The organism is Ruegeria sp. AF5, assembly GCF_056541905.1.
This window is the reverse complement of sequence record NZ_JBQFYZ010000009.1, coordinates 1-57,671: the sequence shown is the minus strand read 5'-3', so window position 1 is coordinate 57,671 and position 57,671 is coordinate 1. Positions and strand designations below refer to the sequence as shown.

Genomic DNA, 57,671 nt, shown 5'->3' with positions numbered 1-57,671 from the left:
ATAGGAAAGTTCTAAATGGTTTGCTCATCAGCTGTTCCGGTTTCTGGCGCTTTGATCTTTAAGGACAAATGACATTTCATCTTTTGTGTGACAACGGTTTTGAATGTTGAGTTTCACTGACAATTCAGAGGTGTCGTTGGATAGTAACAAGTGTAAGCTCTTCTGGCTTATTACGCGCGCCATGTAACGCCTGCTTTCCTTCCCAATCGAAGTCTCGCTAAGGTATGGATCGACCAGCTGTCGGAGACAATAATAAATGATCGAAATCCGCGACCTTCAACTCCTCAGCGCCTTGGCGCGGCATCGGCATTTTGCCAAGGCGGCCGAGGAGTGCGGGATTTCACAGCCCGCGTTTTCGATGCGCATCCGCAATCTTGAGGACCGGTTAGGTGTCTCGATCGTCCGTCGCGCCAACCGCTTTCAAGGGCTGACCGAAGAGGGCGAGATGATCGTCCAGCGGGCGCGGCGTATTCTGGACGACACCAAGGCGCTGGAACAGCAGGTGCTGGCCGCCAAGGGTGAGATTACGGGCACACTGATCCTCGGCGTGATCCCGACCGCAATCGCCTTCACGGGACGGTTGGTCAAAAGGCTGCGTGACGCGCATCCTCGTATCGTCACACGCATTGAAACCATGTCTGCCACCGCAATTCAGCACCGGCTGGACGAAGGCAGCCTTGATGCCGGGGTGACTTATGGTGACAGCATCGGCACGGACTTCCGGCAGGTTCAGCCTCTTTACGAGGAAACCTATGTGTTGTTGGTGCCCACGAATCTGACGGACCAAAGCGGCCCGATTCCGTGGGCGCAGGTCGCAGAATTTCCGCTCAGCCTTTTGGAGCCGCAGATGCAGAACCGGCGTATTCTGGACCGGGTGTTTGCCGAACAGGGGCTGCACCCCGATATCGTTGCCGAAACCAGCGGTTTCACGGCTTCGATGGTCATGGTGCGGGAGGGGCTGGCGGCGACGGTTGTTCCTCGGGTTCTGGTACGTGCGCTGGGCGATTTGAAGGGAACGAAAGTGTTGCCGCTGATCGAACCTGTTGTCAGCAAACCGATTTGTCTGGCGACCCTCAGCCGCGACCCCGAGTTGCCGACGGTCAAGGCTTTGCGGGATGTGGTGACCTCTTTGCGGTGATAAGGTGTCGTTATCGTGCGATTGCCAAAAGCGATTTGACGATATGTTTGCCTGATGAGAGACGGAACCTCAATCGGAGGGCATCATGGCACCATTAGATACCAAGCCATCAGGCACACCCAAGGGCGTCTGGAAGTCAGGTAAAGGCAAGGGGCGGCACACACCCAAGGGCCGTCAGTTCACGGATGAGGCGCAGGCTGAAATCACACGCCTGCTGGGCGATCGCCCGCGCCGCCGTGATCTGTTGATCGAATTCCTGCATTTGATTCAGGACGAACACGGCCATATCAGCGCCGACCATATCGCGGCATTGGCCGTCGAGATGCGGATCGGTCAGGCCGAGATCTACGAGACCGCGACTTTCTATGCCCATTTCGATGTGGTGAAAGAAGGCGAGACGCCTCCTCCCGCTTTGACCATACGGGTTTGTGATTCCCTCTCTTGCGAAATGGCTGGTGCCCAGCAGTTACAGAAGGCGTTGGAAGACGGTTTGGACCCTGCCGAAGTTCGCGTCGTTCGCGCGCCCTGCATGGGGCGTTGCGATACCGCTCCGGTATTGGAGATTGGCCACAATCACATTGATCATGCGACCCCCGAAAAGGTGCAGTCGGCGATTGCAGCAGGGGACACCCATGCGCATCTGCCCGACTATGAGACCTTCACGGCCTATGAGGCCGAAGGCGGTTACGCCAAGCTTATAGAGCTGCGCGACGGCGGTGATTGGGAACAGGTGCAAGAAGACGTCCTGTCCTCGGGCCTGCGTGGTCTGGGCGGCGCTGGCTTCCCGTCGGGCAAGAAATGGGGCTTTGTTCGCATGAACGAAGGCCCGCGCTATTTGGCTGTCAACGGCGACGAGGGTGAACCCGGCACGTTCAAAGACCGCTATTACCTGGAGCGCACACCGCATGTCTTCCTTGAAGGAATGCTGATCGCTGCATGGGCGGTCGAGGCCGAGACCTGTTTCATTTACATGCGCGACGAATACCCGGCAGTGCTGGGTATTCTGCGTCGTGAGATTGCGGCATTGGAAGATGCCGGTATCGTCGCAAAGGGTTACATCGACCTGCGCCGGGGTGCTGGCGCTTATATCTGCGGTGAAGAATCCGCGATGATCGAATCGATCGAGGGCAAGAAGGGCCTGCCACGCCACCGTCCTCCGTTCGTGGCGCAGGTTGGGGTCTTTAACCGTCCGACCTTGGTGCACAATGTCGAGACGCTGTATTGGGTCTCAAAAATCTGCCGCGAAGGGCCGCAGATTCTGAACTCTGTTGAAAAGAACGGCCGCAAGGGCCTGCGCAGCTATTCGGTCTCGGGGCGTGTGGCGAAGCCAGGCGTTTACCTGCTGCCCGCAGGTTCGACCATTCTTGATGTGATTGATGCCGCCGGCGGCATGGCTGATGGCCATGTGTTCAAGGCGTATCAACCGGGCGGGCCGTCGTCTGGTCTTCTCCCCTCAAGCATTGACGACGTCCCGCTCGACTTCGACACGCTTCAGCCGCTTGGCACCTTCATCGGGTCTGCCGCCGTTGTGGTTCTGTCCGATCAGGACACCGCCCGCGATGCCGCGCTTAACATGCTGCGGTTCTTTGAGGATGAAAGCTGTGGTCAGTGCACACCCTGCCGGGCAGGCTGCGAAAAGGCGGTCAAGCTGATGCAGGCCGACAAGTGGGACACCGATCTGTTGGAGGATCTGTGTCAGGTCATGGGCGATGCCTCGATCTGCGGTCTGGGGCAGGCGGCCCCGAATCCGATCCGCCTGGTCATGAAACATTTCGCTGACGAAATCTGAGGGAGACAGAGCCATGCTTGACGCAAGCCCAACCAAGACCGTCACCTTCAACCTGAACGGCGATGACGTCACTGTGCCCGAGGGCACCACGATCTGGGAAGCAGCCAATGGCCGGGGCCTGGTGATCCCGCACCTGTGCCACAAGCCTGCGCCGGGATACCGCCCCGATGGCAACTGCCGCGCCTGCATGGTCGAGGTGGAGGGCGAGCGCACGCTGGTCGCCTCATGCATCCGCCCGGCGGCTGACGGGATGGTGGTCAAGACCGATACCGACCGCGCCGAGAAATCGCGCGCCATGGTGATGGAATTGCTCGTGGCCGACCAGCCCGAGCAGCCGCATGACGTATCCAGCCATTTCTGGGATATGGCCAAGCTGAACGATGTCAGCGACAGCCGATTTCCTGCGAAAGAGGCCGAGAAAATCCCGCTTCTGGATGACAGCCACGTCGCGATGCGTGTCAATCTGGATGCGTGTATCAACTGCAATCTTTGTGTTCGGGCCTGCCGTGAAGTGCAGGTGAATGACGTGATTGGCATGGCCGGTCGTGGTCATACCGCGCAGGTGGTGTTCGACCAGAATGACCCGATGGGTACCTCCTCCTGTGTTGCTTGCGGTGAATGTGTTCAGGCCTGCCCCACCGGTGCGCTGATGCCTGCCACCGTGCTGGACGATCAGCAGCAGGGGGACAGCAAGGATTACGATAGCGAAACCGAAAGCGTTTGCCCCTTCTGCGGTGTGGGCTGCAAGGTGTCGCTGAAGGTCAAGGACGGCAAGGTGAAGTATGTCGAGGGCATCAACGGCCCCGCAAACGAAGGTCGTTTGTGTGTCAAAGGTCGCTTTGGCTTTGACTACATCCACCACCCGCACCGCCTGACCAAACCTTTGATCCGGCGCGAGGATGCGCCTGCCAAGGGGCTGAACGTTGATCCGGGTAACCTGTCGACCCATTTCCGCGAGGCGACCTGGGAAGAGGCGATGGACTTGGCCGCGACCAAGCTGATGGCCCTGCGTGCCGAAGACCCACGTTCGGTTGCGGGCTTTGGTTCGGCCAAGTGCACCAACGAAGAGGCGTACCTGTTCCAGAAGTTCATCCGTCAGGGCTTCAAGCACAACAACGTCGATCACTGCACGCGTCTGTGCCACGCTTCATCCGTTGCGGCGCTGATCGAGAATGTGGGTTCGGGCGCGGTGACGGCGACCTTTAACGAGATCGAAAACGCCGATGTGGCGATCATCATCGGTTCGAACCCAATCGAGAACCACCCTGTCGCGGCGACCTATTTCAAGCAGTTCGCCAAGCGTGGCGGCAAACTGATCGTTATGGACCCCCGCGGCGTTGGTATGCGCAAGTTCGCGGATGAAATGCTGCAGTTCCGGCCGGGGGCCGATGTCTCGATGCTGAACGCGATCATGAACGTGATCGTCGAGGAAGAGCTGTATGACAGCCAGTACATCCATCGCTGGACCGAGAACTGGGAGGCCGAGAAAGAGCACCTGCGCGCCTTTACGCCCGAAGCGATGGCACCGATCTGTGGTATTGAACCAGATCAGCTGCGCCGGGTCGCCCGCACCTTTGCGCAGGCCAAAGCGGGCCTGATCTTCTGGGGCATGGGCGTCAGCCAGCACATCCACGGCACCGACAACTCGCGCTGCCTGATCTCGCTGGCCCTTATGACCGGCAATGTCGGCAAACCGGGCGCGGGTCTGCACCCGCTGCGGGGGCAAAACAACGTGCAGGGTGCATCAGACGCCGGGCTGATCCCGATGTTCCTGCCAGACTATCAGTCGGTGACAGACGACCGCGTTCGCGCCAGATTCAATGATGTATGGCATTCGGATGACTTCTCGAACGAGAAAGGTCTGACCGTTACTGAGATCATCGATCAGGCATATGCGGGCAACATCAAGGGCATGTATATTCAGGGTGAAAACCCTGCCATGTCCGACCCGGATGTGAACCACGCCCGCGCGGCGCTGGCCAAACTGGATCTGATGATCGTACAGGACATCTTTCTGACCGAGACGGCGAACTACGCTGACATCATCCTGCCTGCCTCGGCGCTCTATGAAAAGAACGGCACTGTGTCGAACACCAACCGCCAGGTACAGCGTGTACGGCCTGCCGTTACCCCCCCGGGTGAAGCGCGCGAAGATTGGAAGATCACAGTCGAGCTGGCACAGCGCATCGGGTTGAACTGGGACTACACCGATGTGTCGCAGGTCTTTGCCGAGATGAAACTGACCATGGCGTCGCTTGACAACATCACGTGGGAGCGTCTGGAGAACGAGACGATTACCTACCCGTCGCTCAGCGAAACCGACCCGGGTCAGGCCATCGTGTTCGGGGATGGTTTCCCCCGCTCGGGCGGTAAGGCGAAGTTCACCCCCGCCAGCGTCATTCCGCCGGATGAGGCCCCGGACGAGGAATACCCGATGATCGCCACCACTGGCCGTCAGCTGGAACATTGGCACACTGGCTCAATGACCCGCCGGTCCAACGTTCTTGACGCGGTGGAGCCCGAGGCAAACTGTTCGATGAATCCACGTACGCTCAAGCTGATGGGCATCGAGCCGGGCGACATGATCCGCCTGACCACACGCCGTGGTTCGATTGAGATCATGGTCCGCGCGGACCGGGCGATTGCCGAGGATATGGTGTTCATCCCGTTTGCCTATGTTGAGGCGGCGGCGAACATCCTGACAAACTCAGCCATCGACCCTTATGGCAAAATCCCCGAGTTCAAATTCTCGGCCATTCGCGTCGAGAAGATCGAAGGCGCAGTTGCGGCTGAGTAAACCCAATACATATCAAGCAAAGAAGGCGGCCAGACGGGTCGCCTTTTTCTTTTCTTGACAGGCGCTTGCGCTCAACCAACCCTGTCCGGGAATATGGTGGAGGAGTTGCTAATGGCCCGTCGTTTCGTCGATCTGTCCGTTCCGTTGGAAACCGGGATCGTGTCTGACCCGCCAATCATGTTGCCGCAAATCGAATATCTGACCCATGATCAGACGGCAGAACAGGTCATATCTTTCTTTCCGGGTCTGGAACGGCAAGACCTGCCGAACGGTGAAGGGTGGGCCATCGAACGGTTGCAGATCGCGACCCACAACGGCACGCATCTGGATGCGCCGTATCACCATCATTCCACGATGAACAAAGGTGAACGGGCGATAACCATCGACGAAGTGCCGTTGGAATGGTGCATGAACCCTGGCGTCAAGCTGGACTTTCGACACTTCGAGGACGGGTATGTCGTTACCGCGGCAGATGTCGAAGCCGAATTGAAGCGCATCGGCCACGAACTCTGCCCGCTGGATATCGTCGTGGTCAACACTGCTGCAGGGACACGTTATGGCGCGCCGGATTATCTGGCCAAAGGATGTGGAATGGGGCGCGAGGCGACGCTTTTTCTGACTGAACGTGGCGTGCGTGTCACCGGCACCGACGCCTGGAGCTGGGATGCCCCGTTTCCGCTCACCGCTCAGGAATACGCTGAGACCCGAGATCCATCTATTATCTGGGAAGGACACCGCGCGTCGATGGATATCGGGTATTGCCACTTGGAAAAGCTGACCAATCTGGAAAATTTGCCGCCCACCGGGTTCGAGATTTCCTGTTTCCCCTTCAAGATAAAAGGGGCCTCTGCGGGATTTGTCCGGGCCGTGGCAATACTTGACGATGAAGACGCACAGTAAAGGGGGCCAAATGCAGCCGACTTCGACACCTCCTGGCGGGCATGATGGCCCGTATGCCGCGCCTGTGGAAATTCGCGGCTTTGAAGTACGGCCCGAATGGATCGACTATAACGGCCATATGAATGTCGGGTTTTACGGTGTCGCCTTTGACATGGCGTTGGAAAAGCTGATGGTTGACCATCTCGGGTTGGGCGAGGTGCAGGTCAAGGCGTTGGGGCAGGGGCCTTACATCCTGCAGTCTCATCTGCATTTCGTGCAGGAGGTCAAAGACAGTTCATCGTTTTATTTCAGGTTCCGTATGCTGGATGCTGACAGCAAGAGAGGACATTATTTCGCCGAGATGCTTTTGGCAGAAACTGACGAGATTTGTGCGACGCAAGAGGCGCTTTTTATGAATGTCAGCCACAGCACCGGGCGATCCACACCCTACCCGGATTGGGCAGCGGCGCGTCTTGCGCAAATGGTGGAGGATCACAAGTCTCTGGAACCGGCTTCGCAGATCGGCCAACCGATAGGAATTCGCCGGAAATAGTTTGCTGGGGTCGGACGCGATCCTAATAGTCCTTTGAAAAGAACACTCCGATGCCCGTTTCGCCACGACCGTCAACCGTGCCCTTGACCGAGAAATTGTCGGTTACATCAAGGTTCAGGTTCACCTCGGTATTGCCTTCGGTATTGACAGTGAAGTCGGTGTAGAGGTTTTCACCCAAATAGGCCCCGGCACCCAGTCGGCCCGCGCCACCCTCTGACGCACCAACATCAATCGTATCAACACCGGTAGAGTCGCGTAATCCCTTGGTCGCGTCCCCGCCAGCACCGCTGAGTTGCGCCAGCGATGCGGCCATCTGCGCAATCAGGAACGGTGAGATTTCCGAGAACCTGTTCCCAAAGAGCAGCATCGCCAGCGCCTCTTCAGCCGGACGCTCGGGATCGGAAAACACGTTAACCTCGGGTGAATCCAGTGGCCCTGCGATTTCGATGGTCGCGGTGCCGTCCGAGGTGCTGGCAGAGGATTCAAACTCGATATAAGGCGTCAAGTCACCTTGTAGGGTCACGATGCCTTTGGTCAGGGCCAGCCTGCGGCCCAGAATATCGAAATTACCGCGGATCAATTCAACCTGACCTGATGGGACCACCGAGGTCGTGGTGCCACCAATGGAAATCCGGCCACCCAATTCGGCATTTACACCGCGCCCCCGTACGAACACGGCTTTGGGCGCCAGCAAGTTGATGTCTAGCGCTATTCTGGATGTGCGTTGGCCCTTGTCTTCGGTAGCCACCAGACCTGCGCGCTCGCGCGTGATGAAACTGGCACCGCTTTCGTTGACATGCTGTATCTCGGGGATTGGTGCGGCACCTACAGCCCCCGAAGCCGCAGCGAGGTTGATATTGGTCTCACCAAAGGTGATCTGCCCGGCCAGCGAACTGTTCCCGGCTAAGGCGCCGGTCATGGCAATCTGGCCATTCAAAGTCGTCTCATACAAAAGCCGATCGGTCAGGACGAGGTTGTCGATTGTTGTCGTGATCTGCGCGTTGAACGGGGGTGTTAGATCGACAGGTCCATTGACGGTAAAGCCACCACCAGCCCGCACACCGCCGTTCAGTTTGATGGTTGCACGGCTTTGCGCCAGATCCACCTGTCCGTTGATCCCGGTGATGGTCTGACCCGCGCCGGGAAGTGCTAGGGATGTTCCCGAGGTGGTAATCGATCCGCTTAGGGACGCCAGATCAGCCGGGCCTTTGAGGGCCAGATCAAAACGCGCGGATCCTTCAATTTTTCTGGGTGTAATAAAGGCATTCGCAATCCCCAGGTTTACGCCACCCTGCGCAGAAATATCAGCATTGCTGCTGGTTTCATCAAATGTTCCTGCAACCGTGCTGACGATGTCCGCGGGACCTTGTGCCTTGGCGTCGATGGTCCAAACGCCACTGTCCCGCTTTGCATTGCCCGCAGCGGTAAGGGTGCCGGGAAACTCTGGCACAAACCTTTCGATGCGGTTGAACTTGGCATCAAAGTCCAGATCGGCGGATCCATTTGTGTCCACCGTACCGGCCACTTTGGCATAAGAACTCTCTGGCCCAAGCAAGTGAGCGGTTCCTTCGAGCCCGGACTGTGTCGGAGCGACGTTGCCGTCCAGTTTCAGAGGCCCAGAGAGTGATTTTGACAGCCGCCCCAGATCATCCAGTGCTGCGGAAAAGGTCACTCCGCCCGCATCGCGATCCAGTTTGCCGGATGCATCCGCAGAAAGGGCGGTGCCGATCAGTTGGAATGTGCGAATGTTCAGACCGGCCTCGTCATTCACCGCATCCACGGTCAGGTTCGTTCGCCCCGGGATCAGGGTGTCAACCGCGTTGATGCCGGACTTGATGTCATCGGCAGCCAAGTTGCCTTTGACGTCAAATACCCTGCTGCCAACCGTACCTTTGCCAGCGACGTCCGCTATGACCGAGCCTGCAATATCTCGCCCGGCAAGGCCTGAAAAAGGTGACAGGTCCGGGATGTTCAGACTAACCTTTCCGTCCACGGCCAGTGCATCCGTCGGATCGTCAATTGTTGCAGTGGCGCTTGCCACAAGGGCTGAGCCTTTGATCACCGCGTCGCGGATTTCAATCTGCTTCTGGCTCAGCGCGCCATCGAATGTGATCTCGGTCCGACCGACCAGCAGCGGGTCAATCTCGGGCAGGCCCGTTTTGATATCCCGGCTCATCACGCTGGCGGTGCCATCAAATTCGAGCGTCTGAACAGTGCCTTTGCCGTCCAGTTTCGCCTGTACCGCACCGCCAAGCTCACGTTTGGCGAGGCCCGAGAACACGGAAAGATCACGCGCGTTGACTGTTGCTTGCCCGTCAATCGTCACGTTGCCATCAGGGGTGGTAACCCTGCCGTCAGCCTGCGCGCGCAGAGTGTCGCCGATCAGCGTAAAATCACGGATTGTTACGCCATCCGCTCCGCGTTTGGCGTCCAGCGCGATTGTTGTGTTGCCCCTTATCACCGGGTCAATGTCGTCGCGCCCTGTGGAAAGATCGCGCCCTTCGACCTCAAGCTTGCCATCGAAACTGCCTTCAAGCGGCGAACCCTGGCCGGTGAGCCGGGCAGAGGCCTGACCGCCCAGTTCCAGCTGCGCCAGGCCCGAAAACCGCGACAGATCGGTCGCCTGCAACGTCGCAGCACCATTGACGGCCAAACCACTGGACAAGCCGCTGATCTCGGCGTCAACGCCCAGTTCGTAGTCCGAGCCGACCATCTCGACCCCGGACAGGTTCAGGGTCTGATCCCTGCCATACTGGAACGTACCGTCCAGCGTAATGCGGTCGCCAACGGCGGTGTTCAGGGCATCGTCAGCCAGGTCGATACCATCCAAAGCTGCCTGCAAATCACCGTCGATCCGCAAAACGTCACCCTGTTCCAAGGTCCCTTGCGCCGTAATCTGCGCGCGTTGCAGGTTCAGGGTGTCGGATTTTATGGCGTTTGCGGTCAGGCTCAGATCCCAGAGATTGCCGTTTTTCTCATCAAACAACGCAGAGACCTGAGCAGCCTCTATCGATGTGTCGCCACCTGATAACGGAAGGACGACGCTTTGCCCCTCTGGCGGCGTAATGCGCCCTTGCAGGGCCGCCAGTTGCAGCCGACCGCCCGGCGCCAGTTGCAGCGCCCCTTTCAGGTTCAGTGCCTGAGAACTGAGTTCCAGATCACTGATATCCAATGCTCCTTCAGGCAGGGTACGCCCATCCACGATCAACTGCGTTTTGGGGCCGAAAAACGTATCCATATTCTCGGCGACAAAGGGCGTCAGGTCACCGCCCAGATCTGCGGTAAAGGCGATGCCCTCCTCCGCGCTAGCCGCGGCTGTTGGGGCAGAACGCAAACGAACCTGCCCGGTCACTCGTGGCTGCCCATCACTGCTCAGGCCGATATCGGCCGTAAAATCCGTCACCGGCCCGGACCCTTTCGCGGACAATCCGATCGGAGGGCTGTCCGGCATTTTTAGCGCGGTCGAGATCAGACCCCCCGCAGCTTCGGTGACCTGAAGGTCAAGATCGATCTGGCTGTCAGTGTTCCTAAAACCCGCAGCCAAAGAGATTTCATCACCGGCCCGATCCAGTCGGGTGATGTCCAGTTTGGTGTCCAGCGTGCCGTCGGCCAGCGACAGGTTGCCATTGACGGCCAGTTCCGCCGCAACGCCGATCAAAGGTTTGCCCAATGCCAGCTCGCCAAAACGGATTTCGCCGATTTCGATGGCCACAGGCAGTTCAGGCAGTTGAAAAGCCTGGGTCTCGGCAGAAGGGGACGGCGTGTCCTTGGTCGTGGTGCCCGGCGCACGGGCCACGTCGATTTCCTGTGCGGTCAGCGCGTTGACCGAAAACCGCCCGCGGATCAGCGCCAACCGGTTCCAATCCAGTTCCGCTCCCCGAATGGTCAGCCAGACCCCTTCATCATCGGCCACCGTGATCTCGGCAATGGTGGCGCGTGAACTCAGCGCGCCTTGCAGGCCTTTGACGGTGACATTCTGATCGTCGCCCGACAGCGTGTCCTGTAGGAACCGCTCGATCATGCTGCCGCCTTCGTCCTCCTGCGCGGGGCCGGCCACTGGCACAAGCATCAGCGTGCCAATCAGCAGAGGGTATGAAAGGTGCCGTCTCAAAACGCTTGCCCGATCCCGATATAGAATTGCAAACCGTCTCCGGTGGGGCCGCTTACCGGGAAGGCCAGGTCAAACCGCAGGGGTCCGAAGCCGCCCAAATCATATCTTACGCCGATACCGGCACCTGCATGATCTTCCGCGCCACTTCCAATAAAGGAAGAGGTATCGACGACACCGTAGTCGTAAAACCCAACCAGCGACAGAGAATCTGTCACCTTGCCCCGGATCTCGCCGGAAAGTCCAAGAAAGGACTTGCCGCCTGCGACACCGGTCCCGACAGGGATGCCAAGGCTTTCATAGGGTTGCCCGCGCACGGTTCCCGCACCACCGGAAAAAAACAGAAAGTCGGGTGTGACACCATCTGCTGGTGGACCAATGATTGATCCAATTTGCGCCCGCCCCGCCAGCACTATCCTTCCACCCGTGCCAAGGCTGGTATAGGCCCGACCGTCGAAGAACATGCGAATGCCAGTGTCTGTGCCAGAAAAACCGACAAACGGCATTATCTGAGAATCCAGATAGAAACCGCGTGTGGCACTAACTTTGCTGTCTCGCTCATCCCATTCCGAGCGGAAGGGCAGGATAAAGTATCTGAACTTGCGGCCACTTCCATAGGCGTCGTCAGCATCTGACCACTGTAACCCAGCCGAGGCTTCGGCATAGAGCGTGTCCGAGAATGTGCGGCGCGCACCATATGCCACAGACGCAACCGAGACATTGTAGTTTTCGGTGTTGCGGCGCTCCAGCAACGCGTTCCAGAAAGTATTGTCGTCCGGACCCAGACGATCGGGCTGATCCAGGCGCAATCCGATCCGTCCATCAAGATCTTCGGAACCACCGATATTTCGTATCGCGGCCTCGAACCGCAGGCGTTCCGCGCGTTTGAACATGTTTCGATGTGTCCAGGTCGCGGTCACGTCGAGGCCGTCGCGCGAGGCCAGCTCGAGCCCAAAGGTCAGCTGACGCTTTGGCAAGTCTTCGAATGTGGCGTCGAAATCCAGTGTGCCGTCGGGGTTTGCTGTCTCATGTTCCTGCAATGACACGACGTTGAACGTGCCGGTGCGGCGTAAACGTGTTCCAACCTTCTGGATTTTTTCTGGTGAGTAAACTTCTCCGCTTGGGAAACCGGCGATTTTTTCGATGGACCGGTGGCGCACATCCGTGTCGCCCTTGATGAACATTCTGCCAAACGTCAACCTGCGCCCCGGGTCCAGATCAATCTGCGCATCCAGACGGGCCTGCGCGTGGCGGGCGATGATGGTCTGATCCTCAATTTTCGCTTTCGCATGGCCCGCATTCCGCCACCCCTGCACACCGTCCGAGCCTGCTTTTTGAATGGCTCCGGTCGTTGCCAACTTGCCGGGGGCGAAACCTTCGGGCAGAACGGTGCCAGACGCCAGGGGCTGAACAATGGCCGTGCCGAATTTGAAGCTTGGTCCGGTTTCAACGGTAATTGCGGCCCTGTTGATCTGTGTTGGCACAGTCAAAGAGCTCAACTCAGCGGCTTCCTGCCCGTCAAGCTTGATGCTGACAACCGGGCTGAAATACCCTTCATCATACAAGATCTGTACAAGCGTGCGGTAATCCGACAAGGCGGCAGACAGGATCTCAAGTGGCGTATCCAAGCCCCGCTCTTTCGCTGTTGTAACCGATGATGTCTTTTTCAGGCGTTCAACCAGTTCCTTCGAAGCGCCCGGCGCCGTCAGAGAGGTTTCCAGCGCCATCAGAGCAGTCGGGGTCAGTGAAATGACAATGGCACTCAGCCAGAACTTCAAACGGCCTTGCGGCGTGCGCCCTTGCATGAATTGCCCCAATTGTCCCAGTTCCAAATCTCAGCTACCGTGTCACGGACGGTCTTATAGTGTCAGGTTAGAACATCTGAATGCTATTGGGAAAAGGGATAAACGCGGGATCGGGTAATTTTGGTCAAATTGTCCCGGTTTGTGCCGACACATCGTATTGCGCATCTAGATTGGCAGACTGGAATTGCCGCGTTGCAGGCGATAGTCAACCGTATGCAACAAATGTCCGGGCTGGCCTTTGGTCTTGGCCAGTGCAATTCACTAGGCAAACGGGCGGTTCTTCGGTATTCCCAGTATATTGCCAACGGGTATCAAAAAAAACCGAAAAAATGTCCTATCTCGACAACATCCGAACCTTTGTCAGGGTTTACGATCTGGGCAGCATGTCTGCGGCCGGGCGGGATCTTAGGATTTCGCCAGCGGTGACATCGGCGCGAATATCGCAGCTTGAGGACCATCTGGGTGTACGTCTGTTCCAGCGCACCACACGCAACCTGTCCCCGACAGAGCAGGGAAAGGCATTCTATCCCGGTGCGGTGGCGGTTCTGGATGCGGTGGACGAGGCCGAGGCTCAGGTCACACATCTGACCGAGGCACCGCGCGGGTCGTTGTTCGTGGCGTCTCCACTGGGGGTGGGGAGGCGATTGCTGGCTCCACATGTGCCCGAGTTTCTTGCGGAATACCCCGAGATTGATGTCCGGTTGCGCCTGACGGATCGCTCGGTTGATCTGACGACGGAAGGTCTGGATCTGGCGTTTTTCATTGGCCAGCCCGAGGACAGCACGTTGCGTATTCGCAAGATTGCCGACTGCCAGCGTGTACTGTGCACTGCGCCAGACTATGTGGCGCGGCGCGGTATGCCTAAGACCGGGGCTGACCTGATTGCCGACAAGCATGAATGCCTGAATCTGCGCTTTCCGGGTGCGACCGAGTTTCAGTGGATGCTGGTCACACCCGATGGCCCGAAACGATTTGCCGTGTCCGGGCGGTTCGAATGTGATGATGGGGATGTTCTGACGGATTGGGCGTTGTCCGGTCAAGGCATTGCAATGAAGCCGGTTTTCGAGGTGGCCGAGCATCTGAAATCCGGCCGCCTCGTGCCGGTTGCAACGGAAACTCCGCCTGTTTCAGTTCAGATGGCCTGCCTATACACGCATCGGCGCCATCAGGATCCAAAGGCACGCCTGTTCATGGATTTCATGATTGAACGGATCAGTAAGGTGGTTCGCGTTACAGAATACCCTGTCGCGGGGCCTAAACCATAGTTGCCGACCCGACGCTGTGTACGAAGGTTAGTCCGGTCACGACGCGGCCATCAGACGGGCCACGTCCAGCATGCGAGCCGAAAAGCCCCATTCATTGTCGTACCAGCCGAAAACGCGCACCTGATTTTCTCCGACCATGCGGGTTTCCGGCCCGGCAATGACCAGCGAATCCGGGCGCGCCCGCAAATCGGAAGAGACCAGCGGCATATCCGTCCAACCCAAAACCGGTGACGCGACAACAGCCTGACGCAAAGCACGATCGAAATCCTCGGCCCGCATACCGCGTTCCAGCGTGACCACGAGGTCGACCGCCGAAACGCTGGCTGTCGGGACGCGAACTGCGGCACCCGAGATGCGCCCGGCCAGATGTGGAAGGACCACGTCGATCAGGTGTGTGGCGCTGGACGTTGTCGGAACCATGGACAGCGCACCGGCCCGCGACCGGGCAAGGTCGCCGCGCGGGGCGTCAACCATGGGTTGGCTGTTGGTATAGCAATGGATGGTTGTCATATGGCCCGACAAAATACCGCCAATGTGGTCCAGCACTTTGACCAGCGGTGCCAGCCCATTCGTTGTGCAGGAGGCGTTCGATACGATCCGGGCGCTGCCCAACTGATCCTCGTTCGCCCCCAGAACGACGGTTAAGTCGGCCGCAGGCGAAGGACCCGAGATCAGGACCTTGCTGGCGCCCGCAGACAATCCGCGACGCGCCACGTCGGATGCGCGCGCGACCCCGGTACAATCCAGCATCACGTCTACGCCGGATAAATCAACGCGTGTCAGATCGGCACTGTGCGTCATAGGAACAGAGCGTCCGTCTACGATCAGCGCGGCATCGCCCTGTGACACATCGCCGGGATAGGGGCCGAAGGTGCTGTCGTATTTGAACAGGTAAGCACAGGTCTCCAGCGGCGCGATGTCATTGATCAGCACCAGCTCGATATCCGACCCTTCGGGCAGGGCCAGAACCTGCCGCAGGATCGTGCGGCCAATGCGGCCGAATCCGTTTATCGCGAGTTTCATGCGCAAGCTATGGCAGGGCGTCGGGTCGATCTCAATGCCTGATCAGCAACAGCTTACTTGCACCTGACCTGAGAAAAGAACTGACCCGATATATTCTGGTACATGCTGTTGAAGATCACCTTGCAGCCCGTCGCTTGTTGAATGGCAGTAATAGCTTGCGTCGTGCGAAGGCGTGGGGGCGGGCCGAACGGGTTCAGGTTGTTGTTGTCGCGTGTGGCGCGATAAATGACCGGTTCGTCTGCGACCTGTGTCACAGCCCAGTTGCGGCTCATGACGAAGACGGATTTGGTCTCTTCCCCCGCAATGGCGGGTGCGGTGTGCAGGATTGCAGAGGTAGAGAGTGTGGCAACGGCTATCAGGGCAAGGCGCAGTTTCATGGACAAATCTCCAATGCTCAAAACAAGAAGTTACCTGGATTTCAGCAAATTCCGACCCTTGTGTGAAGCCCCGGGGCAAAAGATCACTGCGATTCCCAGCCAGCCCAGCGTTTAGCGGCGCGACAGGGACAGGGGCATATGCCGGTTGACGTCCTTGTAAAGCAGATACCTGAACCGGCCCGGCCCCCCTGCGTAACAGGCTTGCGGGCAAAAGGCGCGCAGCCACATGTAATCTCCGGCCTCAACTTCGACCCAGTCCTGATTGAGGCGATAAACCGCTTTCCCTTCCAGAACATAAAGCCCGTGTTCCATCACATGGGTTTCGGCGAAGGGAATGACCCCGCCTGGTTCGAAATTGACGATGTTCACATGCATGTCATGGCGCAGGTCCTGCGGGTCTGCGAACCGCGTGGTGGACCATCGGCCTTCGGTGCCCGGCATTTCGACAGGCGTCACATCGCGTTCGTTGGTGATGATCGGGTCTGGCGCGGACAACCCGGGAACGGACTCATAGGCTTTGCGGACCCAGTGGAACCGGGCTGCCGTCTGGCCAGTGTTCCGCAATGTCCAGTCGCTGCCGGCGGGGATATAGGCGTATCCGCCTGTCTCCAACACATGGTTTTCCGAGTTCAGCGTCAAAGTGACTGTTCCTTCGACGACAAAAAGCACTGCCTGTGCTTGCGCGTCTGTCTCTGGCTGATCGCTGCCGCCGCCGGGCTGCACTTCCATGATGTATTGCGAGAACGTTTCGGCAAATCCGCTGAGCGGGCGTGAAAGAACCCACAGGCGTGTTCCTTCCCAGAACGGCAGATAGCTGGTGACGATGTCGCGCATCGTACCTTTGGGAATGACCGCATACGCGTCTGTGAACATGGCGCGGTCGGTCAGCAACTGGTTCTGGCCGGGGTGGCCGCCGGTCGGGGCGAAGTAGGTCGGATGGGTCATTTGTGTGCCTCGGGATCGTTTGAATGGCACTATGGGGACAAAGGCGCGGCGCTATTAGGTCCTGACACGCGATAGGTTTGTTCGGGATATTTTGAAGGTCGGCACCCCGGGGCTTGGCCCTGCTGAAACAGAGGTATATCCTTGGTCGTAAATGATTTCAGTTCTGTGAGGCCACAATGAAAGCCCAGTTTTTACCCGTCATTGCCGCGTGTGGCGCCCTATTGATGACCGGTTCCGCCGGCGCCAAGTCACTCTCCCGAATCATAGCTGAGATGGGGCTGTCCCCGGCAGACTTTGAAGTGGTCAGTGAAACCTCGAATGCCCTTTTGAACAATGGCACGCCCTCCGTAGGGCAGGAACGGTCCTGGCAAAACGACGAGACCGGCTCAAAAGGAACGATCCGGGTGCAAAACGTTCAGGGCAACTGCGTCGGCCTTCAGCATGTCATCCAGCCGGAAGGCAGCGATCAAAGCCGCGAGATCAGAACCCGCCGGTGCAATGACGGTAACGGAAACTGGATCCTGACGCCCTGATCTCTGACTTGGTTATCAGTACCCCAGATCGCGACTGACTTCGTGCAACAGGGGATCGCCGGACCTGAGCCTATGGTAGTTCTCAGCCACATCCGACAGTGCGTCCCCCAGATACCAGCCCGAGACATGCGGTGTGATCGTCACAGAAGGGTGCCGCCACAAGGGACTGTCTTTTGGCAGCGGTTCCTGTGACGTGACGTCCAACACGGCATGGCCCGGTGAGCCGTTATCCAGCGCCGCGATCAGCGCCGCCTCGTCAATCAGGTTTCCGCGTCCGGCGTTCAGCAACTGACTGCCCGGCTTCATCGCGGCCAGCGTCTGTGCGTCAAACAAACCCGCGGTTTGCGGCGTCGAAGGAAGGATGGCACAGACGTGATCACATTGCCCCAATAGCCGAGGCAGCGCGTCTTGCCCATGCAGGCAGGTGACACCATCGATGGACTTTGGTGAGCGGCTCCAGCCCATGACCTGAAACCCGACGGCATGTAACATGCGGGCAGTGCGGGCACCTATATGGCCCAGACCCAGAACGCCCACAACCGTATCAGGTGTGAAGATAGGTGCGCGCGGCAACCATTCGGCGCGGCTCTGGGATGCCTCGTGAAAAACCATATGGCGCTGAGCGCGCAGAATATAGGCCAGAAACCATTCGGCAATGCCCTGCGCAGGCGCGTCTGGCTTCAATCGCGCTACACGGATATGCGGAGGCAGGTCCGGATGGCCAACTATGGTCTCAACCCCGGCCCCCAGCTTCTGAACCAGTTTCAGGTTGGGCAACTTCGCCGGGTGATTGCTTTGCATGCTGACCACTGCAAGCATCGTAATGTCGTTGGGGTCGCCCAGCGTTCCGGGTGTGCGGATGTCTGCACCGGGCGCTAAGGCTTGTAGTGAGGTGGCGATTTCCTCATCCCCAATCCAGTCCGACAACCCGGTTTCAATCAACAACGCCATATGCGACCCCACTTGGATGTGATGTGGTGACGTCCCGTCACAGCGGTGGACAGGATCAGGTCTGTTAAGCCATCCTCGTGCCTAAAAGTACAGCCCGGTTTCAAAACCCGAAAAAAACAGTTTCGTGAAGATACCACTCACCTCGCGCAAGGGAAACCACGTTACTTCGCAACCGGTTACCGGTATGAGTGAGCCGAGGCACACAACGCAGCGAATGACCAGAGGGGACTGATGGCAGGGCTCGACTTCACGGATCAGACCTATTTTCATCAGCGCGAGGATGGGGCGTTTGTCGGACATGATCCTGCACGCGGTCCGTGGTCTGCCGATCATTGCCACGCAGGGCCGGTAAGCGGGTTGATAGTGCGGGCGGCGGAAACCGAGGTTGGCCCTGAAAAGATGCTGACCCGCCTGACAGTTGACTTGTTGCGCCCTCTGCCCTTGGCCGGGTTGCGGGTTGCCGCAGAAACCACGCGCCATACCAAGACGCTGGCGACCACACGGGTCACGGTGCACGACCTGGATGACACACTCTGCGCCACGGCCACCACCATGCATCTGGCGCGACGCGATCTGGGCGCGGTGGCAAACGTCGAAACCAGTGCGCCACAGTTGGAAGACGCAGTAGAAGGTCCTTTTCCAATCGGCGAGATTCGTCACGATTTGAAGGGGTTTGCCCACTACAGTGACATCCTTTATCCCAAAGACGGCAAACAGGGGGCCGGACCCAAAACGGTCTGGATGCGCACCCCAAAGCTGTTGAGCGGCGAAGATCAGTCGCCCATTCAGGCACTGTGCCCGTTGGCGGATTGCGGCAATGGTATCTCGTGGAATGCTCCGACGTCGGAGATGGGGTTCATGAACACCGATCTGACCGTGAATATCCACCGCGAACCGGTTTCAGATTGGCTGGCGTCCAGTTCGGTTTCACATTGGCAACCTACGGGCATCGGCATGTCTCAGTCGGTGCTTTTTGATACGCAGGGTCCTGTAGGGACCGCCCTGCAAACACTGGTGCTGTTCCCGCCAGTCTGAAGGTCGGCCAGTTTCCGCATGCGTGTGTAAAGGCCGTTGTCACCGTGTCCCGTCAGACCTATCTTGCGCATATGCGCTGGCTCTTCACCTTCATGACCTGTTGCCTGCCGATCCCGGCACTATCCCACCCGCATGTCTTTATCGACACCGGGCTGGAATTCATCGTGGATGAGGCCGGTCACCTGACCCATATCCGGGTGACGTGGGCATATGACGAATTCTACTCTCTGCTTGTTCTGGAAGACATGAATCTGGATCAGGATGCTGACGGCATTCTGACGGAAAACGAAGAAAAACGTCTGAGCGGGTTCGATATGCAATGGGTCGAGGGGTACAACGGCGACCTCGTGCTCACCAAAGACGGCGCACTGGTGGCTCTGTCCGGTCCAATGGAGCCCAGTGCGACAACGGAAGACGGGCGGATTGTAACCACCCATTTGCGGGTGGTCGAAGGCGACGCAATACTTGCCACAGGGCTTTCCGCCAAGGCATTTGATGAGTCCTTCTATACGGCCTATGAGATAACGCGCCCTGTAACTGTGACAGGCCCAGCTTTATGCCAGATGGATCGTAACGAACCCGACATAGATGGGCAGCTTGCACAGATGCAGGCGTTTCTGTTGACACTGGACGCGGATTACGACCTTGAGGAAAACGATATTCCCTTGGTTGGTGAGAGCTTTGCGACTGAGATCCTTGTTTCATGTCCCGTTTCCTGATTGTTCCGGTCGCTCTGGCCTTTGGTTTGCTGCTTTGGTTCTGGGGCAGCGGTGGGTTTGACAGTCTGGCAGGTTGGGCTGCCGGAGAGCAGCGGGACTTTCAGAACCAGATCGCACGGTCCCTGCGTGCCGCGCGCGCGGAACAGCCTCAGGCGGTGGCCACGCTTCTGACCGTCTGTTTCGCCTACGGGTTCTTTCATGCTGTGGGTCCGGGCCACGGGAAGGTTTTGATAGGGGGCTACGGTTTGGGTCGGCGTGTCGCCTTCTGGCGGTTGTCGGCGATCAGTGTATTGTCCAGCCTTGGTCAGGCGGTGACGGCGGTTGTGCTGGTCTACGCGGGGGTGCTGGTCTTTCAGATGTCCCGCGAGAGCCTTGTTGGGACGACCGAACAGGTGATGGCTCCGATCAGCTACGGGGCCATTGCGTTGATTGGGCTTTGGCTGGTTGTACGGGCTGTGCGCAATTTCGCACGACAGCAAAAAAAGCATGTCTCTAACGATCACACCCATCAGCACCATCATGATGAGGGAGCCTGTGCGGAGTGCGGTCATCGTCATGGTCCAACCGCGGACGAGGTCGCAAATGTGGGCACGTTGCGCGAAGCCCTGATCCTGATCGCAGGCATAGCAGCGCGGCCTTGTACCGGTGCCTTGTTTGTACTGATCCTGACGTGGCAAATGGGCATCGCCATGGTGGGGATCGCGGGTGCTTTCGCCATGGCGCTTGGCACGGCGACTGTGACTACGCTGGTCGGGTGGACGTCTTTTGGTCTGCGCGGCGGGCTACTAGCTTCGGCGTCGGCCACGCGCTTTGCGTCGGTTCTGGCACCCTCCATCGAACTGGTGGCGGGACTTGTCATTGCGGTGATTGCAGGCGGGTTGCTTCTGCGCGCGGTTTAGATCAGTCGAACACCGGGTCCGGATATCCGACCCGCGCCAGATACAGCCCGTGCGGCGGACATACCGGCCCGCAGGCAGCGCGGTCGGCGGCTTCCAAAGCCTCACGCACGTCTTCCGGGGTCCATGCTCCGGCCCCGACGCGTTCCAGAGTGCCAACGAAACTACGCACCTGATTGTGCAGGAACGACCGGGCGCGCACGTGGAAATGAACCTCGGGGCCGGAAAAGCCTGCGACCCGTTCAACACGCAGTTCATCAAGGGTTTTGACCGGGCTGGCCGCCTGACAGATCGACGACCTGAACGTGGTGAAATCATGCCGGCCCAGCAGCATGTTTGCCCCTTCCTGCATGGCGTCGGCATCCAGCTGGTGGCTAATCTGCCAGACCTGTCCCCGGTCGTGGGTTGCGGGTGCCCGGCGCATCAGGATGCGGAACAGATAGTGCCGTTCAACCGCTGAAAACCGCGCGTGCCAATCCTCGGCCACTGGGGCGGCCTTAACGATAGCCACTGGGTGAGGCTTGAGGTGATAGTTCAGCGCCTCAGACAGGCGGAACGGGTCCCATTCCTTTGCCATGTCGCAGTGGGCAACCTGCCCCAGGGCGTGAACACCGGCGTCCGTGCGCCCCGCTGCGGCAATTGTGTGGTCGCCCGGCTGAATACGGGACAGGGCCTGTTCGATGGCGCCTTGTACAGATGGTTGATCCTTTTGCCGCTGCCATCCGGCAAACGGTTCCCCCTGGTATTCAACTTTCAACGCATATCTGGGCATGTGCCGCTGGTACAGCGCAGCGCAGGATCGGGCAAGGGGGCGAAAGCGCTGGTATGTGCCGCGACCGCTACCTATCTTGGGTAAAAGGAAAATTGCGGGGCGGCGGATTGGTCATCTCTTCACTGGCAGACAGTCTTGCGCGTGGCGTCGAAAGTATCGGCGACAGCGTGTCCGAGACATTTTTCGAGCCGGTCATCCGTTTGGGTGTCACCGGGCTGGCGCGATCCGGTAAAACAGTATTCATCACTTCGTTGGTTGCCAATCTGCTGGATCGGGGCCGTATGACCGGGCTGGTTGCACAGCAGGAGGGGCGAATCAATGCCGCCTTTCTGCAACCCCAACCGGATGACACTGTGCCCCGGTTCGATTATGAATCGCACCTGTCCGCCCTGACGGGACAGACACCGCATTGGCCAGACAGCACGCGTGCGGTGTCAGAATTGCGCTTGTCCTTCAAAGCCCGTCCTGCCGGGCTGCTTGCCGGGTTGCAGGGGCCGCGCACGGTCCATCTGGATATTGTCGACTACCCCGGTGAATGGCTGCTGGACCTGGCCTTGCTGGATAAGTCTTACGCAGACTGGTCTCAGGAAACACTGGCACGGATTAAGACCCGCGCCGAGGCTGCCGCGTATCTGGCGCTGGTCCAAGATACAGACCCGTCGGCAGGGCACGATGAACCTGCCGCACAAGCTTTGGCCGCGTCGTTCACCGCCTACCTCAACGCAGCGCGCGATGCCGGGTTTTACGACTGTACCCCCGGACGTTTCCTGTTGCCGGGTGATCTGGCGGGATCTCCGGTTCTGACCTTTGCACCGTTGGCAATCACTGGCCCGTCGCGGCGCAGGACCCTTCAGCGCGAGATGGAACGGCGGTTCGAAGCTTATAAATCTCAGGTCGTCAAACCATTCTTTCGGGATCACTTCTCGCGGATTGACCGGCAGGTGGTTCTGGTTGACGCGCTGGGCGCAATTCACAAGGGTCCTCAGGCCGTTGAAGATACGCGCCGCGCGATGGCGGATATCCTGTCGGCTTTTCGTCCGGGCCGGAACGCATGGCTGAGCCAGCTTTTGCTGGGTAAAAAGGTCGAACGCATCCTGTTTGCTGCGACAAAAGCGGACCACCTGCACCACACGCAGCATCCCCGCCTGACCGCAATTATCGAGGCTTTGACGCGCGAGGCACGCGATCGTGCGAATTTCGCTGGGGCCCGGACTGCGGCCCTGTCTCTGGCCTCGTTACGTGCAACGACCGAAGAGATACGCAGCCATGACGGAATCGACCTGCCATGCGTGCGTGGTACTTTGTTAGGCAGCGGTAAACAGGCCGCTTTTTATCCCGGAGAATTGCCCGAGGATCCGGCGCATCTGTTGGGTCCGGCGCGAAAAGGGGCGGAGAGTTGGTTGAACGAAGACTATGGGTTCATGGCCTTTGCCCCGGCAAAACTAACCTTGAAACCTGGTGACGGCCCCCCGCATATTCGACTGGATCGTGCGGCGCAGTTCCTGATCGGAGACAGATTGTGATCGCGACACTGCGCCCCGCACGCACCACGGATGCCGGTACAATCGGTATGATCTTGCACGGCTTCGCTTTGGAAAACGACTGGATGCCCAAATTGCACAGCTATGCTGAAACCATCGCCTTTTGCGGCCGGATGATTGATCAGGACTGGGTCACTGTGGCCGAGGCCGAGACAGGCGTGGTCGGGTTTCTGGCGCTGAATGGGGGTGAAATCCATTCACTTTATCTGGATGCGCAAGCTCGGGGGCAGGGGATCGGTCAGCAATTGCTGGATCACGCGAAATCATGCCAGCGGCGGCTGGGCTTGTACGCGTTTCAGAATAATTCCCGTGCCTGTCGGTTCTATGAGCGAAACGGCTTTGCCGAAGTGGCACGCAGCGATGGGGCGGAGAACGACGAAAAGCTACCGGACATTAGGTTTGTCTGGCACAGAAAGGATGCGACAAATGGCTAAAGGTCCGGTTCTGATCGATCTTGACGATGATGAACCCGCTGCTGATGTCGCGCAGGCTGTACCGGTGCCGGATATTGTGCCGCCTCAGGGACAGGCGATGCAAAGCGCGGCCCGGCTGGCGGCCCGCAAACCTTCGGCCCTTGCGCGCTGGTTCTGGGGGCTTGCGCTTTCGGTGGTCGGGGCCGCCATATCGGTGGCCGCCTGGGATTTTGCAACCTCTCTGGTGGCGCGGACGCCTGTATTGGGTTGGATCGTTGCCGGACTGTTGGCTGCATTGGTTCTGGTGGTTGTGATCATCGCGCTGCGCGAACTCGCGGCTTTGGGGCGGTTGTCCCGTGTTGATGGGATGCGCCGTGCAGCGGATATTGCATTGGCTGATGAAGACCTGGCTCAGGCGCGTGCTGTCACACATCGCATCATTGCATTCTACAAAGGGCGCGAGGATACCCGCTGGGGTCGCGAGCGGTTGTCCGAGCGTATGGGGGAACAGTTCGATGCCGAGGCGCTGTTAAACCTTGCCGAGGATGAATTGTTGGCCCCGCTCGACGCCGCTGCCAGCCGTGAGGTTGAGGCCGCAGCACGGCAGGTTGCCACCGTGACCGCTCTGGTCCCGCTGGCACTGGCGGATGTTGTAACGGCACTAGCCGCGTCCCTGCGGATGATCCGCCGCGTCGCGGAAATCTACGGGGGGCGGGCTGGCACACTGGGAAGCTGGCGTCTGACCCGTGCCGTCTTTGTGCATCTGGTCGCAACTGGGGCGGTGGCCGTTGGTGACGATCTGCTGGAACCTGTTCTGGGCGGATCCGTTCTCAGCAAATTGTCCCGACGGTTCGGAGAAGGTCTGGTCAACGGTGCGCTCAGCGCCCGAGTGGGCGTGGCCGCGATGGAGGTCTGCCGCCCCTTACCATTCTCAAAACGCCACAAACCTTCCACGCGAGGCATCATTAAACGCGCCTTGCAGGGTCTGTTCTCCAAGGGTTGATCCAGAGCAAAGCGTCAGACCACACCCTTCTGCACTCTGCCAGTGAACAATAGGAGCAAACCATGACGGATCACGGTCACAGTCCGCAGGAAATTGCCGACCGGATCAACGCTCCGCCCGGGCGCGGTGTGTTACGCGACGTTGTGTATGGCGGCATTGATGGTTCCGTCACCACATTTGCCATTGTCGCCGGTGTCGCGGGGGCGGGCCTTTCCCCGTTTGTTATCGTGGCACTTGGTTTGGCAAACGTTCTGGCGGACGGGTTTTCAATGGCTGCCGGGAATTACTCGGGCACCAAGGCCGAACTGGACAACATACGGCGCATTCGGGCGATCGAGGAACGCCACATCGCACTCTACCCCGACGGCGAGCGCGAGGAGGTCCGTGAAATTCTGTCGCAAAAAGGGTTGTCAGGGGAAATTCTGAACGAAGCCACCGCCGCGATCACGTCGAGCCACGAACATTGGGTCAACCTGATGATCGAGGGTGAATATGGGCTGGGCAGTGTCGACCCACATCCGATGAAAGCCGCGTTGGCAACGTTCTTCGCGTTCCTTGTGGCCGGGATGATCCCGCTGTTGCCGTTTTTGGCGTCGGTGGAGAATGCTTTCGAGATGTCGGTCTGGATGACGATGGGGGTCTTCTTTGCGATTGGTGCGTTCAAAAGCCGGTGGTCGTTGGCGCCCTGGTGGCGGTCAGGTATCGAAACGCTGTTGATCGGTGGTCTGGCGGCACTGATCGCGTATCTCGTCGGGTCTCTGTTCCATCCATAAATGTCGCAGCACGGTAGTCGCGACTGGTCAAAACTTCCCGGATAGGTAGAGTGGCGCAAAACAGGTGCAAAGGACGATGGCAGATCACGAGCTTTCTGGAAAGAACGTATTGGTTCTGGGTGCTTATGGGTTCATCGGCACCGCCGTCACGCGGGCATTGTCGGCCGCAGGTGCCACGGTTCAGGGCATGGGGCGCAATCTTGCTCAAGGGGCAAAGGTCCTGCCGGGGGTTTTGCTGAAACAGGGCGATATGCGCGATCTGTTGCACAAGGACGATTGGCAGGACCTGCTGGCCGACGTCGATGTCGTGGTGAATTGCGCAGGGGCTTTGCAGGATAACGCGCAGGACAACCTTGAAGCGGTGCACCATATGGCGGTCGCAGCCCTTGCAGGGGCCTGCGCGGAAGGTGGCATAAGCATTGTTCAGATTTCGGCCATCGGAGCAGAGCCGGACGCCAGCACGCATTTCCTGTGCAGCAAGGCACGCGGAGATGCCGCTTTGCGCGCATCGGGCGTAACACTTTGGATTCTAAAGCCAGGGCTTGTTATCGGGCAAACGGATTATGGGGGAACGGCGTTGCTTCGAATGCTGGCGTCTGTTCCTTTTATTCAACCGCTGGCTTACCCCGATACACCCGTTCAATGCATCGGGATGCCCGATCTGTGTGACGTCGTGATTGCTGCCGTTGCCGGTCGTCTGCCGCAGGGTAATTACGATCTGGTCGAGGATACCCCGCATAGTTTGTCGGACGTGGTGCGCTGCACGCGGCAGTGGCTGGGGTTTCCCGCTGCGCGCTTCCATCTGGTCCTGCCGCCTGTCCTGACAAAAGCCGTTGCGGCCATGGCGGATTGTCTGGCCCTGTTGGGTTGGCGGTCTCCGCTGCGCAGCACGGCGATGACGGTCATGGCGGATGGCGTGATCGGCGACCCTGGCCCCTATCGTGCAGCGGCCGGGCGCGGAAATGCCGCCTTGCCTGAGGTTTATGCCATGCTGCCTTGCGCGCGCGAGCATCGGTTGACCGCGCGGATGACGCTGTTGATGCCGCTGATCGTTGCAACACTCAGCCTGTTCTGGTTGCTGTCGGGCCTGTTTGGGCTGGCGGGTTTGTCTACGGCTTCTGGTATGCTGGTCGAAGCGGGGTGGTCATCCGCCTTGGCGGTGACCAGCGTTGTGTTCTGGTCCCTGATCGACATAGCACTTGGTCTGGCCATCCTGTGGCGCCGATGGGCGGCGCGGGCATGTATGGCGCAGTTGACTGTGGCCATATTCTACCTGATTGCCGCTTCGGTCACGATGCCGGACTTGTGGTTGGACCCGCTGGGGCCGCTGGTGAAAATCCTGCCCGCGATGATCCTGTCGCTTGTGGCGTTGCCCTTGTTTGAGAGCCGATGATGGACCCTGAACTGATCTTGCGATGGCTGCATGTCATCGGTGCATGTGTGCTGCTGGGAACAGGGGCAGGGATCGCCTTTTTCATGCTGATGGCGCACCGGACAAACGACCCGCGCGTCATCGCCCATACGGCGGGTATCGTGGTGCTTGCCGACCTTCTGTTCACCACGACTGCTGTCATCCTGCAACCAGTGACCGGAGCGCTGCTTGCCTGGCAGATCGGGTGGCATTTGGGCGAAGGATGGATTGTGTTGTCTCTGGTGCTTTATGTTTTGACGGGCCTGTTCTGGTTGCCGGTGGTTTGGGTCCAAATCCGGTTGCGGGACCACGCGCGAACGGCGGCAGAGCAGGGAACGCAACTGCCACCGGAGTATTACCGCTTGTTTCGGTTCTGGTTCGCCTGCGGGGTTCCGGCGTTTCTGGCGGTTTTGACCATCCTTTGGCTGATGATCGCTCGCCCGGCGATTTCTGTGCTTTAGACTTTCTCACGGCTTTCCTGACTGTTGCTGACCGACAGCACAAGATAGCTTGGCCGAAATTACGGATCGGAGAGACTCGGTTGGAAACGCTGCTTGTTCTTATTGGCCTGGTTGTTCTGGCCATCCCGGTGACATTGATTGCACTTCTGGTCGGACATTCCCGATTGCGTCGCCGGGTCGAACAACTGGAAGCGCAGATCAATGCGTTGGTGTCGGGCGATGTACCGGCATCGCTTCAACCGGAACAGGAGGCACCTTCACCGCAACCTGTGGCAGAGGAACAGGTTCACAGCCCGGGGCCGTGGGCCGCGCCAAAGCGACAGGAAGACGAAAGCGCCGAAGATGTAGACACCGACGCCGCTACTCCTGCAATTGTATTTCGCCATGACAGGTTTGCTGCGCTGGGCGCGTGGCTGCGTGAGAACTGGTTTTATGCGGTCTCGGCCCTGTCGCTGGCATTGGCCGGAATTTTCCTCGTGCAATATGGCGTTGAGAACGGATTGTTACCTCCGACGGTCCGCGTTTTCGCCGCGCTTGGTTTCGGCTCGGCTTTGATTGTCGGGGGCGAGGTTCTGCGCCGCAGGTTCGGGGATGACGAAGCGGTGGCCACTGCCTATTTGCCATCGGTCTTTTCCGGGGCCGGCCTTGTCACCTTGTTTGGGGCAATCCTGTCTGCGCGGCAGCTCTATGGCTTGATCGGGGCCGAGACGGCATTGGCAGGGATGGTCGTTGTCGCGCTTGTTGGGCTTGTTCTGGGGTGGTTCCACGGCCCGCTGTTGGCTGCGGTTGGACTGATCGGAGCTTTTGCTGCACCCTTTCTGGTTGGAGGCGCATCTGACGATCCCTCGTGGCTCTATGCCTATTTTCTTTTGGTTGCTGTTTTGGGGCTGGGTATCGACACGGTGCGGCGTTGGGCGTGGATTTCGGTTCTGACGTTGGTCGGGGCTTATGCGGCAAACCTGCTTTTGATAAGTGGCGCTCCGAATACGGAACCGGGATATCTGGTCGCGACAACAGTGCTGGCACTGCTGGCGACGGCCATTCCGGTGCGGCGCGTTTGGCCCGATCATGCAGGGTGCATGATGTCTCAGGTGATCCGAACCCCCGGAACCCGCCCATGGCCCGAGTTTCCAACTCGGCTCGCCGCCGGAGCGATTGCGGCCAGCACAGCAATCCTGTCCTGGCATTGGGCAGACTCAGCGGCTGAATTCTGGTTGGGTGTCTGCCTGCTGTCCGCCCTGCTTCTGGCGCTGCTATTGTGGGCCAAGGATGCGCCTGCGTTACAGGATCTGACCGTGCTACCTGCGGCGGGCCTTGTGTTTTTTGTTGCCTCTCACGGTCTGGAATACGGCGCAGTTCTGCGCAGCTTCGCTGACACTTATGCCGAGACGCCCGAGGCCGACTTTCCGATGGCAGCCACCGCGCTGGTTGCTTTGGGCGCGTTTATGTCAATTTTGATGGCATGGCGGTCATTCAGGGCAAACCAGTATCGTGCAATCTGGGCCGGGGGCGCTGTAGTTCTTGCACCCGCGCTGGCTATCGCTTTGGAAATGGGCTGGCATCCTGCCACGGTTATCGGTGCGCACGCCTGGGCCCTGCACGCAATTGTCCTGGCAGTTCTTATGGTGGTTCTGGCCGGGCGTTTTGGTCGCGCCGATGGCGATGACCGGATGCGGGCCGCTCTGGCCACGTTGTCGGCGTTGTCTTGTCTGGTCTTTGCTTGCGTCATCGTGCTCAGCTCGGCCGCGCTGACGATTGCGCTGGTGGCCAGTGTCGTCGCAGCAGCAGCCTTGGATCGCAGGTTCACCTTGCCGCAGATGAGTTGGTTTATCTGGGCCGGTGTCTTTACCGTCACCGTGCGCTTGGTACTTGATCCGGGTCTGGACTGGGCTAACGTGGCCCCGCTTCCCGAAATGGCGATGGTCTATGGCGCGGCCACGTTGGGTTTCGTGGCTGGCTGGTGGCTGTTGCGTCCCTTGCAGCGGCCGGTTGCAGCACTGTTGCTGGAAAGCGCGGCATGGGCGACGGGCGGCATTCTGCTGTCCCTGTTGCTACTGCGGTGGCTTGAAGGTTTCGGTGAAGGCGGGGCCGACAACAGCCATTGGGGTCTGGGCCTGCTGGCGGTCATCTGGCTGCTGCTGGCCTTCGCTCAGGTTCAGAGGTTTGGGCTGGGTGGCAAGCTGAATTATGCACGGTACGTGTTGGCGGCGTTCTTTGCCGGTCATGGCGTGTTCCGGCTGACCCTGGCTTTGACCGACCAAAACCCGCTTCTGAACCCCAACGCCGACCCGGTGCTTGGCCCACCGATTCTGAACACCCTTGTCCTTGCCTATCTGGTGCCCGCACTGACCATTGGATTCTCGGCCTGGCGGATCAAGGACATGCCAAAGCAGATCAGGCTGGCAAGCTACGCCATTGCGGGTGCGTTGATTGCTGTGTGGTTTGGCCTGACTATCCGCCATGTCTGGCAGGGAGCAGCAGGCATGTTTGAAGGTAACGGCGTCACGCAGCCCGAGCTTTATACATATACCCTTGTTCTGCTGCTGGTTGGGGCGGTGCTGTTCTACCAATCTCTGGCACGCGGTTCGGATGTGATGCGCAAGGCGGGGTTGGTGGTGATCGGGCTGGCGGTGGCCAAGGTCTTTCTGATCGATATTGCCGGTCTGGGCGGGCTGATCCGCGTGTTCTCACTGCTGGCGCTGGGGCTTGGGTTGGCCGGTCTGGCATGGTTGAATCGCTGGGCCAAGCTGCGCCATTCGCCGCATGGGCCGGAACCTCTGGACCATTGAAGGCAGGCGTCTTATAAGCGCGGCCATGTATGACCGGACGGCCATCATTATTCGAATTATATCCCCGGCGCTCTGACCCTCTGAGACGCCGGGCAAAGGTGTTTGAGAATTCGCACCGACCGCTTCGATCCTAGTACGACCAGATCATCCAAAGGACGCTCAAAATGTGCGCCGACACGACCCAAACGCCTGACTATAAAGACACGCTGAACCTGCCCAAAACCGATTTTCCCATGCGCGCGGGCCTGCCTGCACGCGAACCCGCATGGCTGGAGCGGTGGGAGACCATCGGTGTCTATGACCGCCTGCGCGAGAAAACGGGGCGCAAACCCTTTACTCTGCACGACGGCCCCCCCTATGCGAACGGCCACCTGCATATCGGCCACGCACTGAACAAGACGATCAAGGACATGATCGTGCGCTCTCATCAGATGATGGGCTTTGACGCGCGTTACGTGCCCGGTTGGGACTGCCACGGCCTGCCGATCGAATGGAAGATCGAAGAACAGTACCGCAAGAAGGGCAAGAACAAGGACGAGGTGAACATCGTCGACTTCCGTCAGGAATGCCGCAAGTTCGCCGAAGGCTGGATCGACATCCAGCGGGAAGAGTTCAAGCGCCTGGGCATCACCGGCAACTGGCCTGATCCCTACATCACCATGGACTTTCATGCCGAGGCCGTGATCGCCGACGAGTTCATGAAATTCTTGATGAACGGCACGCTGTATCAGGGCTCGAAACCCGTGATGTGGTCGCCCATCGAAAAAACCGCGCTGGCCGAGGCCGAGGTCGAGTATCACGACAAGGAAAGCTTTACCATCTGGGTGAAGTTCAAGGTCATGAACGCGGGTGATCTGGATGATGCGTTCGTCGTAATCTGGACCACCACTCCCTGGACCATGCCGTCGAACAAGGCGGTCGTGTATGGCAACGACTTCTCCTACGGCCTGTACGAAGTCACCGGCGCGCCTGAGGAATGCTGGGCTAATGTGGGTGACAGATTCCTGCTGGCTGACAATATGGCCGCAGATGTGTTGGGTCGTGCCCGTCTGAACGACGATCAGTGGACCCGTGTACGCGGTGTCGCCACCGATGAACTTGAAGGTGTTCAACTGACCCACCCGCTGGCCGGTGCCGAAGGTGGCAATGGCGAATGGGACGATATCCGCGACTTCCGCGCGGCTAACTTCGTGACCGATACCGAAGGCACCGGTTTCGTCCACTGTGCACCGTCACATGGTATGGAGGAATTCGAACTCTACCGCGATTTGGGCATGTTGGAGCAGGTCATCACCTATAACGTGATGGATGATGGTTCGTTCCGCACCGATCTGCCGTTCTTTGGTGGCAAATACATCCTGTCCCGCAAGGGTGGTGAGGGTGACGCGAACAAAGCTGTCATCGACAAGTTGGCCGAGGTCGGCGGGCTGCTGGCGCGTGGCAAGATCAAACACAGTTATCCGCATTCGTGGCGCTCCAAGGCTCCGATCATCTACCGCAACACGCCGCAGTGGTTTGCATCCGTTGACCGCAAGCTGGACGACGGCATGGGTGAGATGGGCGACACCATCCGCGAACGTGCGCTGCGCTCGATCGACGAGTTGGTGAAGTGGACGCCGCAGACCGGTCGTAACCGCCTCTATTCGATGATCGAAGCGCGTCCGGACTGGGTTCTCTCGCGCCAGCGTGCCTGGGGCGTGCCGCTTACCTGTTTCACCAAGAAAGGTGCCTTGCCAACCGACGCGGATTACCTGCTGCGCAACGCCGAGCTCAACGCGCGCATCAAGGCGGCGTTTGAGAAAGACGGCGCGGATATCTGGTACACCGACGGGTTCAAAGAGAAAATTCTCGACGGCATCGCCAACCCCGATGACTACGATCAGGTGTTTGACGTGCTGGATGTGTGGTTCGATTCTGGATCCACTCACGCCTTTGTTTTGCGCGACCGCGAAGATGGGACCGAGGACGGTATCGCCGACGTCTACATGGAAGGCACCGACCAGCACCGTGGTTGGTTCCATTCGTCCATGCTGCAGGCTTGCGGCACCAAGGGCCGTGCGCCATATCGGAACGTCGTCACCCACGGCTTCACGCTGGATGCCAAGGGCAACAAGATGTCCAAGTCGCTGGGTAACACCATCGTACCGGAAGAGGTCGTCAAGCAATACGGCGCCGATATCCTGCGTCTGTGGGTGGCACAGACCGACTATACCGCTGATCAGCGGATCGGGCCGGAGATCCTGAAAGGCACCGCCGACAGCTATCGCCGTCTGCGCAACACCATGCGGTTTATGCTGGGCTCGCTGACGGATTTCACCGAGGCCGATCGCGTTGCGCCCGAAGATATGCCGCGCCTGGAACGCTGGGTGCTCAGCCGGCTGGCCGATCTGGATGAGCAGGTTCGCAAGGGCTATGCGTCTTTCGATTTCCAGGGCGTATTCAGCGCGGTCTTCACCTTTGCCACGGTTGACCTGTCGTCCTTCTACTTCGACGTCCGCAAGGATGCTCTTTATTGTGACGGCGACACGCCGCGCCGTCGTGCTGCGCGGACGGTGTTGGATATCCTGTTCCATCGCCTGACCACGTGGCTGGCGCCGGTTCTGGTTTTCACCATGGAAGAGGTCTGGCTGGAGCGCTTTCCGGGCGACGATAGCTCGGTCCACTTGGTCGACTTCCCGGAAACGCCTGCGGATTGGCGTTTCGCCGAACTGGAAGAGGCCGTTGCCAAAGTGCGCCGTGTACGCCGTGCAGTGACAGCTGCGCTTGAGATCCAGCGGCAGGACAAGGTGATCGGCTCCAGCCTCGAGGCGGCACCGATTGTGCATGTTGAGGACAGTGAAACCCTTGATCTGCTGGCGACCTTTGACGTGGACGATCTGTGCATCACGTCAGGCCTGACCGTGACCGGCGACCCGGCCCCGGCCGAAGCATTCCGCGTACCCGAAATCGAAGGCATTGCCGTCGTGTTCGAGAAGGCCGAAGGCGAGAAATGTCAGCGCTGTTGGAAAATCCTTCCTGACGTGGGCCGCCACGCCCATGTCGGAGTTTGCCGACGCTGCGATGAGGCGCTAAGCTGATTGAAACCGCCCTCTCGATCCTTCGAGGGGGCGTTTTTCGTTTCACGTCTGCGCGGATTGCGGTGTCGGATTAAACAGGTCAAAGCCTATGGCTGAGTCCTTCAGGGCCTTCCAAACCTGATAATCCGTGAAATATCCGGTGTGACCACCGGGCTCGACCGGAATGTTGCGGTTTGCGGAAATCAGCCCGCCTTCAATCTCGGTCCCTACAAAGTCATCCTGCCTGAAGATGTTGAACCATGCGGCGTTCAGGTTTTTGGGAACGACTGTGAACATCTCGGGAAAATAGCGCTGATAGATATGGGTCACAGGACAGCCCATTGTAATCAGCGTCAGGGTGCGCCCATTGATAAGCTTTTTCACGCGTGGATCAGCCAGCATTTGCGTGGCAATCACCGTGCCTTGTGAATGTGAGATCACCGTGATGTGGTCCGCGGCAAAGATATCCACCACATAATGCAGCGCACGATAAAATCGTTCATCAATCGCCTTGCGATCCGGATAATTGCGCAGCCTCGTTTTCAGGTCCGCTGTCAATAAACACTTGTCGCGAATGGCATAGGTGACGATGTCCCGTGCCACACCCAGCCCTGCTGCGACGAAATCGGAAAAGCGGTACATCAATGCTGTTGCACCCAAGACGATCAGGCCAATCTCGCCCTGTTTGCTTGCCAGTTTGTTCAGAACCCGGCCAATCAGGTTGCAATTGTCCGTTCCGATCTGACACAGGGGATCGACGTGCTGGCTCAACGCGATTTCTCGGATAGTGACCATCGCCAGTACGATTGCACCGAACAAAAAAACCCATTGTGCAAAACGATTGAGGATGGCGCGGCTGATCAGCCCGTCGCGGACATGCAGGTTTGCCTTCAGCCTTCTGCGACCGGCAAACAGCCCAACACCGACAAACGCAAGCAGGACAATTGCCGCGAAGGCAACACTGAGTGTTTCGATGGAGTCACTGAGGAAATTGTCAAAAAGACCGGTCAGTTTTCCATCCGACAGCCCCGGAACCGTGTCGAGCATTTCCCGCAGCATTAGCCACAACCCGGAAATGAAGAACATCCAGAACACCAACATGCCTGCACAAATGCTGGGGTACAGCCGCCTGTGTTCTTTCAGATTGTCTGCCTGAACCTTTTCATCAAGGCTGGTCGCAGAAAGCACGTACAAAATGATTGTCATGAAGATCAGAGAAGCCCAGAAAAACGCGAGCAGGTAGACCTGAAAAGCTACAAACTGCTCCAGCGCCGAAGGGCAAACCGGGCTGTCCGGCAAGGGTGTGCAGGCTCGGATTTCCAGACCAAGCGGACCAATGATCAGGCAGATCAGCAGCAAAAACCCTATCCCGAAAATGCCGCGCCAGAATACGCGTCTTAGATAAGTCGGGGCTGCAAAGCTGCGCCTTAGTCCGTATGCGGCCCCTCCGGCGTAAAGCGTGAACAAGAGCCAAAACAGCAGGATCGTGCTTTGAAAGAAGATCCCGGGAACGCGATCAACCATAACGGCTATGGCACCGATCAGAAGATAGGCATTCAGGGTCGCAACTGCGCCGAAGAAAACCCAGGTAAAAAGGTGAACCAGCCGCGCGGCCAAAGTGTTCCTGCCGTTGACTTGGTCCGAGGCCACATCCGCGCGGCTATGCGTTTGTTCGGCATTGTCCATGGCCAGATAACCCAGCGCAAGAACAACCCAGATCAGGTCCAATGCTGTCTTAATGGCTCCTTTCGGGGCGGGTGAGCGGTCGGCCCAGAAAACCTCGGCAAACATGGCCTCGTCCTGCGGTGCTGACGGTTTCGTCACCTTGCGCAGGTTGACCGGGAAAAGTTTTGCGCTTCGGGGCGTGCCGTCGAAGGTTGTTTCGGCCAGCTCTATCATCCCACGCTGAACCTCAATCGGGGGTTCGGGATTGCCATCCAGCCAGGTTGTCGCGGCCCCGACGACCTGATCGACGGTCTCACCGGGTATTTGTTCGCCAATTCCGTGAACCGTCAGGATCAAATGGCGACCCATCTCATGCTCCAAATCTCTTTTTGACAATGCGGCTAGGCTAACATGATTGCGGCAATTCGCAAAATCCGCGCGCCTCGCAGCCCCATGGCTTCGCCACTTGAACTTGGAGGATTGATCTGAAACCGTCAGCCCATGGCGATGATTGCAGTTGATACTCAGTTCGGAAAACTTGGGATCGAGGAAACGGATGGTGCCCTCACGCGGCTGGTCTGGGACGGTCAGGACGACGGCGAACCAACAGCTCTGCTGCGCGAGGCGGCGGCGCAGTTGATGGCCTATGACGCTGGACGGCTTGACCGCTTCGATCTGCCCTACCGCATTCATGGATCGCAGTTTCAAAGGCAGGTCTGTGATCTCATGTATGCCATTCCCCTTGGGGAAACGCGCACCTACGGGGATATCGCCAAGGCGTTGGGGCAACCGGCGCAACCGGTCGGTCAGGCCTGCGGGGCAAACCCGATCCCCGTTATTATTCCCTGCCACCGAGTGCTGGCTGCCAATGGGCTGGGCGGGTTTTCCGGGTGCGGCGGGATCGAGACAAAGGTTGCACTGCTACGGCATGAGCGGGCGGCGGGTCTTTTGATCTGAGCCTCGAAATTCGGTTGCAATCCGGTTCTGGGAAGCACAACTTATATCAGTTGCTGAATTTGAAGGATCGCATTGAATGAGCACCGAAAAAGATCGCGCAGCCCAGAAGAAGGCCATTATCGACCGGTTGATGTCGCTTGAGGCAGAGGAGCTTGCAACGGCGCAGGCCCATTACGACGCATTTCTGAAGGATGCCCAACTGGATGACCGGGAAGGCCACGACAAGGATGACATAGCCGCATCGCGCGAAAATGCCGATCTGGCAGCTGCATTTGACGCGCCTGTTCATGCGCATCATGCTAAGATCGATGTGATCGAAAATACCGATTTTGGTCTGACAGATACAGTCAGGCCGGGATCGGTGATCAGGTTCAACAACCGCAGCTTTGTCGTCTGCGTTTCGACGACCCGGTTCGAGGTAGGTGGAGATACATATATGGGGATCTCGACACAAAGCCCGATCTACCTAGCCATGGCGGGCCTGCAAGCAGGCGACGTCTTTACCCATAACGGTACTGAATTTGAGGTTCAGGACGTTCTTTAAATCCGGTCCGGCAGCGCTCGTGTCAGGTACGGCGCTGCGGAACAACCTGTTGTGCGATACCCGCAAATGTCAGGTACAGGCTGGCGATGACCAGACCCCAGTGGGCCCAGCTTTCGGGATGAAAATCGACCCATGCGGCCCAGCCCGCAAAGAACGTCCAGGCAAGGGCGACCGGCAAGGTCAGACTGCGCCAACGCTCGGTGCGCACGGGGTGAACGAATTTCAAAGGTAGAAACATCGCAAGCGACAGCAGCGTGACCAGCAGCAGGATGATCCAGAAATTGGGCTCCAGTGCGAAGATCACGACAACGAACATGTTCCAGCATCCGGGAAAGCCGGAAAAGGAATTGTCCTTTGTTTTCATCCGGGTGTCCGCGAAATACATCGCGCTGGCAAAGGTGATGACGATGATTGCGAACCAGCCGGTCCATCCATCCATCAATCCGGATTTGAACAGCGCAAAGGCTGGGATGAACACATAGGTCAGATAATCGATGATCAGATCCAGCAAGACGCCGTCAAACTCGGGTGCGTTTTTCTTGACGTGATAGTGCCGCGCCAACGGGCCGTCGATGCCATCGACAATGAAGGATACAACCAGCCAAAGGTACATGAGGCTCCATTTCTCTTCCACGGCGGCCAGCATGGCCAGCATTGCGAAGACGGCGCCCGTGGCAGTAAAGAGATGTACGGCAAGAGCTTTGAATCTGAGTGTCATGCTAGGGTCATGACCGATGCACGCCAGAGATGCAAACCAAAAGCCCGAGGTTTCTGTTCAATGTGTCAGTCACGCCTTTGGATGCGCACGGTTGTAGACCTCCATCAGCCGTGCGGTATCCACGGCGGTATAGGTCTGTGTGGTTGACAATGAGGCGTGCCCTAACAGTTCCTGGATGGCCCGCAGATCTCCTCCGGCGGACAGCAGATGGGTGGCAAAGCTGTGTCGCATGGCATGAGGTGTGGCGGTTGAAGGCAGCCCCAGTTGCATTCGCGCCTTGGCCATGACGCCCTGAATCGCGCGCGGGTTCAGCGGACCGCCACGGGCGCCCCGGAACAGGGCGGCGTTCTTCGCTTGCGGGTGGGGGCAAAGTTGCAGATACCGGTCAACCGCGTCTCGGGCAGCTGGAAGAACCGGAACGATCCGTTCCTTGTCGCCCTTCCCGACAATGCGCAACGTCTCGGGCAGGGGCGCGTCTGCACCGGTCAGGGACAATGCCTCGGATATCCGCAGACCACATCCATAAAGCAGCGTGACAACCGCAACATCGCGGGCCGCAACCCAGTCGGACTCAGATTGCAGCTCGACCGTGTCAATCATGGCGCGCGCGGCGTCTTCGGCCAGAGGGCGGGGCAGTTTCTTGGTGAATTTGGGCGCGCGGGTCGACAGAACGGCGGTGGGTTCAAACCCCTCTCGCTCGGCCAGCCAACGATAGAAGCTTTTGACGGCGGACAGTTTGCGCGCAAGGGATCGCGCGCTGATATCCCCGCTGCGCTGATCCGCCATCCAGGCGCGCATGTCCGACACGGTGATCCGTTCCAGCGCCTTCAGCCCCTGCCGTTCCCCGTGATGAAGGGTCATGAAAGACAGAAACTCGGTGACATCGCCGCGATAGGCGGTTTGCGTGTTTTGCGACCGCCCCGCCAGCGCGCCCAGAGTGTCCAGCCAGTGCTGGAGCGCGTCGCGGCAAGCGGGTGAGATAAGGTTCACGACAGCCAGTGGCGCATCGAGCGTTCGAATACGCCGGAAAAGAAGGTGAGAAGATCGGTGCCGAGTTGCGGTGTAAAATGCCGCGGATCACGGGCCCCCATGACGATCATGCCCGGCAGGCGACCCGGACCGAGATCCAGCTTCAGGCAGGCTTCCGAGCGCAACTGATCCGCCAGCGCGCCGAAAACACGTCGGTTCGGCTGATGAGTTTCGCGCAAGGTCACGTCGCGGACAGGGCCGCCGCGACCATTGGTCAGGTATTGATTGATAAAGCCGGGCTCTGCGATCGTCAGAACGCCTCCAAGCCTGTCGACGGCAGGATCGTTCTGAACCACGGTGGTTTCCAGAACCAGCGTGATGTGGTCAACCCGCAGGATATTTGCGACATCGGTTCCAAGGGCGCGCAGGAAATCCTCGAATTCGACCGGTTCCAGCAGGCGCAAAATCGCGCGGTGAACCTGATTGGTGCCTGCAAGGTTTTCATAGGCCGCCGCGATGACCGAGCGGTGGGTATCTTCCAGCCGGTCCAGCCGCGCCTCAAGCCGCTGCATGGCAATGCCGCGCAGATCGATCACATTATCACCCCGGGCGCGTTCGTTCGCGGCCACAAGGGCTTGCATCAGGTCCTTGTCGTCCAGAACGACGTCGGGCTCGGCCAGAATTGCCGCGCGGAGATTATCCTCGAGTTTGGGATTGCTGCTCATGTCCTGTCCGGTCTTTTTTTGTTGGGCGGCTTATAACATGCCGAACCGGATTTGCCTTGGGAAAAATGCACGCAAGAGTGGATTTCCCCGGATGCTGTGGCGGATAGGCTCCCGCCTGCCACGCCTGATCGCAGATCAGGCTTTGGGCTGTTGGGCCGGGCGCGGCGCCGGACGGCGCCGCGCGGTCGCAAACCAGATCAGAGGATTTTCTGACCGGTTTTGGCCCAATCGGCCAGAAAGGTTTCCAGACCTTTGTCGGTCAGCGGGTGATCGGCCAGTTTCTTGATCACGGCTGGCGGCGCGGTGATGACATCGGCACTAATGCGGGCACTTTCGGTGACGTGGTTCACGGTGCGGATCGAAGCGGCCAGAATTTCGGTTTCGAACCCGTAATTGTCATAGACCTGACGGATGTCGGCGATCAGATCCATGCCATCCAGGTTGATATCGTCCAGACGGCCGATGAAGGGCGAAATGAAGGTCGCACCCGCTTTTGCAGCCAGAATCGCCTGATTGGTCGAAAAACACAGGGTGACGTTGACCATCTGTCCTTCGTCGCTGAGCGTCTTGCAGGTTTTCAGACCGGCCCATGTCAGCGGAACCTTCACGGCGATATTCGGGGCAATCTTGGCCAGCTTGCGGCCCTCGGCGATCATGTCGTCAGCTTCGGTGGCGACAACTTCGGCGGAAACGGGACCGTCGACCAGATCGCAGATCTCTTTTGTCACTTCCAGAATGTCGCGGCCCGATTTCAGGATCAGCGAGGGGTTGGTGGTCACGCCGTCCACCATGCCCAGATCGTTCAGTTCAGCAATGGCGTCGATCTCGGCGGTGTCTACGAAGAATTTCATGAGGGCAGTCCTTTGATGGGTTGGCCTTGGTCGCGGATGGCTTTACCTCAAAGAGAGCCATGCTGGAACCCCCTGCAAAGGATATGCTGTGAGCGCTAACGGATTTTTCGACGAGGGAGAGCTGATTGCGGTGCTGACAACGCAGCCGCTGGACCGGACGTTGGATTACAAAGCGCCGGAAGGAGGGTGCTTTCTGGGTGCGTTTGTCGAGGTGCCACTTGGTCCGCGCAAGGTGTTGGGGGTTGTCTGGGGGCCGGGGCAAGGTGGATTCGATCTGAACAAGGCGCGGTCGGTGATCCGTGTGCTTGAAGTTGCGCCCATGCGCGAGGAAATGCGGGCATTCCTCGGCAAGGTTGCCGACTACACTCTGACACCAATGCCCGCGATGTTGCGATTGGCGACCCGCGCGCCGGGGCTGGGTGACCCACCTTCCATGCGCAAGATCTATCGTTTGGGAGCCTCCCTGCCAGACCGGATGACCGACGCCAGAACCCGTGTACTTGATGTGTTGCGCGACTATGGTGGGCTGGCATTTACGTTAAAGGAACTGGCGGAACAGGCCGGGGTAACTTCGTCCGTTGTCAAAGGCTTGGTCAAGCAAGGCGCGGTTCGCGAAGAAGACAGCCCGCGTGACCTGCCGTATCCGCATCTTGATCCCGATTTGCCGGGTAAGGACCTGACCGAAGATCAGGCAAGTGCGGTTGCGCAGCTTCGGGCCGGGCAACGGACGGGGAATTACGGCACAACGCTGCTGAAAGGCGTGACGGGTTCCGGCAAGACCGAAGTCTATCTGGAGGCCGTGGCCGAAGCGCTGCGCATGGGGCGGCAGGCACTTGTCCTTTTGCCGGAAATTGCGCTAACCGCAGAATTCCTGACACGGGTTGAGGCGCGGTTTGGCGCGCGCCCTGCCGAGTGGCATTCGGGCGCGACCATGACTGAACGCAGGCGAGTCTGGCGGATGGTCGGGCAGGGGGAAGCTCAACTGGTTGTTGGCGCGCGGTCAGCCCTGTTTCTGCCATTTCGCGATCTGGGGCTGGTCGTGGTGGATGAGGAACACGACACCTCATACAAACAGGAAGACGGGGTGCATTACAGCGCGCGCGACATGGCGGTCCTGCGGTCTGCCATCTGCGGTGCGCGGGTGATTCTGGCCAGTGCAACCCCGTCGCTGGAAAGCTGGGCGAATGCTGAGGCAGGTAAATATGATCGGGTCGACCTGACTTCGCGTTTCGGCGCGGCGGTGTTGCCCGAGATGAAGCCCATCGACATGCGGGCCGAACAGATGCAGGCCGGAACGTGGATATCTCCGACTTTGCGGCAGGCGGTGCAGCAGCGGATCGAGAAAGGCGAGCAGTCGCTTTTGTTCATAAACCGCCGTGGCTATGCTCCGGTAACCCTGTGCCGCGCCTGCGGGGAACAGATCGCCTGTGATCATTGCGACGCGCGCATGGTGGAACACAGGTTCCTGAAGCGCCTGATGTGCCACCAATGCGGTGAGACCAAGCCGATGCCCGAGGTCTGCCCTTTTTGCGGGGTCGAGGGCAAGCTGGCCCCGGTGGGGCCGGGCATTGAGCGTTTGGCCGAAGAGGCCGAAGCAACCTTCCCCGAGGCCAGGATTGCCATGCTGAGTTCTGATCTGTTCGGCTCAGCCCGGGCACTGAAGGCCAAGATCGAAGAAATTGCGGCAGGGGACGCAGATATCGTCATCGGAACGCAATTGGTGGCCAAGGGGCACAACTTTCCCAAGCTGACATTGGTGGGGGTGATCGACGCGGATCTCAGTCTGCATGGCGCAGACCTGAGGGCCGCTGAACGAACATTTCAGCTGATGCGACAGGTTGCGGGGCGTGCTGGTCGGGCTGAAAAACCGGGGCAGGCGCTGTTACAGACTTTCCAGCCGGAACACCCGGTGATCCGGGCGATTCTGTCGGGTGACGAAGAGGGCTTTTGGAAGGCCGAGGCCGCCGGTCGGCAAGCGGCCGGTGTGCCGCCTTATGGACGTATGGCGGGGATCGTGTTGTCGGGCCCCGAGGTCGGACCGGTCTTTGACATTGGCAACGCCATGGCGCGCAACGACAGCCCATTGCGCCAGATTGGCGCGCAGGTGTTTGGCCCCGCCCCAGCGCCGATTGCCCGTATTCGCGGACGTCACCGTGTCCGCCTGCTGGTCAAGGCACCTAAAGGCGCACCAATCCAGGACGCCATCGCTCGTTGGATCGCCCCGCTGCGCCTGAAAGGCGATATCCGCCTGACCGTCGATATCGATCCACAAAGCTTTTACTGACTATTGCATTAACGCAGGGCCATTGTGCGCCGGTCGCTTCCCCCTCGCCAAAGTCGGGAAATGGGCGTAGAGGATTCTCATGCTGAAACCCATGCCCCTTGCCGAGGCGCAGAGCCTTCCGTTCTGGCGTCGTCCTGTCACGCTTCTGTTCGTGATGGCCTTGACCATGCCCATCGCGTTTAATGCATGGAGCGCGCTGTTGAACAACTTCGTCATTGAGGCAGCGAATTTCGACGGGGCCGATATCGGCCTGCTACACACGGTGCGCGAGATTCCGGGCTTTCTGGCGGTCGGCGTGATTGCCGTCATCATTTTCATTCGCGAGCAGGTGCTGGCCATGATCTCGCTGATGATGCTTGGGGTCGCAACGGCTTTGACGGCCTGGTTCCCAAGCCTTGGCGGATTGTTGTTCGTGACCTTGTTCAGTTCAATCGGGTTTCACTACTATGAGACTGTGAACCAGTCGCTTCAGCTGCAATGGCTTCCCAAGGATCGCGCACCGCAGGTATTGGGGTGGCTGGTCGCTATGGGCTCGGCAGCAACGATGGTGGTGTACGGGCTGATCGTTCTGACCTGGGAGCGGTTCGATCTGTCCTACAACTTTGTCTTCATGGCTGCTGGCGGTGCAACAGCTTTGCTGGCCCTGTTTTGCCTGTTCGCCTTCCCACAATTCGATGCCCCCACGCCGCAAACCAAGAAACTGATCCTGCGCCGTCGATACTGGCTGTATTACGCTCTGCAATTCATGGCGGGTGCGCGGCGACAGATCTTTGTCGTGTTTGCCGGGTTCATGATGGTCGAGAAGTTCGGCTTTGAAGTGCATGAGCTGACCAGCCTGTATCTGATCAACCTGATGATCAACATGATGGTTGCTCCGTTGCTGGGTAAAGCAGTGGCCAGGTTTGGCGAACGGCGCACGTTGATCTTTGAATATACCGGTCTGGCAATCGTGTTCGCAGCCTATGGTGGCATCTACTGGTTTGGCTGGGGCGTGCTGTTGGCGGCGACACTCTATGTCATCGACCATGTGCTGTTCGCGCTGGCGCTTGCACTGAAAACCTATTTTCAGAAAATCGCCGATCCGGCGGATATTGCGCCAACTGCCGCAGTCGCGTTCACGATCAACCATATCGCCGCGGTTTTCTTGCCCGCGTTGCTGGGTTTGCTCTGGGTCGTGTCGCCAGGTGCCGTGTTTGGCCTTGCGGCGGCGATGGCGGTCGTTTCTCTGCTGTTGTCCCTGCTGGTTCCGCGCCACCCGGAACCGGGCAATGAGACCGTCCTGAGCAAATACGCGCCAGCCCCGGCGGAATAGGCCGCAAAGCTTGACGTTGGCGGCGTCCCGTCCTACGCGCAGTGCCAACTGACACAGGAGTTCCGGATGCCCACATTCACTGCGCTGACCACGCTGACAGGTAAGAAAGCCGCCGAAGGTCTGGGCGAAGCGATGGAGCGTCTGGAGCCCGAACCAACCGGCGTCGGTGTGTTCGAGGTCGAAGACGGTTCGGGCCTGTGGGAAGTGGGCGGGTACTTTACCGAAGCCCCTGACGAGACCGCATTGGCCGTTCTGGCAGTTGCTTTTGAAGCCAAACCTTTTGTTGTGTCGGAAGTGCCTGAAACGGATTGGGTGGCCCATGTTCGGCGAGAGCTTGCCCCGGTTGAGGCGGGCCGCTTTTTTGTCTATGGCAGCCACGATGCCGACAAGCTGCCCGACGGTCGCATTCCACTGCTGATCGAGGCGGCAATGGCCTTTGGTACCGGACATCACGGTACCACGCTGGGATGTTTGAAAGCTCTGGACCGGTTGTTGGATGAAGGGTTCAGTGCCTCAAAAGTAGCGGATATCGGTTGCGGCACGGCCGTTCTGGCCATGGCGGCAGCCCGGGTATGGGATGGCGATTTCATTGCCAGCGATATCGACGAGGTGGCCGTTGAAGTGGCCGAAGCCAACCTGAAGGCAAACGGTATGTCCGGCGCGGTTCAGTGTGTTGAAGCCGCAGGTTTCGATCATCCCGACCTCAAGGCGCACGCACCCTACGATCTGATTTTTGCCAATATCCTCAAAGGGCCTTTGGTAGCTTTATCACCCGAAATGGCAGCGAATCTCCGCCCAGGTGGGCACGCGATCCTGTCGGGAATCCTCAACGAACAGGCCGATGACGTGGTTTCCGTTTATTCACAAAACGGGTTCAATCAGACCTGTAGGGCCGAGATTGGTGAGTGGACGACCCTAATTTTAACCAAACAGGGCGTGAATTAGGCCATTTGCAGGAGTTTTATAGGTTTTTGCCACGTTTTTGTCGCAATCTCTTTTTACCGTTTTCTGAATGAAGTCGAGGGGGGCGGTTTTTGGAGGCTGCCATGACGGGTAAACAACTGGAGTTCAATCAGCGCGTAAGTCGCCTGAACAAGAAACACCAAAAGATGAGCCGTGGCTATCGCGCGACGATGCGCAAGGATGGCCTGGTGGTGATGAGGCCGCAGCGGGTGAGCTCGGCGGTGCCAGCAAAGGTGCTGCTGCTTACGCTTGTGGGTTTCTTCGCCTTCAAAGCATTTCTTTTGTCCCACCTTGGCCCGACCGGCTATCAATATCGGATCGACAGCCTGAACGAAGGTACGCCAGTCGAAAAAGCCGGTGCCTGGGTGATGCAAATCGACCCTGTGTCGCAAGCCCTCGCCGCTCAGCTGAACAAAGTTTTCTACTAATCCGCTCCCTCGGATTAAAAAACACCGCGTACCCTTATGGTGCGCGGTGTTTTTGTGTGCCCCTCAAGGGAGGAGGAAGGGGCAAATAAGTATAGTGGCCGGTTCTTAGCGGCGACCTTCGGCGATGGAGTCGATGTCACCACGGCACAGGCCGATATCGTCCAGTTCGCGGTCTGTCAGACCGGTCAGCGCGTTGCGGGTTACGCGGGCGTCATTCCATTCAACTGCGGCGTTAACGGCCGATACGAAAAATGCGCCGATACGGCCAACAAGGCCGAACGAGCCAGTGGTAGCGACGCGGGTTGTGTCCAGTGCAGCCATATCCTGTTTCCTTCTGGTTAGTGTTCACATTGCATTTCTGCGATCTGCGGGGCATCTAGTGCTGTCATTTCGTTCGCACAAGTTCAGTTTTTGCATGTGTCCTATGCGTTTTCTGCAAGGCTTCACGAAGCTGTAATCCCCTTTAACAATTGGTGAAAAAGCCTTTGGGAAAGTGTCGAATTCAGACTTCACGGGGTCGCAAAACGCGCCCGAAGTCGCGCCTGAGACACGCGTGTCGTTTTCAGCCCTGGGGTCAATTCGCTTGGAAAATGTTCACGCTTCGTGCTAGGCGTTGAAAAAAGATCACACAACCCGAGCAGGCCGAGGCAAAATATGCGAATTCTGGGCATCGATCCGGGGCTTAGAACCCTGGGATGGGGCGTCATCGAATCAAATGGCAGCCGCCTGAGCCATGTGGCCAACGGGTTGTGCAAATCGGATGGGGACGATCTGGGCGAGCGGCTGCTGTCGCTGCACAATCAGATTGTCGAAGTGATTGCGGATCACAGACCCGATCAGGCTGCTATCGAACAGACATTCGTGAACAAGGATGGGGCCGGAACCCTCAAATTGGGGCAGGCACGTGGTGTGGCGTTGCTGACGCTGGCACAGGCCGGTCTGCCGGTGGGGGAATATGCCCCCAACCGGGTGAAAAAGACCGTGGTGGGTGTGGGTCATGCCGAGAAAGAGCAGGTTTTGCATATGGTCAAACTGCAATTGCCGGGCTGTTTGCCGAAAGGGGCCGACGCGGCGGATGCACTGGCGATTGCGATCTGCCATGCCTATTACGGGAAAACGCAACAGGCGCGTGTGAAAGAGGTGCGGGCATGATCGGCAAACTGACAGGGCGGCTGGATTACCGCGCGGTGGATCATGTGCTGATCGATGTTCGGGGCGTCGGCTATCTTGTCTATTGTTCCGACCGGACCTTGGCGGCATTGCCGGGGGCGGGTGAGGCGGTCTCGATCTACACTGACATGGTCGTCCGCGAAGACCTTATGCAGCTTTACGGGTTTCTGTCGCTTGTCGAGAAAGAGTGGCATCGCCTGCTGTGCTCGGTTCAGGGGGTCGGCGCGAAGGTGTCGCTGGCGATCCTGAGTGCATTGGGGCCCGACGGTGTCAGCCGCGCAATTGCCCTGGGGGACTGGGGTGCGGTCAAGGCGGCCAAGGGCGTCGGGCCAAAAACCGCCCAGCGGATCGTGTTGGACCTCAAGGACAAGGCACCCGGAGTGATGGCCATGGGCGGCACGATTGCTCAGGCGATGGACGGGCCGGAACTTGAGGTTGTTGAACCGAATGACTCTACACCCGCGCCGAGACGTGTTCCGAAACCGCCATCGGGTGCCGCGGCCGCGTCTGCCGGGGCGTTGTCGGCGCTGGCCAATCTTGGATATGGGCCGTCCGAGGCGGCAGGTGCCGTGGCTGAAGCGGCTGCAAGCCAGCCGGATGCTGACGAGGCTGATCTGATCCGCGCGGCCCTCAGGCTGCTGGCTCCGAAAGGGTAAGTGAATGGTTGACGCTGATCCCACCCTGCGCCCGGAGCCCCTGCCGGAAGACAATGACCGCGCTTTGCGTCCTCAGGGGCTGGATGAATTCATTGGTCAGGCTGAGGCGCGTGCCAATTTGCGCATCTTTATTCAATCCGCCCGGCAACGCGGCGAGGCGATGGACCACACCTTGTTTCACGGACCTCCGGGGTTGGGTAAGACGACCCTCGCACAGATCATGGCGCGTGAACTGGGGGTGAACTTTCGCATGACCTCTGGCCCGGTTCTGGCCAAGGCGGGGGATCTGGCGGCGATCCTGACCAATCTTGAATCGCGGGACGTGTTGTTCATCGACGAGATTCACAGGCTCAACCCGGCGGTGGAAGAAGTGCTGTACCCGGCGATGGAAGATTTCGAGCTGGATCTTGTTATCGGCGAAGGCCCTGCTGCGCGCACTGTAAGGATCGAGTTGCAGCCATTCACACTGGTGGGGGCCACCACGCGGATGGGCCTGCTGACAACGCCCTTGCGTGACCGGTTTGGTATCCCGACCCGGCTTCAGTTCTACACGGTTGATGAATTGCACGAAATTGTCACCCGGAACGCGCGAAAACTGGGCGCGCCTGCGGATAACGATGGTGCGCGCGAAATCGCGCGCCGGTCGCGCGGAACGCCACGTATCGCCGGGCGATTGCTGAGGCGTGTTGTGGATTTCGCGATTGTCGAAGGGGACGGGCGGATCACACGGGACCTGGCCGATGGTGCCTTGACCCGTCTGGGCGTCGATAATCTGGGTCTTGATGGCGCGGACCGGCGGTATCTGAAACTGATTGCCGAAAACTATGCAGGTGGCCCGGTGGGGATTGAAACCCTGTCTGCCGCGCTGTCCGAAAGCCGCGACTCGCTTGAGGAAGTGATTGAGCCCTATTTGCTGCAACAGGGGCTGATCCAGCGTACTCCGCGTGGGCGGATGTTGGCGCAGAAGGCGTGGACGCATCTTGGGATGGCCGCGCCCAAGCGGCAAAGCGATCTGTTCGGTTGAAGCCCGCGCGCTTAGATTTTATGCCTTTCGGCGAGAGTATTTTTGAAAAGATGAAGGGCTGGCGGTGACACCGGAAGAAATTGAAGCGCTGTTCACACGCGAAAGCGGCGAGTTTCTGTTTGCGCGCTGGGGGCGGCCTATTGTTCCGATCGTTTTCGGCGTCGAAGACGAGACGCTGGCCACCGTAAAGGGGGCATTCGAAGCCGTTGTCACGCTGGCCGGTCACCAAATGGCCGAGACGGACCCTGAGCTTGGCGCGAACTGCATGGTTTTCTTTTTCCGGGACTGGCAGGAACTGCTGGAGGTACCGGACCTTGATCGATTGATCCCGGATCTGGAACCTTTGGTCGCGCGTCTGGTCGCGGCAGATGCAAACCAGTACCGCGTTTTCCGATTCGAAGAAGATGGCGCGGTCCGCGCGGCGTTTGTGTTTCTGCGCATGGACAAGGAATTGTGCAAGGTTCCGGCGGAAACCCTTGCGCTCAATCAGGTCGTGCAGACCATCTTGCTCTGGTCGGACACTGCATTTCGCAATCAATCTCCACTGGCAATCGCAGGTGAGGCCACGATCCTGCGTCCCGACATCGCGTCCTTGATCCGGGCGGCCTATGATCCGGTTTTGCCACGGGCGGCACAGGATGCCTCGCATGCGTTAAGGCTGTTTGCCCGACTGGAGGCGTTGCAATGAAACACACCTACCCCATCCGCGTGTATTATGAAGACACCGACATGGGTGGGGTTGTCTATCACGCGAACTACCTGCGCTATATCGAGCGCGCGCGCTCGGACTGGGTGCGTAATCTGGGCAATGACCAAAACGCCATGCGGGAGGAGGGCATTGTTTGGGTCGTGCGGCGGGTCGAGGCCGAGTATCTGGGGCCTGCAAGGTTTGATGATGAATTGATCGTCGAAACCGAGGTCACCGAAATCTCGGGCGTGCGTCTGACTATGGCGCAGCTTGTTCGCCGCGGTGAGACCGAAATATTTCGTGCATCTGTCACGGCCGTTTGCATCAATAAAGCGGGCAAACCGATCCGATTGCCGGCAGAGATTCGCGCATTGATGTAACAATTTGCGGACCATGGGTGGTTCTGTTGGCTTTTCATGACCAACTGAGATAGCGTTTGGCAAAATAAGGCCAAACGAACGGCCATCAGGCAAAACAAAGAGCAGGTTCATGGAAGCTGAAACGCTGGCGCTGGCGCAGGAGATCGACTTCTCCATGTGGGGGCTGTTTGCCCGCGCGACCTTTATCGTCAAACTGGTGATGCTGGTACTTACCGGCGCATCCATCTGGTCCTGGGGGATCATCATTCAGAAGCTGATCAACTATCGCGCGGCCCGACGCGAGGCGCAGGTTTTTGATGAAAGCTTCTGGTCGGGCAACCCGTTGGATGAGTTGTTCGAGCAGATCGGAACGCAGCCGGATGGCAGCTCGGAAAAGATCTTTGCGTCAGGCATGATCGAGTGGCGCAGGTCACATCGCAATGATGGCGGGCTGATTGCCGGGGCAACCGCGCGGATCGACCGGTCGATGGATGTCGCCATCGCGAAAGAGGCGGAAACCCTGCAAAAAGGTCTTCCCATTCTGGCAACTGTCGGCTCCACGGCTCCGTTTATCGGGCTGTTTGGCACCGTTTGGGGCATCATGAATGCGTTCATCGAGATTGCCGAACAGCAAAACACCAACCTTGCCGTTGTGGCCCCCGGTATTGCCGAGGCGTTGATGGCGACAGGGTTGGGCCTTTTGGCGGCGATCCCGGCGGTGATTTTCTATAACAAACTCAGCGCCGATAGTGACCGGATCGTTGGCGGCTATGAAGCCTTTGCGGATGAATTCGCAACCATTCTGTCGCGCCAGTTGGACAGCTGACGATGGGCGCTGCGATCCAGCAATCTTCGAACGGCAATGGGCGCAGGCGTGGTCGGCGTCGCGGTCGCGCGCAGCCGATGGCCGAGATCAATGTGACACCTTTCGTGGATGTCATGCTGGTGTTGCTGATCATCTTCATGGTGGCCGCGCCATTGCTGACGGTTGGTGTTCCGGTCGATCTGCCCAAGACCGCAGCCAGTGCGCTGCCCGGCGACAATGAAGAGCCTTTGACCGTGACCCTGACCGCTGACGGACGCGTGCAGATCCAGACCACCGACGTGTTGCGCGAAGAGTTGATTGGCAAGCTGCGTGCCATTGCGGCAGAGCGGAGCAGCGACCGGGTTTTCCTGCGGGCCGATGGCGCAATCCCTTATGCACAGGTGATGCAGGTCATGGGTGCACTGAACGCGGGCGGTTTTTCCAACGTTGGCCTTGTGACCGATACCGGTGGGCCGACGCTGGATGAAGGTGGAGAGTGAGGTCGCACGGTGGATACCGGCACCAAGATTTCAGCGATTGCGCATGTCAGCCTGATCGGATGGGCGATGTTCGGCGGCACCTTCCGGTCCGAACCGTTGCCGATGGCTGTGCAGGATGTCTCTGTGATCACGGCTGAACAATTCGCGGCCATGACGGCCCAGCGGGATGCGCCGGAACTCCCCGAAGTGCCGACCGCGTTGCAGCAGCCGCCCGAGCCGGAGGCTGTGACCAAGCCCCCGGAACCCGAGAGTGACGAACAGCCCCGCCCTGAACCTGTTGCACCGGCTGAACCGGAACCAGAGCCAGAGCCCATCATCGTGGAAGCGCCGCCAGAACCCGAGGTTCCTGACGAGCCTCCGGTTCTGACGGAACCTCAGGTCGAACCTGTTGCACAGCCTGCGCCGCCCGGTCCGGAGGCACAGCCGCGCCCATCAGACCGCGTCGCGCCCGAGGCAATAGCTCCGCCACCGCCCGAGGCAAAGCCTGATGATCTTGAAACGCCTCCGGTATCCCTGGATGAAGGCGCAGAGATTCAACAGGAACAGCAGGATCAGACCGCGCCGCAAGAGGCAGCCCCGGAGATTGTGACTGAGGCCGAGGAAACCAAAGAACAGTCGCCCCTGACATCTCCGCGACCGCGCGTGCGCCCAAACCGGCCAAGCCCGCCGCCGGAACCCGCTGTGGCCAAAACGCCTGAGGCGACCCCTGAATCTGAGAAACAAACCGATGAAACGGCAATCAACGACGCCCTGGCCGAAGCCTTGGGCAGCGGGTCCGAACCTTCTGGCCCACCGCTGACCAGCGGAGAGAAAGACGCGATGCGACTGGCTGTCTCTGGATGTTGGAATGTGGGTTCCTTGTCCACGGATGCGCTGAACACTGTGGTTGTTGTCGCGTTTTCACTGAACCGTGATGGTACGGTCGTCGGTGGCAGTGTTCGGATGCTGGACAGCTCTGGTGGCTCGGCGGGAGCCGTTAAACAGGCCTACGAGGCTGCGCGACGTGCTATTTTGCGCTGCGGGGCCAAAGGATATGATTTGCCTGCTGACAAATACGAACATTGGCAGGATGTTGAGATTACATTTAACCCCGAGAGGATGCGGATCAAATGATGAAGCTTCTGACCAGCCTCTTTGTCGGCCTGACACTGATGTCTGCGCCGGTTTATGCACAGAACGGGCCTTTGCGCCTGGAACTGGATGAGGGGATTATCGAACCCTTGCCCTTTGCCGTTCCGAATTTTGTGCCGGACGGCCCGGCCGCAGCTCAGTTCGCGCAGGATATATCGCGCGTGGTGGCGGCTGACCTGACCGGGACCGGGTTGTTCCGCGAAATCTCCTCGGATGCGTTCATCAGCCGGGTCAGCAGCTTCGAAGCTCCGGTTCAGTTTGCGGATTGGAAGGCGATCAACGCTGACGCGCTGGTCACGGGCGCTGTCAATGTGTCAGGTCAGAAACTGACGGTCCGGTTCCGGGTGTGGGATGTGTTTTCGGGCCAGGAACTGGGCAATGGCCTTCAACTGGCAGGTACCACAGACGGGTGGCGGCGCATGGCGCACAAGGTGGCCGATCAGGTCTATAGCCGGATCACAGGTGAAGGCGGTTATTTTGACAGCCGCGTTGCCTTTGTTTCGGAAAGCGGGCCGAAGGACCAGCGCCTGAAGCGTTTGGCGATCATGGATTACGATGGCGCGAATGTGCAGTACATGACCGACAGCGCCGCAATCGTTCTGGCGCCCCGGTTCTCACCCACCGGTGACCGGCTGCTTTATACCAGTTATGAAAGCGGCAGCCCGCGCATATACGTGACTGAAATCGGGCGCCCGAAACCGCGGGAACTGAAGACGCAGGACGGGACGATGAGCTTTTCGCCTCGGTTCTCGCCGGATGGCCGGTCGATTGTCTATTCGCTGATTCAGGGCGGCAATACCGATCTGTGGAAGATGGATATCGTTTCGGGTCAAAGCACGCGCCTGACCAACACGCCCGCAATTGAAACTGCCCCCAGCTATTCACCCGATGGCAGCCGGATCGTCTTTGAAAGCGACCGCTCCGGCACGCCGCAATTGTACGTGATGGCAGCAAGCGGGGGCGAAGCCACGCGGATCAGCTTTGGTGCAGGTCGCTATGGTACCCCGGTCTGGTCACCGCGCGGCGACCTGATCGCCTTTACCAAGCAGAACCAGGGCCGGTTCCATATCGGCGTGATGCGCATCGACGGGTCAGAAGAACGTTTGCTGACAGCCTCTTTCCTGGATGAAGGCCCCACCTGGTCGCCTAATGGCCGGGTCATCATGTTCACCCGCGAAACGCAGGGGGCCAGTGGTAGGGCATCGCTTTACTCGGTGGATATCTCGGGCAGGAACCTGCGCCCGGTACGTACACCGGACGGCGGCAGCGATCCGTCCTGGGGCCCATTGCAGAATTGATCGCAGCAAAGTTCACAACAAATCGTCCCTGTGGTAGACAGGCGGCAATAAACATAACACGAGGCACCTGAAATGAACGTATTGAGCAAAGTTCTGGCGCTGGGCGCGCTGAGTGTGATCGCCGCCTGCACAAACAATGACCCCTCAGCCTTGGGTGGCGGTGGTGGTAGCGGAGGCATTGGATCCATTGTCCCCGGATCACCGAGTGATCCGCGCTCGCCCGCGTATTTCCAGCAAACAGTCGGGGACCGTGTCCTGTTTGCCGTTGACCAGTCGACGCTGTCGCCCGAGGCGCAAACAGTGTTGCAGGGGCAGGCGGACTGGCTGCTGGCCAATCCGGATTTTGTCGCAACGATCGAAGGTCACGCTGATGAGCAGGGCACGCGGGAATACAACCTTGCACTGGGCGCACGCCGGGCGAACGCTGCGCGTGAGTACCTGATTTCGCGGGGCGTCGCGGGCAGCCGCCTGAACACCGTGAGCTATGGCAAGGAACGCCCGATCGAGATTTGCAGCACCGAGGAATGTTATTCCAAGAACCGTCGTGCAGTAACGGTTCTGACCGGGTCAACTCTGGGGTAAGATGATGCGCATTGCAGGATGGGTTTTGGCGGCGGTTGTGGCGACGGCTGGTGTTGCACAGGCACAGGATCAACAGACCCTTGCGGATATCCGTCAGGAACTGACGGTATTGCATGTGGAAATTCAGCGTTTGAAGCGCGAGTTTTCCACTACGGGTTCGCCCGCACCAAACCTGTCCGGCAGTTCGGTCCTTGAACGGGTGGATGCCATCGAGGCCGAATTGCAGCGCCTGACCCGCCAGACCGAGCAATTGAACCAGCGGGTGCAGAACATTGTCACTGACGGCACCAACCGAATCGGTGACCTTGAGTTCAGGCTGGTTGAACTGGAAGGCGGCGATTTGTCGACGTTGGGTGAGACCTCGACACTTGGTGGTGACACGGCCACTGTCATAACCGGGCCAACAAGTATCGAAACGCCAACGGCAACTGATCATGGTGAACTGGCCATAGGTGAACGCGCTGATTTTGACGCAGCCTCGCAAGCGTTGGCCGATGGCGATTTCCAGACTGCTGCCACGTTGTTTGCGCAGTTTGAAACAAGCTATCCCGGCAGTCCGCTGGCGCCCGAAGCCAACCTGAAACGCGGTCATGCCCTAGAAGGGATTGGCGACACACGCGAAGCGGCCCGGGCATTTCTGGCCAGCTTCACGGGTGATTCCGAGGGCGCGTTTGCACCCGAGGCGCTGTACGAACTGGGCGCGGCGCTTGGCCGTTTGGGACAGACCGATCAGGCCTGCATCACGCTTAATGAGGTCGGAGTACGCTTTCCTTCTGCGCCAGAGTTTTCGAACGCCACGCAGGAGATGACCGCGTTGGGATGTACTTGAGCCATCACTCCGGCAAACTACTTGCAGACCTTCGCGCCCGGCTACCCGAAACACTTCCGCGCAAGTTGGGTATTGCAGTTTCGGGAGGCGGCGATTCTGTCGCCTTGATGCACCTTTTGCATCAGGTGGCGCAGGATGAGGCCATCACCCTTTTCGTTGCCACGGTCGACCACGGGTTGCGCCCCGAATCCGCGCGCGAGGCCGAAACGGTATCCCGGCAGGCAGCTGCGTTGGGGATGTCTCATGATACGCTGCGTTGGTCGGGCTGGGACGGTACTGGCAACTTGCAGGACCGGGCACGTCAGGCGCGGTATGATTTATTATCCGAATGGGCAAAGGGTCGCGGAATCGATGCCATTGCGCTGGGCCACACCGCAGATGATCAGGCGGAAACACTGTTGATGCGGTTGGGCCGATCATCCGGGGTCACGGGCCTGTCCGGCATGTCGGCTATTCGGAAACAGCAGGGGCTGACGTTGCTGCGTCCGATGCTGGGGATCACCCGTGAACAGCTGCGCACCTATCTGACTGAGACTGGCGTGGCATGGGTGGACGATCCTTCGAATCAGGATGCCAGTTTCGACCGGATCAAGGCGCGCGAAGCTTTGGGTGGGCTGGAACCTTTGGGAATTGATGCGCGTTCATTGTCCCGCGTGGCGGACAATCTGGCGCAGGCACACACGGCACTTGGCGTCTGTGCGCAAGAATCCGCAGGGTCCGTGGCGCAGGTCGATCAAAGTGACGTGAGGGTGAACCGGGCCGGATTTGCCGCGTTGCCCCTTGAGATTCGGCGTCGTGTCCTGCTGGGAATCCTCTCATGGATTGCCGGGTCGGGTTATCCCCCGCGTCAGGCGGCAGTGGATCAGGCAATGGATGCAGTTGCGAATGGGCAATCGGGGTCAGTGGGCGGTTGTCTGATTGTTCCACAAGGCGGGAGTGTTTGGATTTGCAGGGAATTTAATGCCGTGAAATCTCAGTTGGCGGCACCCGGTGCTGTGTGGGATGGCAAATGGCGGCTCAGCGGACCCGCAACAATGGGCGCAGAAATCCGCGCTTTGGGCGGTGAGGGGTTGCAACAGGTGCCCGAGTGGCGTGCAATCGGACGTCCCAGGATAGCTTTGACGTCGACGCCTGCGGTTTGGATTGCGGACAGGGTGCTGGCCGCCCCGCTTGCGGGTCTCGCGAATGGCTGGCATGCCAGGCTTGCGTCAGATTGGCCCGAGTTCCACGCATCTTTTTTATCGCATTGAACATACGACAATCCTCTCTATTTTAAGAGGTAACTTGGCAGCGTCTCACCTGCCGGAACTTTTAGGAGAATTTCCTTGGGCAACGCTCGCAATATCGCGTTTTGGGTCGTTTTGTTCCTGCTCATCCTTGCACTGTTCAATCTGTTCAGTGGACCGGGCGGAACGCTTCAGAGCAACGAGAAAACCTATTCCGACTTTGTCGGTGCCGTCCAAAGCGGTGAAGTCAAGAACGTGACCCTGGATGGTGAACAGATTCGCTATACCCTGCAAAGCGGTGCCAGCTATGTCACGATCAAACCCGGCGACGCCGAAGTGACCAAGCTTCTGATCGAAGAAAACATCCCCGTTCAGGCCGTAAAACAACAGCAATCAGGCTTTCAGTCGTTCCTGATCACGCTGCTGCCTTTCCTGCTGCTGATCGGTGTCTGGGTCTATTTCATGAATCGGATGCAAGGCGGCGGCAAAGGTGGCGCGATGGGCTTTGGCAAGTCCAAGGCCAAGATGCTGACCGAAAAGCATGGCCGCGTGACCTTTGACGATGTTGCCGGTATCGACGAGGCCAAGGAAGAGCTGGAAGAGATTGTCGAATTCCTGCGAAACCCGCAGAAGTTCAGCCGCCTTGGTGGCAAGATCCCCAAGGGCGCGCTGCTGGTTGGCCCTCCGGGTACCGGTAAGACGCTTCTGGCCCGTGCCATTGCGGGTGAGGCGGGTGTGCCGTTCTTCACCATCTCGGGTTCGGATTTTGTCGAAATGTTCGTTGGTGTGGGTGCGTCCCGCGTGCGTGACATGTTCGAGCAGGCGAAAAAGAACGCGCCCTGTATCGTGTTTATCGATGAAATTGACGCTGTGGGTCGTCATCGCGGCGCCGGGTATGGTGGCGGCAACGACGAGCGGGAACAAACGCTCAACCAGTTGCTGGTCGAAATGGACGGGTTTGAGGCCAACGAAGGTGTAATCATTCTGGCGGCGACAAACCGCAAGGATGTTCTGGACCCTGCGCTGCTGCGACCGGGCCGGTTCGACCGTCAGGTCACAGTCGGCAACCCGGACATCAAGGGCCGCGAGAAAATTCTGGGCGTTCACGCACGCAAGACGCCGCTGGGCCCCGATGTCGATCTGCGCATCATCGCGCGCGGTACGCCCGGCTTCTCGGGTGCGGATTTGGCCAACCTCGTGAACGAGGCCGCGTTGATGGCCGCGCGCGTGGGTCGTCGCTTTGTCACCATGGAAGATTTTGAAAACGCCAAGGACAAGGTGATGATGGGGGCCGAGCGCCGCTCGATGGTGCTGACGCAGGATCAGAAGGAAAAAACTGCCTATCACGAAGCGGGTCATGCTGTTGTTGGTCTGTCTCTGCCCATGTGCGATCCGGTCTACAAGGCGACCATCATACCGCGCGGGGGTGCGCTGGGTATGGTGGTTTCGCTGCCGGAAATGGATCGCCTGAACTATCACCGGGATGAGTGCGAACAAAAGCTGGCGATGACCATGGCGGGGAAAGCTGCCGAAGTCATCAAGTATGGCGAAGATCACGTGTCGAACGGTCCTGCCGGGGACATCATGCAGGCCAGCCAACTGGCACGCGCCATGGTGATGCGCTGGGGTATGTCGGACAAGGTCGGCAATATCGACTATGCCGAGGCGCATGAGGGATACCAGGGCAATACTGCCGGGTTCTCGGTATCGGCTCATACCAAGGAACTGATTGAAGAAGAGGTAAAGCGTCTGATCCAGCAAGGCTATGAACAGGCGCACAAGATTCTGACCGATCAGAACGAGGAATGGGAGCGTCTGGCCCAAGGGCTGCTAGAATACGAAACACTGACCGGTGACGAAATCAAACGCGTCATGAACGGGGAGTCGCCCGGCGACAGTGATGACCGGAACGACAAGTCGGACGAGGGCAGTGCGCCCAGCGTGACAGCCATCCCCAAGACCAAGGCAAAGAAATCACCGCCTGAGGGCGGGATGGAACCTGAACCGACAGCATAACCAGCAAGAACCCGGGCTCTGACCCGGGTTTTTCTCTTTCCATCAGAGCGTTACTGAGCATTATGCGCTGGCAGACACCAATGGGAAGGGAAGCGCGTATGCCGTTTTTGCGGGAAACCGAATTTGCAGCCGAAGTTCTTTGGCTGGGCCTTGTTCCTGCCGGCGGATCGCTTCGTGCCAAGCCCGTTGAGTTGCTGGATCTTGGGTTTGAGGGCGTGAAAGGCGAGCGGCACGAAGGTCTGAACCGTGCGTCCTGTGTTCGGGTCTCGAACCTCTATCCCAAGGGCACTGAAATCCGCAATGTTCGTCAACTGTCGGTGCTGTCCTTGGAAGAGTTGCAGCAGATCGCGCAGAACATGGGGCTGGACCAGCTTGACCCGTCTTATCTGGGCGCATCCATAGTGCTGAAAGGTATTCCGGATTTCTCGCACATTCCGCCGTCCTCGCGTCTTCAGGCGGTCAACGGGCTGACGATCACTGTGGATATGGAAAACGCACCTTGCGTATTGCCCGGTCGCGAAATCGAAGCGGATCATCAGGGGTATGGTGCAGGGTTTAAACCTGCTGCCGTCGGACGCCGGGGTGTCACGGGCTGGGTCGAACGTCCCGGGCGCATTCAACTGGGCGATCACCTCAAGCTCTTTGTTCCGGACCAGCCTGCCTGGAGCCCTGAAAATATGCAGGTTTCCGATTAGTTCCCGATGAAGTGACCTGACGACGCTTCGCGACGCCAGAATGTCGGAATCCATGGCTAATCAGATTGTACACAAGGGTATGGAATGCGTAGCGCCGACGTTAGACGTCGGTTTTGCACGGTATTCAATCAAGGACCCCGGCCAATGAGCTATAAATCCGACATCGAAATTGCGCGTGAAGCGAATAAGAAGCCGATCCAGGAGATCGGCGCGAAGCTTGGAATATCCAGTGATGATCTTTTGC

At 58.9% G+C, this 57,671-nt stretch carries 52 protein-coding genes (1 of these 52 running past the window's edge); 38 read left to right on the top strand and 14 right to left on the bottom strand.

Features of this window, described 5'->3' with window-relative positions; translation table 11 throughout:
- Positions 1-28, bottom strand: the 5' end (the start) of a protein-coding gene (locus tag ACR0DS_RS13745) for a hypothetical protein (protein ID WP_480559747.1). 563 nt of this gene lie to the left of the window's left edge; 28 of the gene's 591 nt are visible here — the first part of the coding sequence; the start codon lies at positions 26-28; its stop codon lies off the left edge, out of view.
- 228 nt (positions 29-256) lie between these two features.
- Here ACR0DS_RS13745 and ACR0DS_RS13740 point away from each other — a divergent pair, with 228 nt between their 5' ends.
- From ACR0DS_RS13740 to ACR0DS_RS13720, 5 genes are all read left to right on the top strand, one after another.
- Entirely contained in the window at positions 257-1,138 is an 882-nt protein-coding gene (locus ACR0DS_RS13740) for a LysR family transcriptional regulator (protein ID WP_480538605.1), read from the top strand.
- Between the two features lie 85 nt (positions 1,139-1,223).
- A complete protein-coding gene (locus tag ACR0DS_RS13735; RefSeq protein WP_480559745.1) occupies positions 1,224-2,927 on the top strand; it encodes an NAD(P)H-dependent oxidoreductase subunit E in 1,704 nt (567 codons plus the stop codon).
- Between the two features lie 13 nt (positions 2,928-2,940).
- The gene (fdhF, locus tag ACR0DS_RS13730; RefSeq protein ID WP_480559743.1) at positions 2,941-5,724 is read left to right on the top strand and encodes a formate dehydrogenase subunit alpha; all 2,784 of its coding nucleotides are present in this window, start codon (positions 2,941-2,943) and stop codon (positions 5,722-5,724) included.
- A gap of 111 nt (positions 5,725-5,835) precedes the next feature.
- Entirely contained in the window at positions 5,836-6,624 is a 789-nt protein-coding gene (locus ACR0DS_RS13725; protein ID WP_480559741.1) for a cyclase family protein, read from the top strand.
- Between the two features lie 10 nt (positions 6,625-6,634).
- On the top strand, positions 6,635-7,156 hold the full coding sequence (locus tag ACR0DS_RS13720; protein ID WP_480559739.1) for a thioesterase family protein: 522 nt from the start codon (positions 6,635-6,637) through the stop codon (positions 7,154-7,156).
- 22 nt (positions 7,157-7,178) lie between these two features.
- Here the strand turns inward: ACR0DS_RS13720 and ACR0DS_RS13715 are convergent, their stop codons facing one another.
- Both ACR0DS_RS13715 and ACR0DS_RS13710 read right to left on the bottom strand, forming a co-directional pair.
- On the bottom strand, positions 7,179-11,225 hold the full coding sequence (locus ACR0DS_RS13715) for a translocation/assembly module TamB domain-containing protein (RefSeq protein WP_480559737.1): 4,047 nt from the start codon (positions 11,223-11,225) through the stop codon (positions 7,179-7,181).
- A gap of 38 nt (positions 11,226-11,263) precedes the next feature.
- Positions 11,264-13,069, bottom strand: coding sequence for an autotransporter assembly complex protein TamA (locus ACR0DS_RS13710; RefSeq protein ID WP_480483998.1), 1,806 nt, complete (start codon positions 13,067-13,069; stop codon positions 11,264-11,266).
- A gap of 329 nt (positions 13,070-13,398) precedes the next feature.
- Here ACR0DS_RS13710 and ACR0DS_RS13705 point away from each other — a divergent pair, with 329 nt between their 5' ends.
- On the top strand, positions 13,399-14,334 hold the full coding sequence (locus ACR0DS_RS13705; protein WP_209598213.1) for a LysR family transcriptional regulator: 936 nt from the start codon (positions 13,399-13,401) through the stop codon (positions 14,332-14,334).
- A 36-nt stretch (positions 14,335-14,370) separates the two neighbouring features.
- On the opposite strand, the gene ACR0DS_RS13700 is transcribed toward ACR0DS_RS13705, so the two are convergent.
- The 3 genes from ACR0DS_RS13700 to ACR0DS_RS13690 form a co-directional block, all read right to left on the bottom strand.
- Positions 14,371-15,357, bottom strand: a complete 987-nt coding sequence (locus tag ACR0DS_RS13700) for a type I glyceraldehyde-3-phosphate dehydrogenase (protein ID WP_480488227.1) — start codon at positions 15,355-15,357, stop codon at positions 14,371-14,373.
- Positions 15,358-15,410: 53 nt separating this feature from the next.
- Positions 15,411-15,734 (bottom strand): hypothetical protein, encoded by a 324-nt coding sequence (locus tag ACR0DS_RS13695; RefSeq protein ID WP_480483996.1) that lies wholly within the window; start codon positions 15,732-15,734, stop codon positions 15,411-15,413.
- A gap of 111 nt (positions 15,735-15,845) precedes the next feature.
- Complete coding sequence (locus tag ACR0DS_RS13690) at positions 15,846-16,679, bottom strand: bifunctional allantoicase/(S)-ureidoglycine aminohydrolase (protein ID WP_267366556.1); 834 nt, start codon at positions 16,677-16,679, stop codon at positions 15,846-15,848.
- Positions 16,680-16,903: 224 nt separating this feature from the next.
- Between ACR0DS_RS13690 and ACR0DS_RS13685 the strand changes: the two genes are divergently transcribed.
- Positions 16,904-17,212, top strand: a complete 309-nt coding sequence (locus ACR0DS_RS13685) for a hypothetical protein (protein WP_480488225.1) — start codon at positions 16,904-16,906, stop codon at positions 17,210-17,212.
- Positions 17,213-17,227: 15 nt separating this feature from the next.
- On the opposite strand, the gene ACR0DS_RS13680 is transcribed toward ACR0DS_RS13685, so the two are convergent.
- Complete coding sequence (locus tag ACR0DS_RS13680) at positions 17,228-18,163, bottom strand: 2-hydroxyacid dehydrogenase (protein WP_480488223.1); 936 nt, start codon at positions 18,161-18,163, stop codon at positions 17,228-17,230.
- A gap of 231 nt (positions 18,164-18,394) precedes the next feature.
- Between ACR0DS_RS13680 and ACR0DS_RS13675 the strand changes: the two genes are divergently transcribed.
- Genes ACR0DS_RS13675 through ACR0DS_RS13665 form a run of 3 tightly spaced genes read left to right on the top strand, consistent with a single transcriptional unit; the run spans position 18,395 to position 20,816 of the window.
- Positions 18,395-19,198, top strand: a complete 804-nt coding sequence (locus ACR0DS_RS13675; protein ID WP_480559735.1) for a thioesterase family protein — start codon at positions 18,395-18,397, stop codon at positions 19,196-19,198.
- Positions 19,199-19,242: 44 nt separating this feature from the next.
- Complete coding sequence (locus ACR0DS_RS13670; RefSeq protein WP_348540396.1) at positions 19,243-19,917, top strand: DUF1007 family protein; 675 nt, start codon at positions 19,243-19,245, stop codon at positions 19,915-19,917.
- Positions 19,902-20,816 (top strand): nickel/cobalt transporter, encoded by a 915-nt coding sequence (locus ACR0DS_RS13665; protein WP_480559732.1) that lies wholly within the window; start codon positions 19,902-19,904, stop codon positions 20,814-20,816. The genes ACR0DS_RS13670 and ACR0DS_RS13665 overlap by 16 nt, the downstream gene beginning before the upstream one ends.
- Before the next feature lies 1 nt (position 20,817).
- Here ACR0DS_RS13665 and truA read toward each other — a convergent pair whose 3' ends face one another.
- On the bottom strand, positions 20,818-21,585 hold the full coding sequence (gene truA / locus ACR0DS_RS13660) for a tRNA pseudouridine(38-40) synthase TruA (protein WP_480559730.1): 768 nt from the start codon (positions 21,583-21,585) through the stop codon (positions 20,818-20,820).
- A gap of 107 nt (positions 21,586-21,692) precedes the next feature.
- Between truA and ACR0DS_RS13655 the strand changes: the two genes are divergently transcribed.
- The 8 genes from ACR0DS_RS13655 (at position 21,693) to ileS (ending at position 33,053) form a co-directional block, all read left to right on the top strand.
- The gene (locus ACR0DS_RS13655; RefSeq protein WP_480559728.1) at positions 21,693-23,108 is read left to right on the top strand and encodes a YcjX family GTP-binding protein; all 1,416 of its coding nucleotides are present in this window, start codon (positions 21,693-21,695) and stop codon (positions 23,106-23,108) included.
- Entirely contained in the window at positions 23,105-23,560 is a 456-nt protein-coding gene (locus tag ACR0DS_RS13650) for an N-acetyltransferase family protein (protein ID WP_480559726.1), read from the top strand. Before ACR0DS_RS13655 ends, ACR0DS_RS13650 begins: the two co-directional genes overlap by 4 nt.
- Complete coding sequence (locus ACR0DS_RS13645) at positions 23,553-24,542, top strand: YcjF family protein (protein ID WP_480559724.1); 990 nt, start codon at positions 23,553-23,555, stop codon at positions 24,540-24,542. The genes ACR0DS_RS13650 and ACR0DS_RS13645 overlap by 8 nt, the downstream gene beginning before the upstream one ends.
- A gap of 62 nt (positions 24,543-24,604) precedes the next feature.
- Positions 24,605-25,315 carry a VIT1/CCC1 transporter family protein gene (locus tag ACR0DS_RS13640; protein WP_267367744.1) on the top strand — a complete coding sequence of 237 codons (711 nt, stop codon included), beginning with the start codon at positions 24,605-24,607 and terminating at the stop codon, positions 25,313-25,315.
- 76 nt (positions 25,316-25,391) lie between these two features.
- The gene (locus ACR0DS_RS13635) at positions 25,392-26,708 is read left to right on the top strand and encodes an SDR family oxidoreductase (RefSeq protein WP_480538590.1); all 1,317 of its coding nucleotides are present in this window, start codon (positions 25,392-25,394) and stop codon (positions 26,706-26,708) included.
- A complete protein-coding gene (locus ACR0DS_RS13630) occupies positions 26,708-27,187 on the top strand; it encodes a DUF2269 family protein (protein WP_480538873.1) in 480 nt (159 codons plus the stop codon). Before ACR0DS_RS13635 ends, ACR0DS_RS13630 begins: the two co-directional genes overlap by 1 nt.
- Before the next feature lie 80 nt (positions 27,188-27,267).
- Positions 27,268-29,976: a DUF2339 domain-containing protein gene (locus tag ACR0DS_RS13625; protein ID WP_480559722.1), complete on the top strand. Its 2,709-nt coding sequence runs from the start codon at positions 27,268-27,270 to the stop codon at positions 29,974-29,976.
- A gap of 164 nt (positions 29,977-30,140) precedes the next feature.
- Complete coding sequence (gene ileS / locus ACR0DS_RS13620) at positions 30,141-33,053, top strand: isoleucine--tRNA ligase (RefSeq protein WP_480559720.1); 2,913 nt, start codon at positions 30,141-30,143, stop codon at positions 33,051-33,053.
- Between the two features lie 42 nt (positions 33,054-33,095).
- Here ileS and ACR0DS_RS13615 read toward each other — a convergent pair whose 3' ends face one another.
- Positions 33,096-35,066 (bottom strand): hypothetical protein, encoded by a 1,971-nt coding sequence (locus ACR0DS_RS13615; RefSeq protein ID WP_480488211.1) that lies wholly within the window; start codon positions 35,064-35,066, stop codon positions 33,096-33,098.
- Positions 35,067-35,198: 132 nt separating this feature from the next.
- Here ACR0DS_RS13615 and ACR0DS_RS13610 point away from each other — a divergent pair, with 132 nt between their 5' ends.
- Together ACR0DS_RS13610 and ACR0DS_RS13605 are read left to right on the top strand one after the other, a co-directional pair.
- Positions 35,199-35,654, top strand: a complete 456-nt coding sequence (locus ACR0DS_RS13610; RefSeq protein ID WP_480488210.1) for a methylated-DNA--[protein]-cysteine S-methyltransferase — start codon at positions 35,199-35,201, stop codon at positions 35,652-35,654.
- A gap of 76 nt (positions 35,655-35,730) precedes the next feature.
- Positions 35,731-36,198: a hypothetical protein gene (locus ACR0DS_RS13605; protein WP_267364127.1), complete on the top strand. Its 468-nt coding sequence runs from the start codon at positions 35,731-35,733 to the stop codon at positions 36,196-36,198.
- A gap of 22 nt (positions 36,199-36,220) precedes the next feature.
- Here the strand turns inward: ACR0DS_RS13605 and ACR0DS_RS13600 are convergent, their stop codons facing one another.
- The 4 genes from ACR0DS_RS13600 to fsa all read right to left on the bottom strand — a co-directional run bounded on the left by ACR0DS_RS13600 (position 36,221) and on the right by fsa (position 39,461).
- Positions 36,221-36,916, bottom strand: a complete 696-nt coding sequence (locus ACR0DS_RS13600; protein ID WP_480483981.1) for a CDP-alcohol phosphatidyltransferase family protein — start codon at positions 36,914-36,916, stop codon at positions 36,221-36,223.
- Positions 36,917-36,985: 69 nt separating this feature from the next.
- Positions 36,986-37,906 (bottom strand): tyrosine recombinase XerC, encoded by a 921-nt coding sequence (locus ACR0DS_RS13595; RefSeq protein WP_209505483.1) that lies wholly within the window; start codon positions 37,904-37,906, stop codon positions 36,986-36,988.
- A complete protein-coding gene (locus ACR0DS_RS13590; protein ID WP_209505485.1) occupies positions 37,903-38,610 on the bottom strand; it encodes a DUF484 family protein in 708 nt (235 codons plus the stop codon). The genes ACR0DS_RS13595 and ACR0DS_RS13590 overlap by 4 nt, the downstream gene beginning before the upstream one ends.
- Before the next feature lie 197 nt (positions 38,611-38,807).
- Complete coding sequence (gene fsa / locus ACR0DS_RS13585; RefSeq protein WP_480559718.1) at positions 38,808-39,461, bottom strand: fructose-6-phosphate aldolase; 654 nt, start codon at positions 39,459-39,461, stop codon at positions 38,808-38,810.
- Positions 39,462-39,549: 88 nt separating this feature from the next.
- On the opposite strand from fsa, the gene ACR0DS_RS13580 reads away from it, so the two are divergent.
- The 4 genes from ACR0DS_RS13580 to ACR0DS_RS13565 all read left to right on the top strand — a co-directional run bounded on the left by ACR0DS_RS13580 (position 39,550) and on the right by ACR0DS_RS13565 (position 44,448).
- Positions 39,550-41,745: a primosomal protein N' gene (locus ACR0DS_RS13580; RefSeq protein ID WP_480559716.1), complete on the top strand. Its 2,196-nt coding sequence runs from the start codon at positions 39,550-39,552 to the stop codon at positions 41,743-41,745.
- Between the two features lie 79 nt (positions 41,746-41,824).
- Positions 41,825-43,057 (top strand): MFS transporter, encoded by a 1,233-nt coding sequence (locus tag ACR0DS_RS13575; RefSeq protein WP_480488206.1) that lies wholly within the window; start codon positions 41,825-41,827, stop codon positions 43,055-43,057.
- A gap of 66 nt (positions 43,058-43,123) precedes the next feature.
- Positions 43,124-44,002 (top strand): 50S ribosomal protein L11 methyltransferase, encoded by an 879-nt coding sequence (locus tag ACR0DS_RS13570; RefSeq protein ID WP_480488204.1) that lies wholly within the window; start codon positions 43,124-43,126, stop codon positions 44,000-44,002.
- 89 nt (positions 44,003-44,091) lie between these two features.
- Positions 44,092-44,448 (top strand): hypothetical protein, encoded by a 357-nt coding sequence (locus tag ACR0DS_RS13565; protein ID WP_267364115.1) that lies wholly within the window; start codon positions 44,092-44,094, stop codon positions 44,446-44,448.
- A 105-nt stretch (positions 44,449-44,553) separates the two neighbouring features.
- Here ACR0DS_RS13565 and ACR0DS_RS13560 read toward each other — a convergent pair whose 3' ends face one another.
- Positions 44,554-44,769 carry a DUF1127 domain-containing protein gene (locus tag ACR0DS_RS13560; protein ID WP_267364114.1) on the bottom strand — a complete coding sequence of 72 codons (216 nt, stop codon included), beginning with the start codon at positions 44,767-44,769 and terminating at the stop codon, positions 44,554-44,556.
- A 333-nt stretch (positions 44,770-45,102) separates the two neighbouring features.
- Here ACR0DS_RS13560 and ruvC point away from each other — a divergent pair, with 333 nt between their 5' ends.
- From ruvC to ACR0DS_RS13490, 14 genes are all read left to right on the top strand, one after another.
- Positions 45,103-45,600, top strand: coding sequence for a crossover junction endodeoxyribonuclease RuvC (ruvC, locus tag ACR0DS_RS13555; RefSeq protein ID WP_209598197.1), 498 nt, complete (start codon positions 45,103-45,105; stop codon positions 45,598-45,600).
- Positions 45,597-46,274, top strand: a complete 678-nt coding sequence (gene ruvA, locus ACR0DS_RS13550; RefSeq protein ID WP_480507047.1) for a Holliday junction branch migration protein RuvA — start codon at positions 45,597-45,599, stop codon at positions 46,272-46,274. The genes ruvC and ruvA overlap by 4 nt, the downstream gene beginning before the upstream one ends.
- Positions 46,275-46,278: 4 nt before the next feature.
- A complete protein-coding gene (ruvB, locus tag ACR0DS_RS13545) occupies positions 46,279-47,298 on the top strand; it encodes a Holliday junction branch migration DNA helicase RuvB (RefSeq protein ID WP_267364110.1) in 1,020 nt (339 codons plus the stop codon).
- Between the two features lie 64 nt (positions 47,299-47,362).
- A complete protein-coding gene (locus ACR0DS_RS13540; RefSeq protein ID WP_480559714.1) occupies positions 47,363-47,986 on the top strand; it encodes a hypothetical protein in 624 nt (207 codons plus the stop codon).
- The gene (gene ybgC, locus ACR0DS_RS13535) at positions 47,983-48,366 is read left to right on the top strand and encodes a tol-pal system-associated acyl-CoA thioesterase (protein ID WP_480483971.1); all 384 of its coding nucleotides are present in this window, start codon (positions 47,983-47,985) and stop codon (positions 48,364-48,366) included. Before ACR0DS_RS13540 ends, ybgC begins: the two co-directional genes overlap by 4 nt.
- Positions 48,367-48,475: 109 nt before the next feature.
- A complete protein-coding gene (gene tolQ / locus ACR0DS_RS13530) occupies positions 48,476-49,171 on the top strand; it encodes a protein TolQ (RefSeq protein ID WP_209505518.1) in 696 nt (231 codons plus the stop codon).
- Positions 49,172-49,173: 2 nt separating this feature from the next.
- Entirely contained in the window at positions 49,174-49,650 is a 477-nt protein-coding gene (gene tolR / locus ACR0DS_RS13525; RefSeq protein ID WP_480483970.1) for a protein TolR, read from the top strand.
- Between the two features lie 9 nt (positions 49,651-49,659).
- Positions 49,660-50,763 carry an energy transducer TonB gene (locus tag ACR0DS_RS13520; protein ID WP_480559712.1) on the top strand — a complete coding sequence of 368 codons (1,104 nt, stop codon included), beginning with the start codon at positions 49,660-49,662 and terminating at the stop codon, positions 50,761-50,763.
- Complete coding sequence (gene tolB, locus ACR0DS_RS13515) at positions 50,760-52,079, top strand: Tol-Pal system beta propeller repeat protein TolB (protein ID WP_480559710.1); 1,320 nt, start codon at positions 50,760-50,762, stop codon at positions 52,077-52,079. The genes ACR0DS_RS13520 and tolB overlap by 4 nt, the downstream gene beginning before the upstream one ends.
- Before the next feature lie 72 nt (positions 52,080-52,151).
- Positions 52,152-52,661: a peptidoglycan-associated lipoprotein Pal gene (gene pal, locus ACR0DS_RS13510; RefSeq protein WP_267364104.1), complete on the top strand. Its 510-nt coding sequence runs from the start codon at positions 52,152-52,154 to the stop codon at positions 52,659-52,661.
- Positions 52,662-52,665: 4 nt separating this feature from the next.
- Entirely contained in the window at positions 52,666-53,490 is an 825-nt protein-coding gene (gene ybgF, locus ACR0DS_RS13505) for a tol-pal system protein YbgF (RefSeq protein WP_480538871.1), read from the top strand.
- Positions 53,481-54,740 (top strand): tRNA lysidine(34) synthetase TilS, encoded by a 1,260-nt coding sequence (gene tilS / locus ACR0DS_RS13500; RefSeq protein WP_480559708.1) that lies wholly within the window; start codon positions 53,481-53,483, stop codon positions 54,738-54,740. The genes ybgF and tilS overlap by 10 nt, the downstream gene beginning before the upstream one ends.
- A 75-nt stretch (positions 54,741-54,815) precedes the next feature.
- A complete protein-coding gene (gene ftsH / locus ACR0DS_RS13495) occupies positions 54,816-56,732 on the top strand; it encodes an ATP-dependent zinc metalloprotease FtsH (protein WP_267367030.1) in 1,917 nt (638 codons plus the stop codon).
- Between the two features lie 98 nt (positions 56,733-56,830).
- Positions 56,831-57,427, top strand: a complete 597-nt coding sequence (locus tag ACR0DS_RS13490) for an MOSC domain-containing protein (RefSeq protein WP_480484072.1) — start codon at positions 56,831-56,833, stop codon at positions 57,425-57,427.
- Positions 57,428-57,671 lie beyond the last annotated feature (244 nt).

Bases quoted from the DNA above. Each gene is read 5' to 3' on its own strand.
- ACR0DS_RS13740 (WP_480538605.1), top strand. From the start codon at position 257: ATGATCGAAATCCGCGACCTTCAACTCCTCAGCGCCTTGGCGCGGCAT.
- ACR0DS_RS13735 (WP_480559745.1), top strand. From the start codon at position 1,224: ATGGCACCATTAGATACCAAGCCATCAGGCACACCCAAGGGCGTCTGG.
- fdhF (WP_480559743.1), top strand. From the start codon at position 2,941: ATGCTTGACGCAAGCCCAACCAAGACCGTCACCTTCAACCTGAACGGC.
- ACR0DS_RS13725 (WP_480559741.1), top strand. From the start codon at position 5,836: ATGGCCCGTCGTTTCGTCGATCTGTCCGTTCCGTTGGAAACCGGGATC.
- ACR0DS_RS13720 (WP_480559739.1), top strand. From the start codon at position 6,635: ATGCAGCCGACTTCGACACCTCCTGGCGGGCATGATGGCCCGTATGCC.
- ACR0DS_RS13715 (WP_480559737.1), bottom strand. From the start codon at position 11,225: ATGCTTGTGCCAGTGGCCGGCCCCGCGCAGGAGGACGAAGGCGGCAGC.
- ACR0DS_RS13710 (WP_480483998.1), bottom strand. From the start codon at position 13,069: ATGCAAGGGCGCACGCCGCAAGGCCGTTTGAAGTTCTGGCTGAGTGCC.
- ACR0DS_RS13705 (WP_209598213.1), top strand. From the start codon at position 13,399: ATGTCCTATCTCGACAACATCCGAACCTTTGTCAGGGTTTACGATCTG.
- ACR0DS_RS13700 (WP_480488227.1), bottom strand. From the start codon at position 15,357: ATGAAACTCGCGATAAACGGATTCGGCCGCATTGGCCGCACGATCCTG.
- ACR0DS_RS13695 (WP_480483996.1), bottom strand. From the start codon at position 15,734: ATGAAACTGCGCCTTGCCCTGATAGCCGTTGCCACACTCTCTACCTCT.
- ACR0DS_RS13690 (WP_267366556.1), bottom strand. From the start codon at position 16,679: ATGACCCATCCGACCTACTTCGCCCCGACCGGCGGCCACCCCGGCCAG.
- ACR0DS_RS13685 (WP_480488225.1), top strand. From the start codon at position 16,904: ATGACCGGTTCCGCCGGCGCCAAGTCACTCTCCCGAATCATAGCTGAG.
- ACR0DS_RS13680 (WP_480488223.1), bottom strand. From the start codon at position 18,163: ATGGCGTTGTTGATTGAAACCGGGTTGTCGGACTGGATTGGGGATGAG.
- ACR0DS_RS13675 (WP_480559735.1), top strand. From the start codon at position 18,395: ATGGCAGGGCTCGACTTCACGGATCAGACCTATTTTCATCAGCGCGAG.
- ACR0DS_RS13665 (WP_480559732.1), top strand. From the start codon at position 19,902: ATGTCCCGTTTCCTGATTGTTCCGGTCGCTCTGGCCTTTGGTTTGCTG.
- truA (WP_480559730.1), bottom strand. From the start codon at position 21,585: ATGCCCAGATATGCGTTGAAAGTTGAATACCAGGGGGAACCGTTTGCC.
- ACR0DS_RS13645 (WP_480559724.1), top strand. From the start codon at position 23,553: ATGGCTAAAGGTCCGGTTCTGATCGATCTTGACGATGATGAACCCGCT.
- ACR0DS_RS13640 (WP_267367744.1), top strand. From the start codon at position 24,605: ATGACGGATCACGGTCACAGTCCGCAGGAAATTGCCGACCGGATCAAC.
- ACR0DS_RS13635 (WP_480538590.1), top strand. From the start codon at position 25,392: ATGGCAGATCACGAGCTTTCTGGAAAGAACGTATTGGTTCTGGGTGCT.
- ACR0DS_RS13630 (WP_480538873.1), top strand. From the start codon at position 26,708: ATGGACCCTGAACTGATCTTGCGATGGCTGCATGTCATCGGTGCATGT.
- ileS (WP_480559720.1), top strand. From the start codon at position 30,141: ATGTGCGCCGACACGACCCAAACGCCTGACTATAAAGACACGCTGAAC.
- ACR0DS_RS13615 (WP_480488211.1), bottom strand. From the start codon at position 35,066: ATGGGTCGCCATTTGATCCTGACGGTTCACGGAATTGGCGAACAAATA.
- ACR0DS_RS13610 (WP_480488210.1), top strand. From the start codon at position 35,199: ATGGCGATGATTGCAGTTGATACTCAGTTCGGAAAACTTGGGATCGAG.
- ACR0DS_RS13605 (WP_267364127.1), top strand. From the start codon at position 35,731: ATGAGCACCGAAAAAGATCGCGCAGCCCAGAAGAAGGCCATTATCGAC.
- ACR0DS_RS13600 (WP_480483981.1), bottom strand. From the start codon at position 36,916: ATGACACTCAGATTCAAAGCTCTTGCCGTACATCTCTTTACTGCCACG.
- ACR0DS_RS13590 (WP_209505485.1), bottom strand. From the start codon at position 38,610: ATGAGCAGCAATCCCAAACTCGAGGATAATCTCCGCGCGGCAATTCTG.
- fsa (WP_480559718.1), bottom strand. From the start codon at position 39,461: ATGAAATTCTTCGTAGACACCGCCGAGATCGACGCCATTGCTGAACTG.
- ACR0DS_RS13575 (WP_480488206.1), top strand. From the start codon at position 41,825: ATGCTGAAACCCATGCCCCTTGCCGAGGCGCAGAGCCTTCCGTTCTGG.
- ACR0DS_RS13570 (WP_480488204.1), top strand. From the start codon at position 43,124: ATGCCCACATTCACTGCGCTGACCACGCTGACAGGTAAGAAAGCCGCC.
- ACR0DS_RS13560 (WP_267364114.1), bottom strand. From the start codon at position 44,769: ATGGCTGCACTGGACACAACCCGCGTCGCTACCACTGGCTCGTTCGGC.
- ruvC (WP_209598197.1), top strand. From the start codon at position 45,103: ATGCGAATTCTGGGCATCGATCCGGGGCTTAGAACCCTGGGATGGGGC.
- ruvA (WP_480507047.1), top strand. From the start codon at position 45,597: ATGATCGGCAAACTGACAGGGCGGCTGGATTACCGCGCGGTGGATCAT.
- ruvB (WP_267364110.1), top strand. From the start codon at position 46,279: ATGGTTGACGCTGATCCCACCCTGCGCCCGGAGCCCCTGCCGGAAGAC.
- ybgC (WP_480483971.1), top strand. From the start codon at position 47,983: ATGAAACACACCTACCCCATCCGCGTGTATTATGAAGACACCGACATG.
- tolQ (WP_209505518.1), top strand. From the start codon at position 48,476: ATGGAAGCTGAAACGCTGGCGCTGGCGCAGGAGATCGACTTCTCCATG.
- tolR (WP_480483970.1), top strand. From the start codon at position 49,174: ATGGGCGCTGCGATCCAGCAATCTTCGAACGGCAATGGGCGCAGGCGT.
- tolB (WP_480559710.1), top strand. From the start codon at position 50,760: ATGATGAAGCTTCTGACCAGCCTCTTTGTCGGCCTGACACTGATGTCT.
- pal (WP_267364104.1), top strand. From the start codon at position 52,152: ATGAACGTATTGAGCAAAGTTCTGGCGCTGGGCGCGCTGAGTGTGATC.
- ybgF (WP_480538871.1), top strand. From the start codon at position 52,666: ATGCGCATTGCAGGATGGGTTTTGGCGGCGGTTGTGGCGACGGCTGGT.
- tilS (WP_480559708.1), top strand. From the start codon at position 53,481: ATGTACTTGAGCCATCACTCCGGCAAACTACTTGCAGACCTTCGCGCC.
- ACR0DS_RS13490 (WP_480484072.1), top strand. From the start codon at position 56,831: ATGCCGTTTTTGCGGGAAACCGAATTTGCAGCCGAAGTTCTTTGGCTG.